The sequence below is a fragment of the Inquilinus sp. 2KB_23 genome (assembly GCF_052115705.1).
GTDB classification, from domain to species: domain Bacteria; phylum Pseudomonadota; class Alphaproteobacteria; order DSM-16000; family Inquilinaceae; genus Inquilinus; species Inquilinus ginsengisoli_A.
Genome location: NZ_JBFRHF010000026.1, coordinates 57,672 through 111,982 on the forward strand (window position 1 = coordinate 57,672; position 54,311 = coordinate 111,982).

The window sequence follows — 54,311 nt, forward strand, 5'->3', positions numbered from 1 at the left end:
GTCGCTGCCGTCGCCCGGCGCCCAGAAGAAGGTGTCGTTCCCGGCGCCGAGGAAGGCGGTGTCGTCACCCTTGGCGCCGACGACGACGTCGTTGCCGTTACCGCCGATCAGGACGTCCGCCCCGGCGCTACCGATCAGGGTGTCGTTGCCCTCGCCGCCGTCGAGCACGAGGGTCATGGACACCGGCAGTGCCCGCGCGTCGAGCCGGTCGTTGCCGCCGAGCCCGTTGACCGAGAGCTGGTCGTCCGCATCGAAATGGCCGATCGTCGTCTGCGCCGCCAGGCCGTTCACCTGCACGGTCGTGGCCGCGCCGGTGCCCGACAGCGAAAGCGTGATCACATCGCTGGCGGCGGCAGCAGCGCCGTTGACGATCACCGAATCCTCCACGCCGTCGCCGACGGTGCCGCCGGGCGTCCCGGCCAGGTCGATCGCCACCAGCTTGACGTCGGTGCCGGCGAGGCTGTTGACCGTGATCGAATCCGACCCGCCGAGCGCGGCGAAATCGATGCGCTCGACATTGTCCAGGGTCATGGTCACCGCGGCGATGTCGCGGAAGAAGGTCGCCTGCCCGGCATTGCCGAAGATCAGGATGCTCTCGTCGGCATTGGCGCCGTCGAAGTCGAGCGTGTCGGTGCCGTTGCCGCCGTCGACGAAGTCGCTGCCGTCGCCCGGATCCCAGCCGAAGCTGTCATTGCCGTCGCCGAGGTTGGCGATGTCGTCGCCCTTCTCGCCTTCGACCACGTCGTTGCCGCCGAAGCCGTTGATGGTGTCGGCGTCGTCCGTACCGGTGAGAATATTGTTGCCATTGTCGCCATTGATGACGGCCATGATAATCGCTCCCTCTATCGAGGCTGGCCGGGCGGCCGGCCTCCTGGTGAAATCACGACAAAGGTGCCGCACCCCGGGCCGATCCGCGTGTTACCGAGGTCACTTCACGGCGAATTCGGCCGGGCCGGGCAGGAGGCGGGGATGGAGGGGCGATGCGCGAGCTGACGATGCACCAGGTCGATGCCTTCGCCGACCGGGTGTTCGGCGGCAACCCTGCGGCGGTGCTGGTCCTGGACGACTGGCTGCCGGATGCGGTGCTGCAGGCGATCGCCGAGGAGAACAACCTGGCCGAGACCGCCTTCGCCCGGCGCGCCGCGGCCGGCTGGGACCTGCGCTGGTTCACCCCGGTGCACGAGGTCGATTTCTGCGGCCACGCCACCCTGGCCACCGCCCATGTGCTGGCCGCCGAGCTGGGCGAGGCCGGAGAGCTGGCGTTCCACACCCGGGTCGGCCGGCTGGCGGTGACCCGGACGGATGACCGCTATGTGCTCGACATCCCGGCCCTGCCGCCCGAGCCGGCCGACCCGCCGCCATCGCTGGTGGCGGAGCTGTTCGGTGGCCAGGTGCAGGCGGTGTTCCGCAACTTCGAGAACCTGTTCGTCGAGCTGCCGGACGAGGCGGCGGTGCGGGCGGTGGTGCCCGACCTGCTGCGCATCGCCGGGCTGCACCCGCTCGGCCTTGTCGTCACCGGCCGCGGCGCCAGCGCCGACATCGCCTCGCGCTATTTCGCGCCGAGCTACGGCATCCCGGAGGACCCGGTGACCGGGTCGATCCATGCGACGCTGGTGCCGTATTGGGCGGCCAAGCTGGGGCGGACGGTGCTGAGCGCGGTGCAGTGCTCGCGCCGCGGCGGCCGGCTGGGCTGTCGGCTGCAAGGCGACCGCGTGCTGCTGTCCGGCCAGGCCGTGACCTTCATGCGCGGGGTGGTCCGACTGCCGGGGTGACCTAGTCTGTGTTCCAATGCCGCGTTGGTTCAGGAGTCCCGCCATGCTGAAGCAGATCGATGCCGGAGTGCTGACCGTCGCCTATGAGGAGACCGGCGACCCGGCCGGCTGGCCGGCGGTGCTGCTGCACGGCTTCCCCTACGACATCCGCAGCTACGACGCGGTGGCGCCGAGCCTCGCCGCCCAGGGCGCCCGGGTGATCGTGCCCTATCTGCGCGGCTACGGCCCGACCCGGTTCCGGTCGGCCGACACGCCGCGGTCGGGCGAGCAGGCGGCGCTGGGCCATGATCTGCTGATGCTGCTGGATGCGCTGGAGATCGAAGCGGCGGTGCTGGGCGGCTATGACTGGGGCGGGCGGGCCGCCTGCATCGTCGCGGCGCTGTGGCCGGAACGGGCGCGCGGCCTGGTCTCGGTCAACGGCTACAACATCCAGAACATCGCCAAGTCGGGCGAGCCTGCGTCCCCCGAGGCCGAGCTGCGCTACTGGTACCAGTACTATTTCCATGGCGAGCGTGGGCGGCTGGGGCTGGAGCGCAACCGGCGCGACCTGTGCCGCCTGCTGTGGCGGCTGTGGTCGCCGGAATGGCGCTTCGACGACGCCACCTACGACCGCAGCGCCGGGGCCTTCGACAACCCCGATTTCGTCGCGGTGGTGATCCACTCCTACCGCCACCGCTACGCCCTGGTCGACGGCGATCCTGCGGTGGCGGCGGTCGAGCGCCGGCTGGCGGCGCAGCCGCCGATCACGGTGCCGGCGCTGACCTTGGACGGCGACGCCGACGGGGTGATGGCGATCGGCGGCACCGCCGGGCACGCCCCGCACTTCACCGGCCGGCACGAGCACCGGGTGGTCACCCCAGGCATCGGCCACAACCTGCCGCAGGAGGCGCCCGCGGCTTTCGCCGATGCCATGCTGACGGTGAAGGGCTGGGCCGGCTGACGATTGACCGAACGACCGGTCAGCGAATTCCGTACTGCGCGTCGTGCAGCCGGCGATAGATGCCGCGGGCCGCGACCAGGTCCTGGTGCCGGCCCTGTTCGGCGATGCCGCTTTCGTCCACCACCACGATGCGGTCGGCGTCCTGGATGGTCGCCAGGCGGTGGGCGATGACCAGGGTGGTGCGGCCCTGCGACAGCTCGGCCAGCGACTGCTGGATCGCCTTCTCGGTCTCGGTGTCCAGCGCCGAGGTGGCCTCGTCCAGGATCAGGATCGGCGGATTCTTCAGGAACATGCGGGCGATCGCCAGGCGCTGCTTCTGGCCGCCCGACAGCTTGACCCCGCGTTCGCCGATCACCGTGCCCAGGCCTTCGGGCAGGCCGGCGATCATGCCGTCCAGCCGGGCCCGGCGCGCGGCCTCGGCGATGTCGGCGTCGCTGGCGCCGAGACGGCCATAGGCGATGTTCTCGCGGATGGTGCCCGCGAACAGGAACACGTCCTGCTGCACGATGCCGATCTGGCCGCGCAGCGAGGCCAGGGTCATGTCGCGGATGTCGATGCTGTCGATGGTGATGCGGCCGGCCTGGACCTCGTAGAAGCGCGGCAGCAGCGAGCAGATGGTGGTCTTGCCGGCGCCCGAGGGGCCGACGAAGGCGATGGTCTCGCCGGCATGGATGGCGAGGTCGATATCGCGCAGCACCGGCTTCTCGGCGCTGTAGCCGAAGCTGATGCCCTCGTAGCGGATCTCGCCCGTCAGCCCCGAGACGGCGACCGCGCCCGGCCGGTCGACGATGTCGGGCTCGGTGTCCAAGAGCTGGGTGTAGCGGCGGAAGCCGGCGATGCCCTTGGGATAGGTCTCGATCACCGAATTGATCTTGTCGATCGGCCGGAAGAACACGCCGACCAGCAGCAGGAAGCCGACGAAGCCGCCTTCGCTGAGCTGCCCGGTCAGCACGAAATAGGCCCCGGCGATCATCACCACCATCTGGGTCAGCCGCATGCTGAGATAGCTGAGCGAGGTGCTGGCCGCCATGATCCGGTAGGCGTCGAGCTTGGTGCGGCGGTAGCCCTGGTTGTCCTCGGCGAACAGCCGGCGCTCATGGTCCTCGTTGGCGAAGGCCTGCACCACGCGGATGCCGCCGACATTCTCCTCGATCCGGTGGTTGAAGTTGCCGACCCGGCCGTACAGCGCCTGCCAGTTCCGGGTCATGCGGCCGCCATAGCGGGTGGTGACCCAGGCGGTCAGCGGCACGATCGCCGCGGTGATCAGCGCCAGTTGGAGATTGACGCTGAGCATCAGCGCGAAGGCGCCGATGAAGGTCATCACCGCGATGAACAGGTCTTCCGGCCCGTGATGCGCGACCTCGCCGATCTCCTCGAGGTCCTTGGTCAGGCGGCCGACGAGGTGGCCGGTCTTCTGGTTGTCGAAGAACCCGAAGGACAGCTTCTGCAGATGGTCGAAGGCCTTGCGCCGCATCTCGGTCTCGATGTTGATGCCGAGCATGTGGCCCCAATAGGTCACGATCGCCATCAGCCCGGTGTTGGCGACGTAGATCGCCAGCAGGCCGACCGAGGCGAGCACGATCAGGGTCCAGTTCTGGCTCGGCAGCAGGCTGTCGACGAAGACCTTCACCGCGATCGGGAAGCCGAGCTCGAGCAGCCCCGACACCACGGCGCAGGAGAAGTCGAGCACGAACAGCCGGCGATAGGGGCGGTAATAGGCGAAGAAGCGCTTCAGCATCGGATCATCTTATCGGCAATCAGGCGCCGCCCTGCCACGCCCGGACGGAGTCGAGCGGGTGGACCAGCATCAGGATGTTCAGGGCCAGGTTGTCGCGGATCAGCCAGCCGGTGAACAGTTCGAAGAAGATGGCGATCGCCACGGTCAGCCACAGCGGCGCCCGCGAGGCGAAGAAGAAACCGAGCAGCATGAAGGAGATGTCGGAGACCGAGTTGATCACGCTGTCGCCGGTGTAGCCCAGCGCGATCGTCGCCTCGCGGTAGCGGTCGATGATGACAGGGCTGTTCTCGGCGATCTCCCAGGCGCATTCGACCAGGATGGCGATGATCGCCCGGGCCTTCACCGGCAGGCGCCGGGCCACCAGCCACAGCAGGCCGAAGAACAGGAAGCCGTGGATGATGTGCGACGGCGTGTACCAGTCGGCGATGTGCTGTGAGTTGTCGGAGCTGAGCACGTCCGACGTCCACAGCTTGACCGTGCCGCAGGTGCAGATCGGCACCCGGCCCATGGCCAGCAGGATGGCCGCCGTCGCCGCGATCAGGCCGAGGCCGATCAGCAGGTAGGCACGCCGCGGCAGCCGGTCGAACCAGGTCACGCTTCGAGACTCCCCCCAGGATGGAACAGACATAGCACGTCCGAATGGCTGCGAACCATTCGCAATGGACGAATCGAACCACCCCGGAGGGCATGGCAGCGTCCTAGAGGTACGGCGAGGCCAGCCAGACCGCGCGGTTGCGGATCCGCTTCAGCAGCGGGCGGGCCCGCAGCGTCGCCAGGGTCTCGGCCCGGGCCGAGGCGATGCGGCGGCGGATGCCGGCGTCGATCTCGCCGGCGATGCCGCGGTCGTAGATCTCGACATCCAGCTCGAAGTTCAGGCGCAGGCTGCGCGGATCGAGGTTCGAGGACCCGATCAGGGCCCAGGCGCCGTCCACCGCCATCAGCTTGGAATGGTCGAACGGGCCGGTCGCCCGCCAGATGCGGCAGCCCGGCGCCAGCAGCTGGTCGAGTTGCGCCGTCATCGCGTAGTCGACCAGGGTGAGGTTGTTGGCGTCGGGGATGACGATGTCGACCGCGATGCCGCGCCGTGCCGCGACGGCCAGCGCGCCGACCAGGATCTGGTCGGGCAGGAAATAGGGCGAGCAGATCCGGATCGACTCCTGCGCCACCGCGATCGCCCCCATCACCAGGCTGTGGTTGGAACCGAGGTCGTGGTCCGGGCCCGACAGGATGGCGCGGGCCAGCACCGATGCGGGCGACCCTTCCGGTGGCGCCGGCACCTGCCAGGCCCGGCCCGACAGCCGCTCGCCGGTGGTGAAGCGCCAGTCCTGGACGAAGGCGGCGTGCAGCGCCTGCAGCAGCGGCCCCCGGATGCGGGCATGGGTGTCGCGGGCCGGCTCGCCGTCGGCATGGGCGGTGGTGAACGCGGCCCGGATGTTCATGCCGCCGGTGAAGGCGGTCTCGCCATCGACGATCAGCAGCTTGCGGTGGCTGCGCAGATTGGCATAGGGCAGCTTCAGCCCGATGATGTTGCTCATGAACCGCGCCGTGGTCACGCCGCCGCCCCGCAGCAGCGGGATGATGGGCGGCCGCGAATAGCGCGCGCCGATGGCGTCGATCAGCACCCGCACCTCGACCCCGCGGCCGCGCGCCTCGATCAGCGCCTCGGCGATCTCGCGCCCGACCGGGTCGTTGTCGAAGATGTAGCTCTGCAGCGCGATCGAGGATTGCGCGCCGCGGATCGCCGCCAGCATCGCCGGATAGGTCTCGTCGCCCCCGTGGAGCAGCACCAGGTCGTTGCCCGGCGTCACCACGAAGGGCGAGATCCGGTCGCCGACCCGCTGCAGCGACGCGAATTGCGGGGCGGAGGCCGGGACGACATCCGCGGCCTGCGCATCCGGCCCGCGGCCGCCCGCCTCGGCCCCGGCCCGGCGCCGGCGGCGCACGATCGCGGCGCGGCGCACCCGGTTGATGCCGATCACCAGATAGATGAAGGCGCCGAGGATCGGGCTGAGCAGGATGACGCCGACCCAGCCGGTGGCGGCGCGCACATCCTCCTTGGTCATCGCCGCATGGATCGCGGCGCCGACGCCGACCACGATGCTCAGCGCCAGGGTGATGTGCGGCCAGTAGGTCGTCCAAAAGGCATTCATCGCCGCTCAAGGTCCTCCGGTTCGCCCTATCCCTCCCAGTATCGGCGGCGCCGGGCAAGGGGCTGCGACGAACGCCCGCTTGACGGTCTCCGCTCGCACCGATAGTTTGGATCCATGGATCCAAACCTGATCGTCGACATGTTGCGGCACGACATCGAAACCCGGGCCCTGCCGCCGGACACGGTGCTGCGGCAGGAAATCCTGGCGACCCGGTTCGGCGTCAGCCGCCAGCCGGTGCGCCAGGCGCTGGACCGGCTGCTGGCCGAAGGGCTGGTGGTGCGCCGGTCCGACCGCGGCCTGGCCGTCGCCGGCCTGTCGGCGGAGGACGCGCGGGAGCTGGCGGCGCTGCGCATCCTGGTCGAGGGCGAGGCCCTGCGCCTGTCCCTGCCCCGGCTGGACGCCCGCGCCCTGCGCCGGGCGGAGCGGCTGGCCGAGGATCTGGTCGAGGAGGAGGACCCGGCGGCGATCGAGGAGCTGGACGTCGCCTTCCACGCCGCCCTCTACGCCGCCTGCGGCAATGCCCGGATGCTGCGCCTGGTCGATTCGCTGCGCCGCGAGGGCCGGCGCTCCTACACCCTGCAACCCCCGGGCTCGGTCTTCCGCGCCACGATGGCGGCGCAGCACGAGAGTATCCTGGCGGCCTGCCGCGACGGCGACTCCGCCGCCGCAATCGCCGCCCTTGCCGCCCATCTGCGGGCAGCCGTCGATCTGCAACCGGGAGACACCCCATGAGCCACTATCAGGCCACCGTGCTGTGGCAGCGCCCGCCGGACATCGCCTTCACCGACGGCCGCTACAGCCGGGTGCATCTCTGGCGCTTCGACGGCGGCGTCGAGGTGCCGGCCTCGGCCTCCCCGCATGTCGTGCCGCTGCCCTTCTCGGCCTCGGAGCCGGTCGATCCGGAGGAGGCCTATATCGCCGCCCTGGCCAGCTGCCACATGCTGACCTTCCTGTCGATCGCGGCCAAGCGCCGATTCGTCGTCGACAGCTACAGCGACACCGCCGAGGGGGTGATGGAGAAGAACGGCGACGGCCGGCTCGCCGTCACCCACGTTGTGCTGAACCCGCGCGTGACCTATGCCGGGACGGCCCCCGACCGCGCCGCCGAGGAGGCGATGCACCATGCGGCGCACGACCAGTGCTTCCTGGCCAATTCGGTGAAGACCGCGATCGAGACCCGCCTGGACTAGAGACCGTCTGTAAATGCTACTGGCGCGGCCGTCTGACGGCGGTTTCTCCGCTTCCGGTGCTCACGCACCAAACGTGCGCTGCGCTCCGGTTCTCGAAACCACCGCCAGCCGACTCACGCCAGCGCATTTCCAAACGGTCTCTAAGGCCGCCGCGCCGTCGCTTGCAGGTGGCGACACGCCCCCGCATCTTGGGCCGCGTTGGCTGATGGGGGATTCGGAGCATCCATGCGGGTTCTGGTGATCGGCGGCTACGGGCTGATCGGCGGCTATGTCCTCAGCCGGCTGCACCGGCAGGGCCATGCCGTGGTCGGCGCCGGGCGCGAGATCCGGATGGCGGCGCGGCGGTTCCCCTATGCGCGCTGGGTCGCGGCCGATCTGGCGGCGATGCGGCGGCCGCAGGATTGGGCCCCGCATCTCGCCGGCATCGACGCCGTGGTCAACTGCGCCGGCGCGCTGCAGGACAGCCCGCGCGACGACCTGCGCGCCGTGCATGTCGACGGCGCCCTGGCGCTGTACCGCGCCTGCGCCGCGGCGGGCATCCGCCGGGTGGTGCATGTCTCGGCCGCCGCCGTCGGCGCCGGGCGCGAAACCGCGTTCAACGCCACCAAGCAGGCGGCGGAGGCGGCGCTGGCCGGCCTCGACCTCGACTGGGTGGTGCTGCGCCCCGGCCTGGTGCTGGCGCCCGCCGCCTATGGCGGCACCGCCCTGCTGCGCGGCCTGGCCGGCTTTCCCGGCATCATCCCCGCGGTCCATGCCGACAGCGTGGTGCAGCTGGTCTCGGCCGAGGATGTCGCCGAAGCCGTGGGCCGCGCCATCGACCCCGCCGCACCGGCCCGGATCGCGCTCGACCTGATGCATCCCGATCCGGTGCGGCTGGCCGAGCTGCTGGTCGCGCTGCGCGGCTGGTTGGGCCTGCCGCCGGCGCCGGTGCTGCGGCTGCCGGCGGGGCTGGCCCGGATCCCGGCCGCCGCCAGCGACGCGATCGCCCGGCTGGGCTGGCGCAGCCCGATGCGCAGCACCGCCCTGGCCCAGCTGCGCATGGGCATCGCCGGCGACGGCGAGACCTGGCAGCGGGTGCTCGGGCTCCGCCCCCGATCCCTGGCCGAGATGCTGGCCGGCTGGCCGTCGGGGGTGCAGGAGCGCTGGTTCGCCCGGCTCTACTTCCTCAAGCCGTTGGCCTTCGCGGCGCTGATCCTGTTCTGGCTGGCCTCCGGCCTGATCGGCCTGGCACGCCTCGACCAGGCCGCCGCGGTGCTGCGCGACGCCGGGGTGCCGGCCGGGCTCGCTGTCGCAACGGTGGGCGTGGGCTCGGCCGTCGACCTGGCGCTGGCCGTGCTCGCCTGTTTCAGACGCAGCGCCGGGCCGGCGCTGCTCGGCATGGTCGCGGTCTCCGCCGCCTATCTGCTCGGCGGCACGCTGCTGCGCCCCGACCTGTGGGCCGATCCGCTGGGCCCCCTGGTCAAGGTGATCCCCGGCGCGGTGCTGGCCCTGGCCGCCCTGGCGATGCTGGATGAGCGCTGATGGACAGCTACGAGCTGCTGAAGACCCTGCATGTGATCGGCGCCACCGTGCTGTTCGGCACCGGCGCCGGCATCGCCTTCTTCATGGTCATGGCGCACCGCACCGGCGACGCGGCGCTGATCGCCCACACCGCCGGGGTGGTGGTGATCGCCGACACACTGTTCACCGCCTCCGCCGTCGTGGTCCAGCCGGTCACTGGCGCGCTGCTGGCGCGGACCGCCGGCTATCCCCTGTTCGAGGGCTGGATCGGGCTCAGCCTGCTGCTCTATCTCGTCACCGGGGCCTTCTGGCTGCCGGTGGTGTGGCTGCAATGGCGGATGCGCAACCTGGCCCGCGATGCGGCCGCGCGCGGCGCGGCGCTGCCGGCGGAGTACAGGCGGCTGTACCGCATCTGGTTCGCCTTCGGCTTTCCCGCCTTCGCCGCCGTGCTGGGCATCCTGTGGCTGATGGTGGCCAAGCCGGAGCTGTGACGGAGCGGCCGGGCCCGCCGATGCCATCCGTTGCATTCGCCCGGCCATTGCCGGCAGGTTGCAGCGTCGGCCTCGTCGCCGGCGGGGCGGGATGCGGGGCCAGGGCAGCGGTGGCAGTCGATGATCGGCCAGGCATGAGCGGCCAGCGCCCCGAGGCGACGCCGACGATCCGCGACATCGCCCGGTTGGCCGGGGTTTCGACCGCCACCGTCTCGCGCACGCTGATGCGGCCGGCGATGGTGGCCGAGGAGACCCGGGCCCAGGTGCTGCGCGCCGTGGCCGAGGCCGGCTACACCCCCAACCTGCTGGCCCGCGGCCTGCGTCGGCACGAGGCGGGCGCCATCCTGGTGCTGGTCCGCGACATCGTGAACCCGTTCTACCCCGAGATCTTCCGCGGCGTGGAGCGGACGGCGCGGCGCCTGGGCTTCAACGTGCTGATGGGCAACACCGACGACGACCCGGCGCAGGAGCGCGACTATCTGCGGCTGGTGCTGTCGCGCCGGGCCGACGGCATGATCGTGCTGACCGGGCGGATCCCCGACCTCGACGACCCTGCCGTGCGGCGGGTGCCGATCGTGCTGGCCTCCGAACCCGTGCCCGGCCACGACCTGCCGATCGTGCGGATCGACAACCGGGCGGCGGCGGCCGAGATCACCCGGCACCTGATCGGCCTGGGCCATCGCCGCATCGCCCATGTCGCCGGGCCGCTGGACCAGGCCATCGCCCGCGACCGGCTGGACGGCTGGCGCGCGGCGCTGCGCGATGCCGGGCTGCCGGCCGGGGACGACCTGGTCGCCCCGGGCGATTTCCGGGTGCCGTCCGGGGCGGCCGCCGGCCGGGCCCTGCTGGCCCTGCCCGAACCGCCGACCGCGATCTTCGTCGCCAGCGACGAAGCCGCCATGGGTGTGCTGAGCGCGATCCACGCGGCCGGGCTGCGGGCGCCGCAGGACATCTCGGTCGCCGGATTCGACGACATACCCTTCGCCGAGGCGTTCGATCCACCCCTGACCACGGTCCGCCAGCCGCGGCTGGCGATGGGCGAACAGGCGATGATGATGCTGCACCTCCTGATTGTGGGCGACGCGCCGGCGGAGCGGGTCGTGACCCTCCCGACCGAGCTGATCATCCGCGGTTCCACCGGCCCCTGCCGGTCGCGCTGAGCACCCGATTCGCGTGTATCCGTGGAATTGGGGCGTAGCCTCCGGGGGATTTCATGATGGAAACCTGGGGGACAGCCCGCGAATCACGCCGTTCGGCCCCATACTATGGCATGCGACGCCCGCATGGCGCATATGCAGAAAGCGCATTTAAGAGATATATAGCGCTCAGTTTCGGGAATTAAATTTCCCGCCCTGGATGCTTCCGGAGCTCAGGGCCGCCATCCATTCGCACTTCGCAACGAAGCCGCTCCCGCATGAGACAATTTTCTCCTGCCATGGCATTTTACGAAATAATATTCCTTTCACCAGAAATTATAAAATACTCTGCAGAAATTTTTCACCGAGAAATCGCAATCTGATAATCAAAGCCCCTGTAAATCTTGTCCAAGCAAACAGACCTCCTCCTTTTGTCATGATCCTTTAAGTTGTGTAGCAGCGATGATTTTGTGATCGTAGGTCGAGAAGCGGCGCCGTCTGCCGGCAGCGCTAGGTCACGGTACTAGAACGCGATAGCGGAGAACGATTATGGCACTATCTTTGGACCTCCTGGGGCTGCTGGGCATCAATCTCGAGGACAGCAACGACGACGTCCTCACCGGCGGCAACATCATCGATTTTATCAGCGGCGGTGACGGCAACGACGTGATCGAAGGCAAGGGCGGCGCCGACGTGCTGAGCGGCGGCGACGGCCTCGACACCCTGAGCTACCAGACCTCTCCCGCGGCGGTGAATGTCAGCCTCGAACCCGGCCTGCTCGGCCTGATCAGCCTGTCGAACGGCGGCGACGCCACCGGCGACCTGGTCAGCCTCGGCTTCGAGAACGTGGTCGGGTCGGCCTTCGCCGACAGCATCACCGGCGACGCCACGGCCAACACGCTGGCCGGCCTGGCCGGCGACGACACCATCTTCGGCGGCGCCGGCAATGACCTGCTGATCGGTGGCGCGGGTGCCGACCGGATGGATGGCGGCACCGGCATCGACACCGCGAACTACGTCGAGTCGAGTGCGGGCGTCACCGTCAACCTGACCAGCGAGACGGGTTCCGGCGGCGATGCCCAGGGCGACACGCTGATCGCCATCGAGAACGTCATCGGCTCGCGCTTCAACGACCTGCTGATCGGCAGCGCCGCGGTCAACATCCTCTCGGGCGGCAACGGCGACGACACCCTGGTGGGTGGGGCCGGCGGGGACACGCTGGATGGCGGCATCGGCAGCGACACGGCCAGCTACTCGAACTCCAACGCCGCCGTCTCGGTGAATCTGAGCACCGGCATCAACACCGGCGGCCACGCCTCGGGCGATGTGCTGATCGCCATCGAGAACCTGACCGGCAGCATCTTCAACGACAAGCTGACCGGCGACGGCAACGCCAACACCCTGAACGGCTACAACGGCGACGACGTGATCAATGGTGCCGGCGGCAACGACACCATCGTCGGTGGCGCGGGCGCCGATGCCATCGACGGCGGCTCCGGCATCGACACCATCTACTATTCGAACTCCCACGCCGCCGTGACCGTCAACCTGGCCACCAACATCAACACCGGTGGCGAGGCAGCCGGCGATTCGATCGTCAATGTCGAGAACGTCGCCGGCTCCGCCTTCAACGACGTCATCACCGGCGACTCCCAGGCCAACCAGCTTGGCGGCCTCGCCGGAAACGACATCCTCAACGGCAACGAAGGCGACGACTACCTGGTCGGTGGCGCCGGGGCGGACGTGCTGAACGGCGGCGCCGGCACCGGCGACACGGCGAGCTACGAGAAGTCCTCGGCCGCGGTGAGCGTCGACCTCTCGACCGGCACCGGCATCGGCGGCGACGCCCAGGGCGACACGCTGAGCGGCATCGAAAAGCTGATCGGCTCGCACTTCGCCGACACGCTGACCGGCGACGCCAGCAACAACCAGCTGCGCGGCGGCGACGGCAACGACGTGCTCAGCGGCGGCGCCGGAAATGACGACCTGCGCAGCGGCCTGGGTGCCGACACCCTCAATGGCGGCGCCGGCATCGACACGGCCTACTACTACGAGAGCAATGCCGGCGTGCAGGTGAACCTGACCACCGGCCAGGGCATCGGCGGCCATGCCCAGGGCGACATCCTGATCGATGTCGAGAACCTCGGCGGTTCGAACTTCAGCGACGTGCTGATCGGCGATGCGAACGCCAACTCGCTGCGCGGCTACAACGGCGATGACGCGCTGCGGGGCGGCGGTGGCCGCGACACGCTGGTCGGCGACGCCGGGGCGGACCACTTCATCTACGCTTCGGTCAGCGACAGCACCGGCGCCACCGCCGATCGCATCGTCGACTTCGCGACCAACCAGGGCGACAAGATCGACCTGGCGGCGGTCGACGCCAACAGCGGCGTCGCCGGCGACCAGACCTTCAACTTCATCGGCAACTCGGCCTTCAGCCATGTGGCGGGGGAGCTGCGCTACGAGATCAGCGGCGGCAACACCACCATCCAGGCCGACGTCAATGGCGATGGCGTGGCGGATCTGACGATCCATGCCGACGGTTCGATCAACTTCGCCGCGACCGACTTCGTGCTGTAACCCAGCCGAAATCTGCGCATCAGCAGGGCCGCCCGGTGGGGCGGCCCTTTTCTTTGCCCAGTCTTGCTTTGCCTAGTCGCCGGCGGCCCGCCGCCGGGCCTCGTCGGTCGCACGCCGGAACCGGACGAGCCGACGCGCGGAGCGGTCCGCACGCTCCGGCCGCGGCCGATGGACGGCGCCGATCCGATCCGGCGGCGTCGGCCAGCCCAGCGTCGCCGCGGCGATGCGATAGCCGCCCATCGCCGTGGTCGCGGTCGGCAGGTCGGCGCATTCGACCGTGCGGCTGCAGGCGTCGGCGATCAGCTGCGGCCAGATCCGGCTGGCGCCGCCGCCGCCGGTCAGCCGGATCGGGCCCGGCACCGCCGCCATCGCGTCGAGATTGTTGCGCAGCGCCAGCGCCACCCCGTCCAGCACCGCATAGTGCAGGGCGCCGCGGCCCTGGGTGATGTCGAGATCGAGCAGCGCGCCGCGCAGCGCCAGGTCGACGAAGGGCGAGCGTTCACCCTTGAGATAGGGCAGGAACAGCGTCTCCGGCGGTGCCGCATCCGCCGCCGCCGCCTCGGCGTCCAGCACCGCCAGATCGGCCCCGGCGATCCGGCCGAACCAGCCGGCGGCGTCGCCGGCGGTGAGCAGCGGCGCGATCTCGAGCGCCCAGCCGGCCCGCGGATGCGCCAGCGTGGTGAAGGCCCGCGGCGGCACCGCGGGATCGAGCGGCCGGCTGCGCGCGACCCAACCACTGGTGCCGAGATAGACATGCAGCTGGCCGTCGGCGGCGGCGCCGACGGTCGAGGCTGCGGCGTCGCCGCAGCCATTCACCACCGGGCAGCCCGGGGACAGACCGAGCGCCGCCGCCGAGTCCGGCCGCAAGGTGCCGATCACCGTGTCGGCCGGCCGGATCGGCGGCAGCAGGGCCGGATCGAGGCCGGCCGCTTCGACCAGGACGGCCGACCAGTCGCGCCGCGCCAGGTCCATCAGCCCCACCGTGGTGGCGGCGGTGGGGTCGGTGACGATCTCGCCGGTCAGGCGCAGTGCCAGATAATCCTTCGCCCCCGGCAGGATGGTGGCGACCCGCCGTGCCGCCTCCGGTTCGGCCTGCTGCAGCCAGAGGAATTTGCACAGCGTGTTCAGTGGCCCGGGCGCGTTGCCCAGCACGGCCGCACTGCCCGTGGCCAGCAGCCGGTCGCGGATCGCCGGGAACACCGACCTGCTGCGCCCGTCGCTGTACAGCAGCGCCGGCCGCACCGGCCGGCCATCGACGTCGAGCGGCACCAGGTTTTCCATGGTGCCGACCAGCGCGATCGCCCGGACCGAATCGCGCATCGCTGCCGGGAGACAGGAGCAGGCGGCGGAGGCGGCGTTCCACCAATCCTCCGGATCCTGCTCCTGCCCGCCATCGGGCGTCGCCCGGGTGGGGTATCGCACCTCGACCTGCTGCGCCGGGCGGCCGTCCTCGGCGAAGGCAACCAGCTTCAGCGCGGTGCTGCCGAGATCGAAGACCAGGAGGACGCTCATCGGGCCGCCGCCATGCCGAAGCGGCGCAACATCACCGCGGCGATGATGATCGCGCCGGTCACCATCTTCTGGAAGAAGGGTTCGACATTGAGGATGGTCAGCCCGTTGGCCAGCACCGCGATGATGGCGACGCCGACGGCGGTGCCGAGCATGTTCGGCCGGCCGCCGCGGAACGCGGTCATGCCGAGGAACACGGCGGCATAGGCCGGCAGCAGCAGGCCTTCACCCATGGTGTGCTGGACGCTGCCCAGCCGGGCCGCCAACAGCACCCCGGCCAGGCCGGACAGCCCCGCTGCGATGGCGAAGACGGCGACGATCGGCCGGCCGATCGCCACGCCGGAGAGGCGCGCCGCCTCGCGGTTGCTGCCGATCGCGATCAGCCGCCGGCCGAACACGGTCGCGGCCAGGGTGCCGCCGGCGGCTAGCAGCACCGCCAGCATCCACAGCGTCAGCACCGGCACCGGCCCGGCCGCGGCCCGGGCCAGCACGGTGAAACCGGCCGGGATGCCCTGGAACAGGCTGGCGCCGCCGGACAGCCAATAGGCCAGGCCGGAGACGATGGTGCCGATCGCCAGGGTGGCGATGAAGGACGGTGCGCGCAGCCCGTGCACCACCAGCCCGTTGACCGCGCCGACCGCGGCGCAGGCGCCCAGCGTCAGCAGGATCGACGGTGCCACGCCGAAGCCGGCGGCGAGCAGCTTGACCACCAGCACGCCGGCCAGGGAGGCGACGAAGCCGACCGAGAGGTCGAATTCGCCGATCACCATGACGAAGGTCGCCGCCGTGGCGACGATCGCCAGGATCGCCATCTGCTGGGTGACGGCGAGCAGGTTGGCCGCGGTGGCGAAGGCGTCCGGCCGCGCCAGGCCGAAGCCCAGCGCGATCAGGGCCAGCGCCGCCGGCGTGCCGAAGCGCTCGACCAGCCGGGTCGGCGCCTCAGCCCGCATGTCCCACCCTCCGCCCGGCTGCCAGGGTCACGGGCAGGTCACGCCGAGGCTCTCGCGCGTGATCAGCGTGCCGGGGGCGTACAGTTCGGCCGCATCCGGCGCCGCCCCGGCGAAGACCTTGGCCATCTGCTCGACCGTGATCCGCGACATGTCGGCGAAGTTCTGCCGCACCGTGGCGATGAAGGGCGTGCATTGCCGGATCAGGTCCAGCGCCTGGGGGTTGCCGTCGATCCCGGTGATGACGATGTCGCTGCGCCCGGCCGCCTGCAGCGCCAGCAGGGCGCCGATCCCCGGCTCGTCCCAGGCCGCCCAGACCGCGTTGATCGCGCCCGGCGCCGGGTTGGCCGCCAGCATCGCCTCCATCGCGTTGCGGCTGTCGTCGATCTGGCCCGGCACCTGGACGTAGTGGTCGGCCACCTGGCGGATGCCCGGCGTGGCCTGCAGCGCCTCGTCGAGCGCAATCTCGCGCTGATGCACGCCGGGATGGGCGGAGAAGAAGAAGCGGACGATGGCGCCGTGGCCGCCCAGCCGGCCGAACAGGTAGTCGGTCATGGCCTTGCCCAGGGCGTGGTTGTCCGAGGTGACGTTCAGCGTCACGCCCGGCCCGGCGGCGCCGTCGATGGTGAAGACCGGGATGCCGGCGGCCGCGGCCTTGCCGACCTGGTCCTGGATCTGCGCCGGGTTGAGCGAGACCAGCACGATGGCGCTGGTGCGGGCGTTGACCACATCCTCGACCCGGCTGGCCAGGGCACCGAAATCGCCCGCGGTGTCGACCACCGAGACGGTCCAGCCGCGCGCCGCGGCGTCGGCCTTCAGGGTTTCGACCATCTCGCCGGTCGCGACCGCGGAGAGGTAGGGCGTCAGCACCGACACCGTCTCGGCCGCCGCCGGACCTGCGAGGCCCGCTGCCAGCACCGCCGCCACCATCGCGGCGCCACCCCGTGCCGATCCCCGCATCATCCCCGCCTCTCCCGAAGGTTTCGTCCTGTCTAGCCTCTTTCGACCGGGGCTGACAACGACACCGCCATGCATCGCGCCGGCGCCGCCATCGCTTGCTTCACACCCGCCCCAGCCGGCAGTGTGGCGGCCGATGCGACCGACCCGGAATTGGGGGATGACATGGCCTTCCACAGCGCGCCGCGGGCGACGCCGACCGTGCAGCAGGACGATGATGTCGTCCGGATCACACGGTGGGATTTCGAACCGGGCGCCGCCACCGGATGGCACGAGCACGGTCATCCCTATTTCGTCGTCATGCTGAAGGCCGGGACCCTGCGGATCCACGATGGCGAGACCGAGACGGCGGTGCCGCTGGCCGAGGGCCAGTCCTACCGCCGCCCCGCCGGCATCCGCCACGATGTGATGAACGGATCGCCGCACCCGGTCGCCTTCGTCGAGATCGAGATCAAGCGGCCGGAGGCGCTGGATGGCCGTGCCGTCTGACGCCGGTCGGGGCAGGCCCCGCATCGCCTTCCGGCTGGAAGCGTCGGCCGCGATCGGCGGCGGCCATGGCATGCGCTGCCTGTCGCTGGCCCGGGCGCTGGCGGATCGCGGGGCGGACTCGCTGTTCCTGGTCAACGCGGCGGCGCCGGCGACGGTGCCGGCCCTCGATTCCGCCACGGTCCGCATCGTCGGCCCCGGGCCGGAGGAGACGGTGGCGGCGATCCGGTCGGAATGGCCGGATGGCGCGGATGTCGTGGTCTGCGACCTCTACCGCTGGACCGCCCCCGAGGAACAGGCGGTCGCCGCCGCGGCGCGACGCGTCCTGGTGATCGACGACCTGGTCGCGGCGCCGCATCGGTGCGACCTGCTGCTGAACCAGAATTTCGGCACCGATCCCGCCGCCTACGACCCGCTGCTGCCGGCGGGCTGCCGGCGCATGATCGGCCTGGACTACGCGCTGCTGCGGCCGGATTTCCCGGCGCTGCGGCCGGCGGCGCTGGAGCGGCGGCAAAGCCCCTCGCCGGCCAGGACCCTGCTGGTGTCCCTCGGCCTGACCGATGTCGGCGGCATCACCGGCCGGGTCTGCACCGCGCTGGCGACCATCCCGGATTTCACCCGCGCCGACATCGTGCTGGGCCCCACCGCCCCGAGCATCGCCTGGGTGCGGACCATCGCCGCCGCCGATCCGCGCCTGCGCTGCCATGTCGGGCTGGAGGACATGGCGCAGGCGATGCTGGAGGCGGATGCGGCGATCGGCGCGATGGGCAGCAGCAGCTGGGAGCGGTGCTGCCTGGGCTTGCCCACCCTAGCCTTCATCCTGGCCGACAACCAGCGCCCGACCGCCCAGGCGCTGGACGAAGCCGGCATCGTCGCCCTGGCCGGCGACGCGGCGGCGCTGGACGATGCCGCGATCCGGGACGCGGTCGCGGATTTCCTCGGCGACCCCGACCGGCTGCACCGGCTGTCCCTGGCCTCCGCCGCGCTGTGCGACGGCCACGGCGCCGAACGGGTCGCGGCGGCGATGCTGGCCGGGCTGCACTGACCGGCTGGCCTGAACCAGCCCGGCCGGCGACGCGGCAATCAGCCGAGCGGGGCGGTGCCGGGCAGCTTGTCGTCGTAGCGGAAGCCGAGGCGCACCACGACCTGGTAATGGGCGACCTTGCCGTCCTTGATGTGGCCGCGCATCTCCTTGACCTCGAACCAGTCGAGATTGCGCAGGGTCTTCGACGCGGTGGCGATGGCGCCCTGGATCGCATCCTCGAGGCCCAGTTCGGATGACCCGGCCAGCTCGGTGATGGCGTAGACGTTTCCCATGATCGCTTTCCTCTTCTGTTCGTCTCTTCCGGGGAATGGACGGGTGAAGGTCGGTTCCGCCGCTAGACTGTGATCGCATCGGCCGCGAGGGCCAAGTCCTTGACGAACTCGGCATAGGCCCGCTGCCGCGCCTCCGCGCCCGGCATCCGCAGCAGCGCCGACGGATGCGTGGTGATCAGGCCGCGCCGGCCGTCCGGGAGATCGATGACCTGCCCGCGGCTGCGGGAGATGGTGACCGGCCGCCCGGTCAGCGCCCGCGCCGCGGTGGCGCCGAGGGCCACGGTCAGACACGGCCGGATCGCCGCCAGTTCGCGGTCGAGCCACCATTTGCAGCGGTCGATCTCATAGCTGTCGGGGGATTTGTGCAGCCGGCGCTTGCCGCGCGGCACGAACTTGAAATGCTTGACCGCATTGGTGACGTAGACCCGGTCGCGGGCGATGCCGGCCTCGGCCAGGGCCTTGTCGAAGATGGTCCCGGCCGGGCCGACGAAGGGCCTGCCCTGCCGGTCCTCCTGGTCGCCCGGCTGCTCGCCGACGAAGACGATCGTCGCATCCGCCGGCCCTTCCCCGAACACCGTCTGCGTCGCGGCCCGGTAGAGCGGGCAGCGCTCGCAACGGCGCGCCTGGGCCGCCAGGGTCTTCAGGGATGGCGTGGCCATGCCTGGACAATGGCGAGGCCGCGCGGCCGGTTCCGCGATCAGGCGGGCGGCGGATCCGGCGGCGACGGCGGAAACCGCGGCAGCGACCAGCCGAGCCCGATCGCCAGCGCCCGCAGGCCGAAGGCGGCCCCCGCGCCGAGGCAGGCGGCCAGCAGGGCATCACCGAAGGTGAGCCGCGCCAGCACGTAGACGGTGGCGCCGAAGGCGGCGGCGGTGATGTAGATCTCGCCGCTGACGATCAGCGTGACCTGGCCGATGATGACGTCGCGGATGATGCCGCCGAAGGTGGCGGTCATGGTGCCGAGCACGATCGCCGAGACCGCCGGCGCCCCGGCGCCCAGCGCCTTCTCGGCCCCGGTCACGGCGAACAGCGCCATGCCGACCGCATCGGCCCAGACGATGACCCGGCGGCGGCGGCCGTCCCCGGCCCGGATCGGGAAGGTCGGGTGGCCGAAGAAGACCACCATGGCGACGCCAACGCAGATCAGCAGGTCGACCGGATCGGTGATCCAGAAAACCGGGCCGGCCCCGAGCAGCAGGTCGCGCAGGGTGCCGCCGCCGATGCCGGTGGTGGTGGCAAGGATGGCGAAGCCGATCGGGTCGGCCTGCCGGCGCGCGGCGACCAGCGCCCCGGTGAGGGCGAAGACGGCCACGCCGATCCAGTCCAGCCAAGCCCCGATCGTACCGAGCATCCCATCCGCCCCCGATGGACTGCGCCATCCGCTTCCGGTGCGGCGGCGCGCCGGCCCGGTGATCCCGCACCGATATCAGGACGGGCGGCGGACGGCGAGCCCGACGACACGGCACCGGCATCATCGCCGCAGCAGGTGATTCGGCGCGGCATCGATGGATCGGCCAGGTCGCTGCATAACGCGGTAGGACGCCGCCCCCTCCACAAGCGCGGCGGCTTTGCAGATCCGTAAGGCGGACGCCCGGTCGCCTGATCCATCTCTTTGATTCGGAAAAGAATTTTCTCCTATGACGATTTTCTTGGGAACATTTCTTCGGAACGCCGGAAATTCCTACTTGCCGACTTTGATCAAAATTACCTAAAATTTATTATAAATCGGATCCAATGCGCTGCCGGGGGGAACCGGGGGCCGCATGGACCGCACATTTCAGATCGCACGACTCGTCCAGCCGGCCCTGCTTTCTCGCGGCGCCGGCGCGGCCAAAGGGGGATGCGGGCTGAACCGGGCAGTCAAGAAGCCCGGGCTGTCACAACACATCTCTGGAGTGGATAATGAAGGCTGTTACCCCGATCCTCGCCGCGGCCGCCCTGGCCGCGACCGGGTGGTTCACCGTCGCGGATGCCGCGACCGCGACCGGCAATCTGCAGGTCAAGATCACCATCACCAAGGAATGCCAGGTCAATGCCGGCAGCGGCGGCACCGGCGCTGGCGACGCCATCCTGGATTTCGGCAGCCACGGCGTGCTGAACAGCAATGTCGACGGCCAGACCTCGACCAGCGGCCAAGGCTCGATCCAGGTGCAGTGCACCAACGGCACCGCCTACCAGATCGGCCTGAACGCCGGCACCAACCCCGCCACCCCGGGTGACGTCACCACCCGTCGGATGAAGACCGGCACCGAATTCGTCAGCTACCAGCTGTACCAGGATTCGGCCCGCACCACGGTCTGGGGCAACACCACCGGCGCCGGCGGCAACGTCGTCTCCAAGACCGCCGACGGCACGGTGCAGAGCAGCCAGGTGTTCGGCCGCGTCCCGCCGCAGACCACCCCGACGGCCGGCGTCTACACCGACACCGTCACCATCACCGTCACCTACTGATCCGGACCCTGAGGACACCCCGATGCGCCGTCTTCTCGCGCTACTCGCGGTTGTCCCTGGGTTGGTCTTCGCGCAGGACGGTCGGGCGGCATCCCTCCAGGTGTCGCCCGTCACCGTCGACCTGACCGCGCCGGCCCAGGCGGCTTCCGTCAATCTCCGCAACAACGGCGACCGCCCGGTCAACGTCCAGGTCCGTGTCTACGGCTGGACGCAGACCGGCGGCGACGACCAACTGGCGCCCGCCAAGGATGTGGTGGCCAGCCCGCCGGCCGCCACGCTGCAGCCGGGCACCACCTACACCATCCGCGTCGCCCGCACTGCGGCGCCCGTCACCGCCGGCGAGGAGACCTATCGCCTGCTGGTCGACGAGCTGCCGGATGTCAACGTCCGGCGCCCGGCCGACGCGGTCAACCTGGTCATCCGCTATTCCATCCCGGTGTTCTTCGCCGACCGCAGCGCCGGCGCCGAGCTGCGCTGGGACGTGCGCCGCGACGGCAGCGGCCTGGTGGTCGAGGCCACCAACACCGGCAACCGCCACGCCAAGATCGCCAATCTGACGGTCGCCTCCCCTGCCGGCCGGGTCTCCTTCGGCCAGGGGCTGAACGGCTACGTCCTGCCGGGCAGCACCAAGCGCTGGACCGCGGCCGCCGGGGCCCAGCGCATCCAGCCCGGCAGCAGCGTCAACATCACGGCCAACGGGGACGACTATGCAGTCAACCAGACGGCGACCGTCGCGGGCCGTTAAGTCGCGCATCGCCGCCTGCTGCCTGCTCGCCATCCTCGCCACCACCGGTGCCGCGGCACCGGCGGCGGCGCAGGACGTGCCGGCGCCCCAGGACGTGTCCCCCCAGGACATGTCCGGCGACAGCCAGGACCTGCTGCTCGGCGTCACCGTCAACGACCGCTCGACCGGCACCCTCGCCACCTTCAAGCGCCTGCCGAACGGCCACCTGGCCGCCACCCCCGGCGACCTGCAGACCGCCGGCATCAAGCCGAAGATCGGCACCGTCGACGATGCCGGGCTGATCCCGCTGGACAGCCTGGCCGGCGTCACCTGGCGCTATGACGAGCCCAGGCAGATCGTGGTCTTCACCGCCCCCGAGGACGCCCGCGTGCCCACCAGCGTCGATGTCGGCGCCGGCAGCCGGCCGGTCGACCTGTCCGCGGTGCGGTCCGACCTCGGCTTCCTGATGAACTACACGCTGTACGGCACGTCCCAGTACGACTGGGGCGGCGGCAGCACGTCGAGCACGCTGAGCGGCAGCTTCGACGCCCGGCTGCTGACGCCCTACGGCATCCTCTCCAACACCGCGCTGGCCCGGGTCAACGCCTTCGACCATCTCGACGATCGCAGCAACGGCCTGACCCGGCTGGACAGCACCTGGCGCTACACCGACCCCGAGAACCTGCTGGTCTACCAGGTCGGCGACACCATCTCCGGCTCGCTGTCCTGGAACTCGTCCTACCGGCTCGGCGGCATCCAGATCAAACGCAACTTCGACATCCGGCCGGACCTGGTGACCAGCCCGGTGCCCAACCTCAGCGGCACCGCCTCGGTCCCGTCCACGCTCGACCTCTACCTCAACAACATCAAGGTGTTCTCCGGCGAGGTCCCGGCCGGGCCGTTCGACTTCACCGGCCTGCCCTTCCTCGGCGGCGGCGGCGACGCCCGCATCGTCATGAAGGATGCGCTGGGCCGCGAGGTCGTCACCCAGCGCTCCTACTTCTTCGCGCCCGACATGCTGCGCGCCGGCTATTTCGACTTCTCCGCCGAACTCGGCTTCGTCCGTCTCGGCTATGGCGACAGCTCGTTCAAATACGACCGCAGCCTCGCCGGGTCGGCCAGCATGCGCTACGGCCTGGACGACTGGCTCACCCTGGAAAGCCATGTCGAGGCCACCCGCGGCCTGGTCAATGGCGGCGCCGGCTTCGTCGCCAGCATGGGCCCCTACGGCGCCGTCAACGCCTCGCTGACCGGCAGCCGATACGGCGGCAAGGATGGGGACGAGACCGGCGGCAAGGTCTCGGCCTTCTACCAGGTCTCGCGCAACGGCTATTCCTTCTATGTCGGCGCCGACCGCATGATCGGCGACTACAACGACATCGGCCTGGTGGTCGACCGCCGCCACAACAACGACGCCCCGATCTCGGCCCGGGCCCGCGAGGTCGACCGCGTCGGCCTGTCCTTCCCGCTCGGCTTCGACCCGTCCTCGCTCAGCCTGGGCTATTCCCGCATCCGCGGCGCCGGCAAGGACGGCGATTCCAGCATCCTCACCGCCTCCTGGTCGCGGACGGTGTTCGACGACGTCTCGGTCTACGTCACCGGCTACGGCGATTTCGACGACCGCAGCAACTACGGCATCTTCGCCGGCGTCACCATTCCCCTGGGCGGCGACATCACCGGCTCGGCCAATGTCTCGCGCACTGGCAACCGCACCAGCTTCGACACCAGCCTGACCAAGTCGGCCCGGCTCGAGGAAGGCTCGCTCGGCTGGTCGGTCCGCGACCAGGAGGCCGTCGACGGCACCGGCAACCGCGCCGCTTCGGTCAACTACCGCGCCGCCGTCGCCTACATGTCCGGATCGCTCGAACAGTCCGGCGACCTCGGCCGCGTCACCGGCACGGTCGAAGGCTCGATCGTCGCCGCCGGCGGCGGGGTGTTCCTGGCCAACCGGGTCGACGACGCCTTCGCCGTGGTCAAGGCCGGCGGCCCCAATGTCGACGTCTCGCTCAACAACCGCCGGGTCGCCACCACCAATTCCGGCGGCCGCGCCTTCGTGCCCTATCTGCAGTCGTACCAGAACAACACGATCTCGATCGATCCGGCCAACCTGGCGCTCGACCTGCAGCCGGACGCGACCCAGACCGTGGTGGTCCCGGCCGACCGTTCCGGCGCCGTGGTCGATTTCGGGGTCAGGAAGGTCGACGCCGCGATCGTCAGCCTGACCGGGCCGGACGGCAAGGCGCTGCCGGTCGGCGCCGTGGTCCAGCTCGACGGCACCGACCAGGCCACCGTCGCCGGCTATGACGGCCGCACCTGGCTGACCGGCCTGGCCGGCCGGAACAGCGTCACCGTCACCCTGCCCGAAGCCGCCGGCAGCTGCCGCGCCAGCTTCGACTACCAGTCGGTGCCGGGCGCCCAGCCCGAAATCGGCCCCGTCCCATGCCGTTGAGAGGAGGATCCATGCGCACCTCGCATCTCATCACCTTGGCTGGCACCGCGCTTGCCCTGGTCATAGCGGTCGCCTGGCTGGCCCTGCCGGCCGCCCGGGCCCAGGGCATCCCGACGCCACTGGTGCCGCAGGGGGCCACCCAGACCAACGGCCTGGGCGGCCTGCCCGGCGACAACCGCAGCGATACGGGTGTGGTCCGGTCGCCGCGCATCGCCGGCCTCTCGGCGCTGCGGATCGAGATCACCATCCGCACCGCCTGCAGCGTCGACCAGGATGCGGCGCTGGCCTTCCCCGCCTGGAAGCCCGGGGACCGGACGGTCGACGGCGCCGCCGCGGTCGCGATCGACTGCTCCGCCGGCCTGCCCTACCTCGTCGCCCTCGACGCCGGCGGCGGCGCGACCGAGGCCGGCCGCCGCCTGTCGGCGCCCGGCCGCGGCGCCCCCGCCATGCCGTACCAGCTGTACAGCGATCCCGGCCGCCTGAGCGTCTGGGGCGACCGGCCGGGCATCGACACGCTGCCGGGCCACGGCACCGGGGTCCCGGTCACCATCCCGGTCTACGCCCGCGCCGTGCCGCCCGCCCGGGGACAGCCGGCGACCTACCGGGACCTCGTCCGCCTCACCGTCGCCTATTGATGCATTCCGGAAAGCCCCAGCCATGACCGCGCTGCTTCGTCCGCTGCTCCTCGCGCTGTCCGCCGCCATCGTGCTGCTGTTCGCGTCGGCCGGCGCCCAGGCGCAGACCTGCACGGTCACCAACATCTCCAATTTCGGCACCACGACGGTCGACATCGTGCCGAACGCATCGGCCACGGCGACCGGGCAGGTCAGCTACAACTGCTCGGGCCGCACGGCGTTCACGGATGTCCGGCTGTGCGCCTATATCCGGGCCACCGGCAACCAGGTCGGCCCGAGCGACTACGCCTTCTACCAGACCCGCGACACCGATTCGCGGCTGGCCTGGCAGATGACCGAGCAGTTCAACCGCCGCTATGCCCGGGACGGCGGCGGCAGCCAGTCGACCGGCGGCATCAAGCTGTATGTCGTCGGCGGCGGCACCACGACGAACATCAACGGCACCAACACGCTGACGCTGAGCTATCTCGACCGGCAGCAGCAGGATCGCGTTCGGCCCGGCACCTACACCGACACCTACCAGCTGATCACCAAATATCTGTTCAATGCCGGCAACGCCAGCTGCGAGGCCGGCCTGACCAGCACGACCGGAACCATCACCACCTCGTTCACCGTGACCTCGATCGTCCCCAAGAACTGCCAGTTCGAGAACTTTCAGAACGTCGATTTCGGCAATTGGGGATCGGTCACGGCGGCGCAGGCGAGTTCGACCGGGGTGCGGGCCTTCGGCAATGTCGGCATGCGCTGCACCTACCAGACGCCCTACAGCATCACGGTCGACAACGGCCAGAACGTCAACGCCGGCACTCGGCGGATGAAGAACGGCACCAACTTCCTGCCCTACCAGCTGTTCCAGCCGGGCTGCAACTCGGCCTGGACCACGGCCTCGCCCTTGGCCAGCACCGGCACCATCGTCAGCGCGATCAACAACCACCAGGTCTGCGCCCAGCTGACCACCCCGATCGCCGTGGCGCCGGCCGCCGGCACCTACACCGATCTCGTCATCGTCACCGCAACCTTCTGAGGACGGGACGGGTGGCCGGATGCGGGCACGACGACCATGACGACGAATGCAGGCGGTTCCCGTGGATAACACTCGCGGCAGCAGCGTGAGCGTGGCGACGAAGGGCAAGCTCAGGCTCGCCGTGCTCTATGGCCGGCGGCCGTCCGACCTCGATCTGATGCGCAGTGAGAACCAGGCCTTCGCCGACCTGTTCGAGATGCCGATCGCCGGCGAATTCATGCCGCAGATCCGCTCGGTCGATCCCGACCTGGTCGTCATCCATCTCGGCTCGGCGCCCGACCCGGCCGATGCCGCCTTCGCCCGCGGCATCCTCGCGGCGCTGCGCGGCGGCCGGCGAAAGCTCATCGTCCTCGGCGACCGCGACCTGCTCACCGACGCCGAGCTCAACATCGACCTGATCGGCCACAGCTTCTACGACTGCCGGATCGGCGGCGAGACCATCCGTCGCCTGATCCGGCGCACCATCGCCGTCCTGGCGGGCTTCAGGCGCAAGGTCGGGCGGATCGATTCCACCCTCAACCGCATGACCGATCTGAGCCAGGAGATCCTGGTCCAGCACGCCGACATGCTGGCCCTGCACCGCGAGGAGATGGCCGACGGCATCCACCAGGCCGGCCGGGCCGACGCCGTGGTGACCGGCAGCGCCGTCGCCGTCATCGACGTCTCGCTCGACATCGTCAAATCGCTGGGCGAGGCCCTGGGCGACGAGTTCATGAGCGTCGACTACTTCCAGATCCTGATGTTCCTGCACCGCAGCACCCTGATCGGCCGCCGCGGCGTGCCGGTCGGGGAGCTGTGCGGGCTGATCGAGGCCCCGTATTCGACCACAGTCCGCCGGATCGACGAGCTGGCTAAGAAGGATTATGTGCGCAAGGCGGTCGACCCCGCCGACAAACGGCGGATCAATGTCGAGATCACCAGCCGGTCGAGCGGGATCGTCGATCTCTTCATCGGCAGGTTCAAGGCGTCGATCGGGGGCCTGCTGGAGGCGGTCGGCGCCCCCCAAATCGGGCGATGACGGACCTATCTCGAACACGCCTTTGCCCTTATGCTTGCCATCCGCGCAAAACGCGCCCATTTATGTGCGGTCATTCTGGTTCGGATGGCCGGCTTGCCACGCCCTTGCGGCCACGGATCGCTGCCTTCCCGGTGACCGACTGATGCGACGCGCATTCCCGCGCGGCGCCACTTCTTTCTGGGAGGCGAGCGATGCCGATCGGCACCGTTAAGTGGTTCAACAGCACCAAAGGCTTCGGCTTCATTCAGCCGGAGAATGGCGGCCCGGACGTGTTCGTCCACATCTCTGCCGTCGAGCGCGCGGGTCTGCGCGGCCTCGACGAGGGTCAGAAGATCTCCTACGAGGAGCAGCTTGACCCGAAGCGCAACAAGTCGTCGGCCGAGAACCTCAAGGCCGTCTGATCCCTGACTTGGGGACCTAGGGAAAAAGCGCCCGTTCCGACGGGCGCTTTTTTCTTGTCCGGCGTCGGGGGGCTGTCCGGCCTATCCCTGCGCCGCCAGCGCGGTGAGGTCGTCCCAGGCGTAGAGCAGGTTGTGCGACCGCCACAGCGGGCCGGGATCGGTGTAGGCGCCGATGCGGCGGCCGCCCTGGGCCTCGTAGAAGGCGATCGCCGGGTCGTTGCCGACCACCACGCCGAGGCCGAACCCTGCATAGCCGCGCGCGCCCAGCGCCGCCGCCATGGCGGCGAGCAGCCGGCGGCCCAGGCCGCGACGGGCGAAGTCGCGCCCGACATAGAGATACTTCACCTCGCCCCGGTCGCCGAAGGCGGCATCGCCCGGCGGCCCGGCCAGGCCGAAGCCGGCCAGGGTGCCGTCGACCTCCACCACCAGGGCGATCTGCGCCGGGTCGGCCAGGATCGCCGCCCAGCGGGCCTCGCGGCGGTCGACATCGAGAGCGCCGGCCGCTTCCGGCGGCGCCAGGTCGCGATAGGTGTCGCGCCACACCGCGACATGCAGCTCGGCGATGCCTCGGGCGTCGGCCGCGACGGCGGGGCGGAGCCGGATGGCGTCAGTAGGGATCGCTGGCCTCCAGGATCTCCTGCCCCATCAGCACGCAGTCGCCGGGGATCTGCGCGTAGAGGAAATGCATGCGGTACTCGGTCTTGATGACGTAGGCCCAAACCTCGAGCACGTCGAAGCGACCCTCGCCGCGCAGCGCCTTGACCGTGCCGGTCAGCTTCGCGGTGTCGTCAACCTGGAAGTCCGGCAGGCCCTCGCCGAAATGGAAGGCCATCAGCGCGCGGGCATGGGTCACGGCATCGGCGGAGCAGGGATGGGCGGTCTCGGCGGCTCGGGCTGAGCCGGCGGAAGCCAGCATCAGGCCGGCGGCGAAGGCGCCCGCGGCGAAGGCGATGGGCTTCATGCCGCGGTCGCCGCTTCGTCCCGGGCCCTGGCCCGCTGCGCGGCCGGGCGGGTGGCCAGAAGCGCGAGATAGGCGGAGATCGTGGCGGAGTCCGGCAGCTTGCCCCAGGCCTGCAGCCATTGCAGCAGCGACCCGATCAGCACGTCGGCGGCGCTGAAACGGGCGCCCAGTAGATAGGGACCACCGGCCTGCAGCGCCTTTTCCACCCGTTCGAGCGCCAGCGCGAAGCTGGGCCAGCCCAGCGCGCTGGGCGGTGCCTCGACCCCGCGCGGGAACACCGCATCGGCGAAGGCGGGTTCGAGCACCGAGGGGCAGTAGCCGAGCCAAGTGGCGTAGGCCGCGCGCTCGGGCGAGCCGACCGCCGGGGCCAGCCCCGATTCGGGCAGCGCGTCGGCGACATAGGCGCAGATCGCCGCGCTCTCGGTCACCACCACGCCGGGCGACCAGTCGCCGGCCGGACCGCGGTCGACCAGCGCCGGCACCTTGCCGGCCGGGTTGAGCGCGAGATAGGCCGGGTCCTTGTGCGTCGCCTTGCTCAGGTCGTGCGGCGCGATGGCGAAGGGCACCCCGGTCTCCTCCATCAGCCACAGGATGCGGCGGGAGCGGGAGCGCGGGGCGTGGTGCAGCGTGAAGCGTGGGGCGTCGGTCATGGCGGGATTGAACCACAGCCTTGGCTTGTGAAGCGAGGGCGTTTCAGCCCTCGGTCACCCGTCCCCACCCTCCGATTCTCCCGAGCGGTCAGCCGGCGAGAGACAGGGATGGCGGCCGCGCGCCTTCGAGTTCGAGCAGCGCTGCCTTGCGGTGCAGGCCGCCGGCATAGCCGGTGAGGCTGCCGTCGCTGCCGATCAGGCGGTGGCAAGGCACCACCACCGCGATCGGGTTGGCGCCGTTGGCGGTGCCGACGGCGCGGATCGCCCGCGGTTCGCCCAGGCGCAGCGCCAGGTCGCGGTAGCTGAGGGTGACGCCGCCGGGGATGGCGCACAGCGCGGCCCAGACCCGGTGCTGGAACGGCGTGCCGAGCGGCGCCAGGACCAGGTCGAACGCCCGGCGCCGGCCGGCGAAGTACTCGTCGAGCTGGGCCCGGACGCGGGCGAGGCCGGGCGAGTCGGGACCGGCCGGCGCCGCCTCCAGCCCGCGCCGGCGCAGTTGGCGCTGGCCGGCGGTCGGGCCGCCATCGTCGCGTTCGAAATCCAGGCCGACCAGGGCGCCGGCGGCATCGACCAGGGCCAGCATGCGGCCCATCGGCGTGTCGATCAGGCCGGCGGTGACGGGGAGGATGGGATCGCTGAACATCATCCCCGCATCAGGCCCCGGGCGGCCGGAGCCGGCAACCCGGATCTTGCGGCCGCCCCCTACTCCGCCGGCTCGGCCGCGCGGGGTTCGGCGGCGGCGCGGTCGGCGCCGGTGACCGAGGTCAGGCGGCCCAGCCGCGGCGCCAGCCAGGCCCGGATGTCGTCCATCACCGTGAACACCGCCGGCACGAACACCAGGCTGAGCACGGTCGAGGTGACCAGCCCGCCGATCACCGCCACCGCCATCGGCCCGCGGAAGCCGGCATCGGCACCGATGCCCAGCGCCGCCGGCATCATGCCGGCGACCATCGCCATGGTGGTCATGATGATCGGCCGCGCCCGGACCAGGCAGGCCTGGACCAGCGCCGCCCGCCGGTCGAGCCCGGCGCGCCGCCCCTCGATCGCGAAATCGACCAGCAGGATCGAGTTCTTGGTGACGATGCCCATCAGCATCAGCAAGCCGATCACCGAGGACAGGTCGAGCGCCGCGCCGTAGCCGAGCAGCGCCAGGATGGCGCCGATCACCGACAGCGGCAGCGCGATCAGGATGGTGACCGGCTGCAGGAAGTCCCGGAACAGCAGCACCAGCACCGCCAGCACCATCAGCACGCCCGCCAGCATGGCCTTGCCGAAGCTGGAGAACATCTCGGCCATGAATTCGGCCTCGCCGACCGGCGGCCGCTCGATCCCGTCCGGCAGCTGCGCCAGCGACGGCAGCGCCTCGATCGCGGCCAGGGCGGTGCCCAGCGGCACGCCGTTGAGGTCGGCATCGACCGAGACCCGGCGGCGGCGGTCGTAGCGCTCAACCTCGGCGTCGCCGGCGCCGAAGCCGATCTCGGCCACCGAAGTCAGCGGCACCGCACCGCGGCCGCCGGCCACGCGCAGCTGGCGCAGCGCCTCGATGTCGCTGCGCGCCGCGCGGTCCAGCACCACCCGGATCGGCACCTGGCGGCCGCCCAGGTTGAACTTGGCCGAATTGGCGTCGGTGTCGCCGATGGTGGCAATCCGGGCCACGGTGCCGATGGCCTGGGCCGAGACGCCCAGCCGCGCCGCCTCGTCCGGCCGCGGGCGGATCCGGATCTCCGGCCGCGGCAGCGGTTCGGTCGACCGGGCGTTGGCCAGCTGCGGCAGCGCGCGCATCTCGCGTTCCAGCGCCTGGACCGCGGCGGTCAGCTTGGCCGGGTCGTCGCCGGTCAGGACGATCGACACGTCCTTGCCGCCGCCCTCGCCGAGGAAGGTGAAGCGGATGTCCGGGATCGGCGCCAGCGCGTCCCGCGCCGAGAGTTCGAACTGCTTGCGCGTGACCTGGCGTTCGCCGCGCGGCTTGAGGACGATCACCAGATTGGCCTTGGTGACGTCGCCGCCGGAGGCGGTGGCATCGGCCGCCGCAGCGCCGCCGCCGCCGCCAATGGTGGTGAAGACGTGGTCGACCTCCGGCCGCTGGCGCAGCGCGGCGGTGATGCGCCGCGCCACCGCATCGGTGTCGGCCAGGGTCGCGCCGGGCGGCAGCTCGACCTGCAGGTTCGAGATCTTGCTGTCGCTGACCGGCAGGAAGCCGCTGGGCAGGAGCGGCACCAGCAGCAGCGACACCGCGAAGATGGCCCCGGCCGCCCCCAGGGTGGTGCGGCGGTGGTCGAGGGTCCAGTGCAGGAAGCGGGCATAGCCGCCGGCCAGGCGGGACGGCGCGGCGTCGCCATGCCCGGCCGACACCGGCTTCGGCCGCATCATGTAGGCCGCCATCAGCGGCGTCAGCAGCCGGGCCACCAGCAGCGAGGCCAGCACGGCCACCGCCACGGTCAGGCCGAACTGCTTGAAGTACTGGCCGATGACGCCGCCGATGAAGCTGACCGGGGCGAACACCGCGACGATGGCCAGTGTGGTGGCGACCACCGCGAGGCCGATGGCGTCGGCGGCGTCGATCGAGGCCTGGTACGGCCGCTTGCCGAGATGCAGGTGGCGGTCGATGTTCTCGATCTCGACGATGGCGTCGTCGACCAGGATGCCGATCACCAGGGTCAGCGCCAGCAGGCTGATGCTGTTCAGGGTGAAGCCCAGCAGGTCCATGGCGAAGAACGCCGGCAGAATCGACAGCGGCATGGCCAGGGCCGCGATCAGCGTCGCCCGCCAGTCGCGCAGGAAGACGAAGACCACCAGCACGGTCAGCAGCGCGCCTTCGATCAGCACCGTCATCGCCGCGTTGTAGCTGTCGCGGGTGTATTCGACGGTCGAGGCGATCTCGCTGATGGTGACGCCGGGCGTCTGCGCCTGGAGTTCGGCGAGGCGCTGCGCCACGCCGTCGGCCACCACGGTGTCGCTGGCCCCCTTGGCGCGGTAGACCGCGAAGCCGACCACTGGCGCGTCGTCGAGCCGGGCCGAGGCCCTGATCTCACCGGCCCCGTCGGTGACGGCGCCGAGATCGGCCAGCCGCACCCAGCGGCCATTCGCCAGGGCGATCGGGGTGGCCGCCAGGTCCTCGACCGTGTCGGCGCCGCCCAGGGTGCGGATCGCCTGCTCGCGCGCCCCGATCTCACCACGGCCGCCGGGCACGTCGGCATTGGTGCTGCGCAGCTGGGCGTTGACCTGGTCGGCGGTGACGCCGAGCGCCGCCAGTCGGTCGGGGTCGAGGTCGACTCGGATCTCGCGGGCGACGCCGCCCATGCGCTGCACCTTCTGCACCCCCGGCACCGCCAGCAGGTCGCGGGCGATGCGGTCATCGACGAACCAGGACAGGTCGACGGTCGACAGGCCGGGCGCGTTGACGCCGTAATACAGGATGGCGCCGCCTTCGACGTCGAGCCGGGCGATGATCGGCTCCTCGATCGCCTGCGGCAGGTCGCTGCGGATGTTGGTGACGGCGTCACGCACATCGGTGGTGGCGCGGTCGGGGTCGGTGCCGATGCGGAACTCGACCACGGTCGCGGACACGCCGTCGCTGATGGTCGAGGTGATGTGGCGCACCTCGGCCAGCCCGGCGACGGCGCCTTCGACCCGCCGCGTGACCTGGGTCTCCAGCTCCGACGGCGCGGCGCCGGCCTGGGTGACCGTCACCGTCACGATCGGGAATTCGAGCTTGGGGTTGGCGTTGACCGGCAGGTGCAGGAACGACCACCAGCCGGCGACGGTCAGCAGCACGAACAGGACGATGACCGGGATCGGCCGGCGGATCGACCAGGAGGAGATGCCCGAGCTCATCGGACCGCCTCCTCCTCCGCCGCTTGCGTCACCCGGTCGCCCTCGCGCAGGAAGGCGCCGGCGCCGAGCACGACGCGCTGGCCGAGATCGAGCCCGGACAGGATCTCGGCCCGGCCGTCGCGGCGCAGGCCGACGGTGACCACCCGGCGCGACAGCGCGCCGCCGCTGTCGACCAGCAGCACGCTGCTGTCACCGCGGTCGTCGCGCTGCATCACCGCGCGGTCGGGGATGGTGACGGCGCCGTTGCGGCGTTCGACCATGACCGCGGCCCGGCCGAACACGCCCGGCCGCAGCCGCGGATCGGCCGGCAGGGTGATGCGGGCGCGGCCCAGCCGGCTGTCGCGGTCGGCCTTCGGCGCCACCAGCCGCACCCGGCCGTCGACCGCGTCGTCGAAGCCGGTGACGGTGATGCGGGCGGACTGGCCCACCGCCAGGGCCGGCAGGTCGGCCTCCGGCACCTCGGCCTCCAGCTCGACCTCGCCCTCGCGCATCAGCTTGACCAGCGGTTCCGACCCCGCCATGGCGCCGGCCCGGGCGGCGCGTTCAGCGACGATGCCGGCGGTGGGGGCGCGGATCTCGGCCCGGCCGAGCCGGGCGCGCGCCTCGTCGACCTTGGCCTGGGCCTGGGCCAGCTCGGCCCGCGACACCTCCAGCACCTTGTCGGCGGAGATCGCGGCGGCGTGGCGCTTGTCGTAGTCCTGCGGGTTGAAGGCGCTGGAGCTGCGCAGCTTCTCGCTGCGCTGGAAATTGGCCGCAGCCTCGACCTGCATCGCCTGGTCGCGCGCCAGCCCGGCCTCGGCCCGCAGCACCGCGGCCTCGGCATCATGCAGCGCCGCGGTCAGCAGGTCGGTCTCCAGCCGCAGGATGACCTGGCCGGCCGCGACCCGGTCGCCCTCCTCCACCAGCACCTCGGCGATGCGCTGGCCGTCGACCGCCGCGCTGATCGCGATCTCCTCGCGCGGCACCACGGTGCCGGTCAGCGACAGCACCCGCTCGATCGGGCGGCGCTGGGCCGCAACCACGGTGACCACGGGCAGGCGCAGCCCGTCCGCCACCGCCGCCGGCGCGGTGCCGCGGGCGTCGGTCATCACGGCGAAGAGACCGGCCGCCGCAGCCAGCACCAGCCCGCAGGCCCCGGCGGCCAGCCAGCCCCGCCGGGGCCGCGGCGTCGGGGCGGGCGTTGCGGTCTCGGTCAGCAGCGGACGACTTGCCGGGTTGGTCATGGCCCACTCCTGGTGCGGGTCGCGTTTGGTCATTCTATTAATCGACTAGTCGGTCTACTTAAAGCGCAAATGCGAAGCCGCCGAGTCGAGACGGCCGTGCGGCCGGCAGCGGCAGCAGTCGCGCCCGTCATTGCCGGCCCGCAAGGACGGCCCGAGATGCCTGATGGCGTCGACCATGCAGATCGCCGTCCCGGTCACGGCGACCAGCGCCAGCGCCGCGATCACGGCAACGGCCCCGGCCCGGCGGCCTTCGCCGCGGTGCCGCACCAGCCATGCCGCGACGCCCATGCCCTGCGGCAGCGGCCGGAGCCCCAGCTTGCCCATATCCCTCTCCCGGCCGACATCCGGCCCGCCTCGATCTTTAATCGATCAGTCGGTCTACTAAATAGCCGGACTGTGGCGAGATTGCGTTCGGGCGATGGGCCGCGGCCCGATCGGCTAGGATCGGGACGATTCGAGGGAGGCCGCATGACCATCACCATCGAGCCGATCGAGGCCCGCACCCTGGCCGAGGCCAGGATGATCGACGGCAGCTTCGTCATCGAGTCGCGGCTGGTCCTGGCGGCCGAGGGCGACGTCCCGAGCTTCACCACCGTGCCGCTGCCGCCGCGGACCAAGCGCTATGAGGAGACCGACTATGCCGGCTATGTCGGCCGGCGGGACCGGGCGGCGTTCCTGGCCCGGGCGGACGGACGGCCGGCGGGGCTGGTGGCGTTGTCGAAGAGCTGGAACGGCTTCGCCTGCGTCGACGAGATCCTGGTCGACACGGCGGCGCGGAAATCGGGCATCGGCCGGGCGCTGATCGACGCCGCCATCGCCTGGGCCCGGTCACGGACCCTGCCCGGCATCATGCTGGAAACACAGACCACCAACGTCGCCGCCTGCCGCTTCTACCAGCGCTGCGGCTTCGTCCTGGGCGGCTGGGACCGCTTCCTGTACCAGGCCATCGACCCCGGCACCGACGAGATCGCGCTGACCTGGTACCTGTTCTTCGACCAGGCCGGTGACGGAATGGGAAGGCCCCGATCCGAAAACAAGAGCTAAATTGATTGCAAAAGTAGCCGAGAATCCAGCCCCGGAAATCGTGGCGTAGCGCAGCGGAGCAAGATTGGGCCCCGAAAAGACAGGCCGCAACCGAAGTTGCATGGCCGATTTCGGAGGATAATCCCATGAGCTACCACAGCGTGCAGACGACCCATCGTGTCCACAGGACTTCCAGCCCCGCCCCTCGAAGCAGACCTTACTTCGGTCGTCTTGGCGCGGCGGTCGCCGCGATGGCCCGGTCGATCGCCGAGCACCGCCGGCTGCGGCGCGATGAGCGGCGCCTGCTGGAAATGACGGACCATCAGTTGCAGGACATCGGCCTCCGCCGCGTCGGCCACAGCTTCGGTGCGCAGATCATCGAGGCCGACGATTCGGCTGTGACCGACGCTGCTGTTCAGGCCGGACCGTAGCGCCGGGTTTCGCCGCCCCGCGCCAGCTCCACCGCCAGATCGTCATGGCCGGGGGGCAGCAGCGGGTCGAACACCCGGTCGCCGAAATTCCGGCGCAGGCCGAAGACATGGCGCAGCAGCAGGTTGGTGTAGAGCCCCGGCCCGCTGGAATAGACCCGCCAGCCGCCATCGACGGCGATTGTGCCGTCCTTGACCCGCTGCCATTCCGTGCCCGCGGCGTAGCGGTCGGCGAAGGCCGCGTCGCTGGAGCTGAAATAGGCGTTGCGCTGGCGCGGCGTCGCGTTCGGCAGGATGTCGGTCACCGCCACCGGATTGGCCAGCAGCAGCGTCCGCCACACCGCATCGGCCTGGCCATGCGCCGCCAGCGCCTCGCCGGTGCGCAGATGCGCGTGGGTGTACATCAGCCCGATCTCGCGGCCGAAATAGGCGGCGGATTCGGCCCGGCGGAACAGCTGCTCGACCCCGCCGTGATAGGCCACCGGCCGATCCATCAGCCGGGCGCCGTCCGGGAACATCAGATGGTCGCGGATGATGGCGAGATGGCGCGGCACCGCCTCGCCGGCGAACAGGCCGGCGATCAGCGCCCGCTTCATTGGCAGCAGCGAATAGGTCAGGCCGGTACGGGTGTCGCTGGGGTGCAGCAGCAGCTCGGCGACAGTGCCTTCGGGCGTGAACACGGCATAGCCGGCCAGCACCCCGTCGCGCATCAGGTGGCGCTGGAGGTCCCAGTGCATCGCGCCGGCCAGGGTCTCGATCTCGCGCGCCTGCGCCGACCGGCCGGCATGGTCGAGCACCGCGGCCCAGCGGCCGAGCTGCTGGATCAGGAGGGCGACGGTCCAGGCGCTGACCATCCAGTCGCGCAGGTGGGGGTCGACCGGCTGCAGCGAATCGTTCCAGTCGCCCTCGCCATAGCGCAGCAGATGGGTGCCGGGGATGAAGCGGTCCTTCACCACCGCGACGATGCGGTCGATATGGGCCGAGACCGGGTCCTGCCGCTCGGTGCGGGTGAAGTCCTCCTCGTTGCGCCAGGCCACCGGCTCGTCGAGGAAGGCGAGGTCGCCGGTCGCCTCGACATAGTCGCACAGCGCCTTCAGCGGCCAGACGATGACGTCGCCATGGGCGTGGCGGTCCTGGATCGGCGAATAGGGTTCGAGCATGAACCATTGCGGCCAGTCGCCCCGGTCCGCGTATTGCTGGGCGAAGACCTTGCGCAGGACCTCCTTGGCTGCGCCGTCATGCTCCAGCGCCAGCAGGAACTCCAGCGCGCCCTGGCAGACATCGCGCGTGCCCCAGGCGCCGCCGGTGTACTGCTCCAGCCCATGCGGCACGGTCAGGTGGATCATGGCGTCATGCGCCAGCCACGGGAAGGCGGCGTCCAGCGCCTCGCCCTCGGCCCCGCCGCCCCGGATCCGCAGGCCGCGCGTGACCTCGGCCCAATGGGCATCGGCCGACCCCAGCATCTCCGCGATCGGAACCCCGGCAGCGTAGCGGTCGGCCAGCGCCGTGGCCGCGGCCGCATCGGTCAGCGACCCGGTGACGGCAAAGCCGAAGCCCGAGACCGACCCGGTGCGCAGCGCGATATAGCCGCCGCGCCGGCCCTGGCCGTCGGCGTAGAGCAGCTCGTCGCCGCCGATCGCTTCGATCGCCTCCGGCGTCGGAGTCACCAGGTGGTAGACCGAGTCGGGGTAGCGCTGGCCCCACAGCCAGTCCGGGTCCGGCCGGAAGGTGAAGCGCTTGGCCGCCGGATCGATCGCGACCCGCCCGGCCTGCTCCAGCTCGCGCTCGCCGAGCACGAGATGGCCCAGCACCAGGAAGCGGCAGGGCTGGCCCTCGACATCGACCCGCCACTGCATCGCAGTGTCGGCGCCGGAGACGGCGGCGCGGACCGTGACCACGCGGCCGCCGAAGCGGTAGATCCAGCGGCTTTCCGCCAAGCCCATCTCGAAGGCCGAGGGCACCGACAGCAAGCGCCACCCTTCGCCGCCATCGACCAGGATGCGCAGGCCGGAGCTGCGGGTGATGTTGTAGGGGTCGCGCGAGACCGAGAACAGCTTGTGGAACGAGGTGTTGCCGACCGTCAGCTGGGCGGCGAAGACGCCATGCGCCCAGACCGTGGCGCAGAGCAGGCCATCCTCCGGCAGCAGCGCCGCGCCGGAGCGCAGCAGCGCGCCATGGCGGCGGCGCAGCCCGAGCTCCTTGGCGCGCAGGGCGACGTGCCGGTTCAGGCCACCATCATCGACGAAGAAGGATTGCAGGACGCCGCCGTCCCGTTCCTCCAGCCGCCGCGACGGCCACAGCAGGTCGAGCGCGGCGGCGTCGAGATCCTCGGCCACCAGCGGCGGCGCATCCTGCAGCAGGCCGCGCACCGGGGTCTCGAGCACGACCTCCGCTGGGCGGAAGCCACCGGCGGCCGCCAGCGCCTGGTCGACCACGGCCAGGTCGCCATCGTCGGACGCCGCCTTGTGGTCCGGCACGAACAGGCCGAAGAAGCCCCACCCCGCCGTGGCGCCGGGCGCCAGGCTGGCGGTCTTCGAAGCGATCGCCGGGCAGGCGACCTCGTGCTGCAGCTTCTCGTCCGGCAGGTCGCCGGTGATCTCGGCGCGGTCGCGGAAGCCGGGGCCGAAGCTCTGCGCCGCATCGGTGGCGAAGCCGGACGCGCCGTCCAGGCAACCATGGGCCATCCAGGGAATGCGGCCGCCCTGGGCCAGCGCCTGGCGGCTCATCACCACCGGCCCCAGCCGGTCGTGGCGCGCGACATGGTGGTCCATGTATTGCGAGGCATAGGCCTCGTTGTTCATCAGGAAGCCGCGGCTGCCGAGGCCGATGTCCTGCAGCAGCACGGCGGAGACCTCGACCGCGGCGGCGCCCTTGTTCTCGACCTCGACCCGCCAGAGCCACAGGTTGGCATCGGGCGCCAGCCACAGCGTGACGCGGTGCGCCAGCCCTTCGGCCTCGCCGGCCCAGACGAAGCGGTCGGTACCGGCGCCGACCGTTAGCCGCGCCGTCGGCCCCACCGCCTCGACCACCCGGCCGCCGGCCAGCCGCAACAGCACCCGGCCGATGCCGCCGGACAGCGGCGATCCCAGCACCTGGTTGACCAGCACCGGATCGCCCTGGCCATCCAGCTGGTGCGACAGGGCGAACAGCGCGCCGTTCGGCAGCAGGCTGGCGGCCAGGCCGGTGCCGTTGGCGATGCGCCGCAGTCCGAGATCGGTGTCGCGCGGGAGGATGAATTCGGTCGTCGGGCCTGTCATCGGTGCCGCTCGCTCCAAGCTGCGCGGACGTTCGGCCGCGGCGACGCGGCGCTCCGTCCTGGTCCGGAGTCTTCTACCCCGCCGCGATGATGCTGCCTATGGGGCCTCTCGACCCACCGGCCCCCTGTTCGCAATGACGGATTGACGGGCTATGCCGCTTCCACCCGGTGGATCAGGTTCATGATGCCCTCGCTCATCGCCCGGTAGTCGCGGGTGTTGGTGATCTCGCCCTCGATGCGGTAGGCGTTCATCACCACGATGCGGTCGGCCAAAGTGATCATCTCCGGCATGTCGCTGGTGATCAGCAGGATCGCCGTGCCGGTCTCGGACAGCTCGCGCAGCAGCTGGTGCAGCTCGGCCTTGGTCTTGATGTCGATGCCGACCGACGGCTCGTCGACGATCAGCACCTTCACCCCCGCCGCCAGCCATTTGGCGACGCTGATCTTCTGCTGGTTGCCGCCGGAGAGGTTGCCGACCAGCTGGTTCAGCGACGGGGTGCGCACCGCCAGCCGGCGGATGAAGGGTTCGGTCTTGGCCCGCACCGTGCCGTCGGTCAGGAAGCCGAAGCGCGACGCCAACTGGCGCCACACGGTGATGCCGGCATTCTCCAGCACCGTGTGCATCAGCACGAGGCCTTCCTGCTTGCGGTCCTCGCTGACATAGCCGATGCCGAAGCGGTGGATGGCGTCGGCGACGTTGCCGGCCTTGGCGGGCTTGCCCTCGACCTCGACCGTGCCTGCGGTCACCGGGAACTGGCCCAGGATGCATTTCGCCAGCTCGGTCCGCCCGGCCCCGACCAGCCCGTAGAGGCCGACGATCTCGCCCTTGCGCACCGTCAGGTCCACCCCGCGATGGCCCAGCGCGGTCGCCACGCCCTGCAGCTTCAGCGCCGCCGGCGCCCGGTCATGGTCGCGGGCCGGCCAGTCGGCGATCAGCTCGCTGCGGCCGATCATCAGCCGCACCAGATCCTGCCGCCCCAGCCCGTCCATCGACTGGCTCTCGCAGGCGTTGCGACCGTCGCGCAGCACCGTCACCCGGTCGCAGATCGCCTGCACCTCCTCCAGCTTGTGGCTGACGAAGAGCATGCTGACGCCCTCGTCCCGCAGCCGGCGCAGCAGCGCGAACAGGATGTCGGTCTCGTGCGGGGTCAGGGCCGCGGTCGGCTCGTCCAGCAGCAGCACGCGGGATTTCAGCGACAGCGCCCGGGCGATCTCGACCAGCTGCATCTTGGCGACGCTGAGCTGCGACACCGGGGTGCGCGGGTCGATGTCGAGGTCGAGCAGCTTCAGCCAGTGGCTGGCCGCCGCGTTCAGCCTGGCATAGTCGATCCGGCGCAGCGGATGCGCGGCCAGCTGCTCCAGCGCGATGTTCTCGGCGACCGAGAAGCGCGGGATCAGATTGCGCTCCTGATGCACCACGCCGATGCGGTGGGCGGTGGCGTCGCGCGGGCCGCCGAGCTCCACCGGCTTGCCGTCCAGCAGCAGCTGCCCCTGGTCCGGCCGGTAGACGCCGGTGATGATCTTGATCAGCGTCGACTTGCCGGCGCCGTTCTCGCCCAGCAGGGCGTGGATCGACCCCTGCTGCAGGGTCAGCGACACCTCCTGCAGCGCCTTCACGCCGGGGAAGAACTTGCTGACGCCGCGCGCCTCGAACACGGTGGCCGCCATGGTCAGATCCTCACCGCCGATTTGCTCATCTTGAGCTCGCGCAGGCGGTTGACGCCGACGGCCCACAGGATCAGGCCGCCGAGCACGACCTGCACCAGGAACGGGTCGATGTTGAACAGCACCAGGGCCTGGGTGATGATCGCGACGATGACGACGCCCAGCAGCGTTGCCGACACGCTGACATGGCCGCCCGACAGCACCGCCCCGCCGATCACCGGCGCGGCGAAGGACAGGATCAGCCAGTCGTCGCCGATGGTCGGCTGGCCGATCTGCAGCCGCCCCACCAGCAGGATCCCGGCCAGCGCGGCGAGGAGGCCGGAGATGGCGTGGGCGCAGACCACGACGAAGCCGACCGAGATGCCCGACAGCTCCGCCGCATGCGCATTGCCCCCGACCGCCAGGATCGAGCGGCCGAGCGCCTGCCGGTTCAGCATCGCCCACAGCCCGACGGCGACCAGCGCGGTGGGCAGCACCAGCCAGGGCAGCGGGTCGATGAAGTTGGTGTTGCCGAACGCCTTCACCGCGTCCGGGATGTCGTAGAAGGGCTGGGCCTGGGTGATGCCGAGATTGATGCCCTTGAACATCGACAGGCTGGCCAGGGTGATGACGAAGGCGCTGATGCCGGTCCAGGCGATGAAGATGCCGTTGACCATGCCCGCGGCCACGCCGATCAGCAGCGCCAGCACCGCCGCCACCGGCGCCGGCAGGCCCCACACCTGCATCATCCCGGCGAAGCTGATCGCCGCCAGGCCGCCGATGGCGCCGACCGACAGGTTCATCTGGCCGACCGCGATGATGATCATCTGCGAAAAGGCGATCAGCGCGTTGACCGATATCGCCAGCAGCAGCACCTGGATGTTGAGCGGCGACAGGAAGGACGGGTTGAAGGCGCCGACGATGACGATCGCCAGCACCGTGACCAGCAGCGGGCCGAACCAGTCGGTCCGGGCATAGCGGGCGAGCGGGCCCATCGCATCCTTCCCCATCACACCATCCTCCGGCGGGCCAGCACCGACCGGCGCGCCATATCCATCAGCACCGCCAGCAGCAGCAGCAGGCCGAGGAAGGACTGGACCCAGAATTCACCGATCTGCAGCAGCAGCAGGCCGCTGGTCAGCAGCGTCACCAGGAAGGCGCCGAGGAAGGTGCCCACCACCGACACCCGGCCGCCGGACAGCAGCGTGCCGCCCAGCACCGGGCCGAGGAAGGCCGGCAGCAGCCAGTCCTGCCCCAGCTGCCCGGCCATCGACGGGATGGCGGCGCCGTTGCGTGCCACCAGCATCAGCGCGGCGACACCGGCCAGGATTCCGGACAGCATGTGGCACAGGATGAAGATGCGGCCGACGCGGATGCCCGACATCTCCGCCGCCTCCGGCCGGGCGCCGGCGGCCAGCATCTCGCGGCCGGTCACGGTGAAGCGGTACAAGACCACCAGCAGCAGGGCCACGACCACCGCCACCAGCAGCAGCGGCGACACCACGCCGCCGAACAGCTTCAGCCGGCCGAAGGCGGCGAAGGCCGGCGGCAGCTCGCGGTAGGATTCCGCCCGGGTCAGGAAGATCATCAGCCCGAAGAAGATGCTCATGCTGGCCAGGGTGATGATGAAGCTGTGCAGCCCGGACCGCACCACGGTCCAGCCGTTGATCAGGCCCAGCACGGCGCCCAGCGCCAGCCCGCCGACGATCGCCAGCGGCCAGGGCACGCCGGCATCCTGGATCAGCCAGCCGCTGGTCATGGCGGCGCAGACGCCGATGGCGCCGACCGCCAGGTTCAGCCCGCCGGTGACGATCACCACCATCATGGCCAGGCCGATCATGACGTTGATCGCCGAGGTGCGGCCGAGCGCGAACAGGTTGAACGGCGACAGGAAGCCCGGGGTCAGCAGGCCGAAGGCGGCGACGAACACCGCGATCAGCACGATCAGGCCGAATTCGTTGGTCAGGTAGAAGCGGGGCCGGCCCGTCGGCTCACGCGGGGTCGCCTGCGGGGACCCCAGCTCGGCCGGGGACGGGGTCGCGGCGCGGTCTTCGACATGCATCAGTCGGACTCTGGACGGAAAAGCGGTCGGCGGCGGCGCTCGCCACCCTGGCGGGACCCGGCCGGGCAACCCTGCCCGGCCGGACGAGACCCCGCTAGGCCGGGCAGTCGAGATAGGTCTTGGCGAAGTCGGCGAGCAGCGCCTTGGTGATATCCTGCATCGCGGTCACGTAGGTGTCGACCTTGTCGGCCGCAACGAAGACCGTGCCCGAATCGATGAAGTGGTTGGTCAGCGCGTTGGTCTTCCACGGCGCGTCGGCCTTGACCTTGCAGCCGTTGCGCAGCCGGTCGACGACGTAGGAGCCGATATAGGCCTGGCCGTACGGGTTCTGCAGCATGGTGCCGTGCAGGAAGCCGTCCTTGATCGCCTTCAGCACCACCTCGTCATGGTCGATCGCGACCATCTGGATGCGCTTGTCGCCGATCCGGCGCAGCGCGTTGGCGGCGACCACCGACGGCACCCAGGCGGTGCTGATGATGCCGTCGATGTCGCCGGCATGGGCGGCGAGGTAGGCGTTGATCTTCTCTTCCGCCGGCTCCGGCGCGTCGATGTCGGCGATCACCTGCACGACCTGGGCGCCGTCTTCCTTCGCCGCCTTCTCGACCGCGTCGATGCGGAGCTGGGTGTTGGGGTCGACCAGGAAGCCGGTGACATGAAGAATGCGCTTCTTGCCGGCCATCGCCTTCAAGAGCTCCTTGGTGCCGAGATAGGCGGAGTTGCCGACATCGGTGCCGAGGCAGAACTGCGCTTCCGACGGGTCCTTCAGGCAGCCGGCGGTGGCGATGATGGGCGCGCCGCTGTCGGCCAGCTCGGCCACGGTGCTGACGCTGCCGACGGGGTCGCCGGGGAACAGGAGGAAGGCGTTGTAGCCCTGGGTCACCAGGCTTTCCAGCAGCTGGTTCTGGGTGCTCAGCTCCCACTTCTGCGGGACCTTGTAGTCCGCGGCGCCGAGCTTGAAGTCGCGGGCGGCGTCCTTGCCGGCCTGTTCCCAGGCCGAGAAATACGGATGCGGGCCGCCGGGCACCAGGGCGACCTTGGTATCGTCGGCTGCAGCGGTGCCGGCCCCGGCCAGCAGCGCCAGCGCGGCCAGAACGGCCTTCCGGACATGACGGGACATACCCATTCCTCCCTTGTTTCTTGTCGAGTGCCGCGCGGCGATCGGCGCCCTTGCGCGACGCCCCGAGACGCTAGTATCCAAGTGTGCAAGGCGCAATCGAATTGTGGCCCCTGCGACCAAACAAGTCGGACAATTGGCTCGCAGGGCCGGCGCCGCATGGGGAGGACCAGATGCCGCACGTCGCGCCGTCCGACGCGCTGCCCATCGCTGCCGCGGCCGACTCCGTGGAGGAGCGTGCCGGCGGGCTGCCGGACATCCGTTTCCAGCTCGACCGCCGCCTGCCGGTGGCCGACCAGGTCTACGGCGCGCTGCGGCACGCCATCGTCGGCGTCCATCTGCTGCCCGGCACCCCGATCAGCGAGAACAGCATCAGCCGGCAGTTCGGCGTGTCGCGCACGCCGATCCGCGCCGCGATCCAGCGGCTGGCGGAGGAGGGGCTGATCGACGTCTACCCGCAGCAGGGCAGCTTCGTCGCCCCGATCCGGCTCAGCGGCATCGGCGACGCGCATTTCGTGCGCCGGGCGCTGGAGGTGGCGGTGCTGCACGAGACGGTGAAGATCTGGACCCCGGCGATGAGCGCCGCGGCCCGGGCCGTGCCGGCGCGGCAGCGGGCGCTGCTCGATGCCGGGGACACGGACGGCTTCCACGCCGCCGATGCGGAGTTCCACCACCTGCTGATGAGCTTCGCCAACCGCGAGGGGGTGTGGACCACGATCCAGGCCGCCTGGACCCGGCTGGCCCGCTTCATGCGGCTGTTCGGCAGCCCGGAGCGGCTGCCGCTGGTGATCGAGGAGCACATCGCGATCATCGATGCGCTGGATGCCGGCGACGTGGCGGCGGCGGAGGCGCGGCTGGTCTATCATATCGACCGCACCTTCGTGCTGCTGGACCAGTTGCCCGACCGCTATCGCCGCTACGTCTCGGACTGAGCCGCCCCGACCCCAGGACCGCAATCCTCCGATCTGCCTTGCGGGCGTCGCAATTCGTCCCTTTACTCCGCGGCAACCGCAACTCCTCCAGGAGATCGAGTCATGACCCGCTTCCGCCGCAGCGCCCTTGCCTTCGCCCTGCTCGCCGCCGTCGCCGTGCCGGGTGCGATCGCCGCTCCGGCATCGGCCGTGGCCGCCGAAGCACCGGCCACCCGCGTCGCGACCCTGTCGATGAGCGGCCAGGGCAGCGCCAGCGCCGCCCCGGACCAGGCCACGGTGACCAGCGGCGTCGCCAGCGAGGGCAAGACCGCCCGCGAGGCGCTGGATGCCAACAGCAAGGCGATGTCCGCGCTGATCGACGCCTTCAAGAAGGCCGGGATCCAGTCGGCCGACCTCCAGACCAGCGGCTTCTCGGTGCAGCCGCGCTACGCCCAGCCGAAGGAAGGGTCGAGCGAGGCGCCGCACATCGACGGCTACCAGGTGAACAACCAGGTGACGGTGCGGGTGCGCGACCTGACCAAGCTGGGCGCCCTGCTGGACACTGCGGTCTCGACCGGGTCGAACCAGATCAACGGCGTCGGCTTCGACCTGGCCGACCCGGCGCCCGTGCTGGACAAGGCGCGCGAGGCCGCGGTGGCCGACGCCCGGCGCAAGGCGGAGCTGACCGCCAAGGCGGCGGGGGTGAAGCTGGGCCGCATCCTGACCATCGCCGAGCCCGGAGCCGATACCGGCCCGCGCCCGATGATGGCCGCCTACGCCATGGACAAGCGGGGCGGCGCCCCGATCGAGGCCGGCGAGACCGAATTCCAGGCCCAGGTGGTGGTGACGTGGGAGATCGGGGAGTAACGAACCGAAGGCAGGCCGCGGCGCCCGCGCTGCGGCCGCCCTTTCACTGCGTCTGGATGATGTGGATGGCCTCGTACACCCGGCGGACCTGGTCGGCATAGGACCGGCCGGCCGCCAGGTTGTCGGGGCCGGCATTGTAGGCGGCGACGGCGGCCCAGATGTCGCTGCCGCCGGTGGCCACGCGCATCTCGCGCAGGATCTCGCCGCCGACCAAGAGGCAGACGCAGCGGTCGGCCAGCAGTTGCTCACGCGTGACGCCGAGCGCGGCCAGGCGGGGATAGTGCACCGAGTTGATCTGCATCATGCAGACATCCTCGCTGCCGTTGCTGTTGGCGCCGTTCACCGCCTCCTGCCGCCACTTGGTCTCGACATAGGACATCGCCAGGATCAGCTCGGTCTCGACCCCGGCCAGCCGGGCGGCGCGGGCCATGCAGTCGCCGGCCGAGGCCGCCACGGGCTGCAGCGCCACGGCCAGCGCCAGCACCGCCGGCAGCCGCCGGATCCTGCGATGCCGTCCGGCGATCATCGCGCGCCTTCTGCCATGACGGATCCCGGATCCCCTGCCCCGAAAAGGAGCGAAAGCCTACACCCTGCGGCGCGTCGATCAACCCTGCCGCCGGCCCCGTTCGCAGCTTTGGCTTGATCGCGCCGTGGACCGGGACGAGAGAATGCGGGGGAACCGGGACATCCCGCCCAGGACGACAGACGCATGGACCGCACCGTGGCGCCACCCGCTTCCCCGACCAACGACCGCCGCCGTTGGATCGAACGGGGTCTTGAGCATCTCGCCTGGCTGCTCCTGCTGGTTGCGCTGGCGGTGTTCTCGGCTTCCATCCCGGGCTTCTCCAGGGCCGACACCCTGATCGGCATCCTCGACCAGTCGGCCGCCACCGGCATCCTCGCCGCCGGGCTGGCGCTGGTGATCATCGCCGGGCAGATCGACCTGTCCGGCGAATCGGTGGCGGGGCTGGCGGCGATGGCCGCGGCGATGGCGTTCGGCACCGGCGGGGTCGGCATGGGCTGGACGATCGACCCGGCCTGGCTGGCGGTGCCGGCCACCCTGGCTGGCGCGATCCTGATCGGCGCGCTGGCCGGCCTGGTCAACGGGGTGCTGGTGGTGCAGGCCCGGATCAACCCCTTCATCGTCACCCTGGGCGCCTACATGGTCCTGCGCGGCGTCACGCTGTGGATCTCGGGCGGCCATCGCGCCGCCGGTCTGCCGGCCGAGATCCTGGCCGTCGCCACCGGCCGGGCGCTGGGTCTCCCGATCCCGGCCTGGATCCTGGGGGCTGTCTTCCTGGCCTTCGGCGCCGTCCTGCGCTGGACGAACTTCGGCCGGGGTCTCATGCAGGTCGGCGGCGACCCCCAGGCCGCGGCCCATGCCGGCGTCCGGGCCGGACAGCTGGTGGTGGTCGCCTTCGCCCTCGCCGGCGGCCTCGCCGCCCTGGCCGGCTGGCTGCTGCTCGCCCGCGCCACCATGGCCACCGCTTATCTCGGCTTCGGCCTGCTGCTCCCGGCCTTCGCCGCGGTGGCGATCGGCGGGGTCAGCCTGAAGGGCGGCACCGGCCGCCTGTCCGGCGTCTTCGCCGGGGTGCTGCTACTGGGCGCGATCGACACCGCGATCCGGCTGACCGGCCTGCCTGCGGAGACCGCCCAGGTCGCCCAGGCCGCGCTGGTGCTGGCGGCGGTGCTGCTGGAGCCGCTGAAGACGAAGGCCCGGGAACGCCTGAGGTAGCGTCGGACCTACGCAGCCCCCTCCAGCGCCGCCAGGAAGCGGCGGCGCCAATGGCCGATGTCGTTGGCGCGCAGCACCCGCATCATCGAGGCGTGGCGGTCGCGCCGCTCCTCGACCGGCATGGTCAGGGCCCGCTCCAGCGCCTCGGCCACCCGCTCGACGTCGAACGGGTTGACGATCAGGGCGGCGTCCAACTCCTCCGCCGCGCCGGCGAATTCCGACAGCACCAGCACGCCCGGATCCTCCGGGTCCTGCGCCGCGACATACTCCTTGGCCACCAGGTTCATGCCGTCACGCATCGGCGTCACCAGCCCGACCCGGGCGGAGCGGTAGAAGCCCAGCAGGGTCTTGCGCGGCACGCTCTTGTTCAGATAGCGCAGCGGCACCCAGTCGATGTCGGCGAATTCGCCGTTGATCGACCCGGCCAGGCTTTCCAGCTGGTGGCGGATCTCCTGGTAGTCGGCGACCTCGCCGCGGGTCGGCGGCGCGATCTGCATGAAGCTGACCCGGCCGCGCCGGTCCGGCCACCGCTCCAAGAGCGTGCGGAACGCCTCGAAACGCCGCGGCAGGCCCTTGGAATAGTCCAGCCGGTCGACGCCGATGATCAGGTCGCGCCCGACCAGGCTGTCGCGCAGCCGGTGCGCCGACCGCATGTTCCAGGCGCCCGGGGCGTCGGCCGCGATCTCCTCGGTCTCGATCGAGATCGGGAAGGATTCGACCACGATGCGGCGGCCGGCGATCTCGATCCGCCCGTCCGGGGTCTCGCGCCAGCCGCGATGCCACGCCGCCAGCAGCGCGTCGCGGTCGCGCGTGGTGTGCAGCCCGACCACGTCGTAGGCGGCGAGGTCCTGCAGCAGCACCTCATGGGTCGGCAGGGTGCGCAGCACCTCGGGCGTCGGGAAGGGGGTGTGCAGGAAGAAGCCGATCGGCGCCGTCACGCCGCGGTCGCGCAGCAGGCGGCCGAGCGGGATCAGCTGGTAGTCATGCACCCAGATCCGGTCGCCCGGGCGCAGCAGCGGCAGCAACGCGTCGGCGAACTGGGCGTTGACCCGGCGGTAGCCATCCTCCGCCGCCCGGCTGTAATGGGCCAGCTGGATGCGGTAGTGGAAGATCGGCCACAGCGTCGAATTGGCATGGCCGTTGTAGTAGAGGTCGAAATCGGCCTGGGCGAGGTCGAGCATGGCGTAGGTCAGCGACCCCGCGCGCTTCAGCTTCGGCGCCCCGCCCGGCGCGTCCAGCAGCTTGCCGCTCCAGCCCAGCCAGACGCCGCCGGCCTCCTTCAGCGCGGCGAGCACGGCAACGGCCAGGCCGCCCTGCGGCGCCGTGCCCTCCTCCACCGGGGCGATGCGGTTCGACACGACGATCAGGCGACCCATTCCGACTTTTCTTTCTCAACGGGCAACGGCCGCGATCCAGGCGCGCGCGGCCGCCGGATCAGTCAAACGGTGAGTCGCGATGGTCGGTTCCCTGTCGCCGACCTGGATCGCCGCGCCGCCATGGCGCAGGGCCGCGGCGAAGGCATCCTCGTCGGTGACGTCGTCGCCCAGCGCCAGCGGCCGGCGCCCGGCGAAGGGCGACACGGCCAGGAAGCGGTCCAGCGCCGCGCCCTTGTCGACGCCCGCGGGCTTCAGCTCGACCACCATCTTGCCGGCCATGGCGTGCCATCCCGGCGCCTCGGCCATCAGGCCCTCGGCGAAGGCGATGACATCGGGGCCCAGGGCCGGCGCCAGGCGGTAGTGGATCGCGACCGCCGCGCCCTTGGGTTCGACCCGCAGGCCGGGGTCGCGGCCGGTGTAGCCGCGCAGCGCCGCCTCCAGCCGTTCGAGCACCAGCCGGTCGACGGCGACACGGTCGACCGGCCCGGCCGGGGTCGCCCGCCATTCCAGCCCGTGCTGCCCGGCGGCGGGCAGGCGCAGCGGCGCGAACAGCCGGTCGAGATCGGCGATCGCGCGGCCGGAGACCAGGGCCAGGGCGCCGCCGACCCGGGCGGAGAGCCGGCCCAGCACGGCGACCAGATCCGGCGGCACCACCACGTCTTCGGGCCGTTCGGCCAAGTCGATCAGGCTGCCATCGACATCGAGGAACAATGCCGATTCAGAAATACCTTCGGCGAAAGCGGTCGTGTCGATGGTCTGCGGCGCCATGCGCGGTCAAATCTCCATGTCAAATTTCCGTAAAGATTGTCCATCCGAAACGAATTCAGACAAGACGACAGGCGCACCGCCGCCGTGTCTGGACGGCAACCGATGCGCCTGTCTTCTGTTTTAGGGATGATTGGCGATCGTTTCAAGGGAAGCGGCTGAAATTCCGCCCGGCCCGGGTGCAGCCGTAGGGCTGCTTCAGTCGTCGTAGCCGATGCGGGCCCGGACGAAATCGCCTGTGATCGACACCAGCGGCCGGCCGCCGGCGCTGGTGGGAATCTCGCTGTCGACCATCGCGACCTTGGCGTCGACCGAGTAGCCGACCGGGGTGCCGCGGCGGAAGCCGAGGTCGATGTCGGCGGCCTTGGCCTCGATGCGGATGGCTTGGCCCGGATCCGGGCTGGTGTTGTGGATGGTCGCCTTCAGCGCCTTGGCCGAGACGTCGAGCGCCCAGACCCGGCCGGTCAGCGACAGCTCCGCCGCCTGGGCGGTGACCGCGACCGCGCCGAAGCGGCCGCTCAGCGTGGCGGACACCGCCGCCGGCCGCAGCACGAGGTCGGCGCCGGGCCGCAGGTTCACCGCCAGCGTCGGCCGGCAGTCGCGCGGCCAGAACGAGGCCTGCCGGATGTCGACCGTCAGCCGGCGCCCCTCGACCCGCATGGTCGCGGCGCAGCCCTCGGCCTGGTCGAGCGTCGCCACCAGCGACCGCCCGGCATCGGTGCTGGCGGCGACGGCCACGCCGCCGCCGGTCACCTCCACCGCGTCGACCTGGGTCAGGTCGACCGGCGCGAACCGCTCCGCATCGGCCGGCTCGGCGGGGAAGCCGAGGCCCGCCAGGAAGGCCAGTGTCGTGAATGCTCCCATCACAATCCCTCCTGCAATCGGCCGGCCGTGTCGGCCCGGCTCCAGTTCAGCGATACAGCGGGCGGCCGTTGGCGACGGCGAGCCAGCCGCGGATGATGCGGTAGACGGTCCAGACCCATAGGATGGCGAGCAGCGGCCAGCCGATCACGACCCAGACCAGGGCCCAGAACAGGAGGCCTAGCAGCAGCGTCGCCCAGAAGGTGCGGATCGCCCAGGTGAAGTGGTCCCAGCCCACGGTGCCGCGGGCGTCGCTGCGGGCGAGATAGGCGATGACCACGCCGATCAGCATCGGCAGGCCGGTGAACAGCGACAGGGCGTAGATGGCGTAGACCACGTGGCCGACCGTGCCGAGGCTGCCGCGCGAGCCGCGCGGCGAGACGATGTCGTAGTCCGGTCGGTAAGAGGCGGCCATTGCTGGCTCCTTTCTTCGGGTTGCGATCTACCGGACTCAGCGGCCTTCGAGGTCGCGGAAGTCCCGGTTGAGCTTGAATTCGGCGGAGGTGACGTAGCGTTCCATCCCGGCCATGCGCTGCTCCAGCTCGCGGAAGTTGTGGCGGATGGCGGAGAAGGTATCGGCCGGCTGGACCGAGACCGAGCGCCAGAACACCTCCTCGTCCCGGTTGCGATACAGCAGGGTCGGCCGGCGCTTCAGGAACACCGCGGCCGCCAGATAGGCGATCACGATGTGCGGGAAGAAGATGAACGCCAGGACCACGGTGCCGAAGCGGACCTTGCCGGGCGAGACCCCGAAATAGGCGGCGAGGCCGGCGCAGACGCCGAGGAACACTCCGTTCTCCGGATCGCGGTAGAGGCGATGCGGGTTCGGCGATTCGGTGAAGCGTCCGGTCATGGTCCCGGCCTCCGCCACTGCGGTGCCTCGGCGTCGAGGATCTTCTCGAGCGTCTGGATCCTGAGCTCCATCCGCTTGGCGCTTTCCCACAGGTCGACCAGCATGCGCTCATCCTCGCGCGACAGCGTCCGGGACGATCGCCAGCGGGTGACGTAGTGCAGCACCAGCCAGATCGGCGCCACGATCACCAGGAAGATGATGACCGGGACGAAGACGATAGCGTGAAACATAGTCTTCCTTGCGTCTGCGGCCCGGCGGCAGGCGCCGGGCCGGTTTGACGAAACCGATCAGCCGCCGGTGCGGCCGAGCCGCGCCTTGATCGCCTGCAGCTCCTTCTCGACGCCGCTCTCGGCCTCGAGCTCGGCGAACTCGTCCGACAGGGTCTTGCGCCGGCCGAGATCGAAGGATTCGACCTGGCCCTCGACGGTGTCGATCTTGCGCTCGATCTGCTCGTAGCGGGACAGCGCCTCGTCGATCCGGCCGTCATGCAGCTGGGTGCGGATGCGGACCTGGTCGCGCGCCGCCTCATGCCGGATGGCGAAGGATTTCTGCTTGTTCTTGGCCTCGGTCAGCTTGGCCTCGAGCCGGCCGAGATCCTCGTTGGTCTTGGCCAGGGCGGTCTCGATCGCCTCCAGCTCGCCGCGCAGGATCTCGACCGTGGTCGCGGCCTGGGCCTTGGCCACCAGCGCGCCCTTGGCCAGGTCCTCGCGGCCCTTCTCGACCGCCAGTTCGGCCTTGCGCTGCCATTCGGCCTGCCCGGCCTCCAGCTGGTCGACCCGGCGCAGGATCTCCTTCTTGTCGGCGATCGAGCGGGCGGCGGCGGACCGCACCTCGACCAGCGTGTCCTCCATCTCCTGCACGATCAGCCGGACGATCTTCTCGGGATCCTCGGCGCGGTCGAGCATGGAATTGATGTTGGAGTTGATGATGTCGCCAAGGCGGGAAAAGATACCCATCATTCGGTCCTCTATATGGTCGCTTGCAGGCGGGGCGTCACAGGAACAGCCAGCCGATCAGGGCGCCGGCGCCGAAGAACACCCAGTTCTCGGCCGGCCGGCTGCGGATCCAGGCGAACAGGCGCTCGGCGGTGCGCTGCCAGTCGCTGGTCCGGCCGCCCCCGAACGGGCCGGCCGAGCGCCGGCCAAAGCGGTCGAAGGCGCCGGTCGGGTCGGGTCGGTGGCTCATCTCGTCTTCCTCCTGCCCGAGGGATTCGGGGGTCGCTTCCCTGGTTTGCAAACGGCGTGCCAAGTCCGATTTCCGCAGAATTCTGCGGTTTGGCTCAAACAGCCCCTTGCCTGATCGGCGAAAATTCCCGAATCTCCGGCGAAATTCACCGAAGCGGTGCCCGATGACCAACGCGCTGCCGCAGATGATGGGCGAGGCCCCGGCCTTCGCCGACCTGCTCGACCAGGTCTCGGCCGCGGCGCCCTTGGACCGGCCGGTGCTGGTGATCGGCGAGCGCGGCACCGGCAAGGAGCTGATCGCCGCCCGGCTGCACTACCTGTCGCCGCGCTGGGACCGGCCCTTCGTCAAGCTGGACTGCGCCGCGCTGTCGCCCGAGCTGCTGGAGAGCGAGCTGTTCGGCCATGAGGCCGGCGCGTTCACCGGCGCGGTGCGCCGCCATGCCGGCCGGTTCGAGCGCGCCGACGGCGGCACCCTGTTCCTGGACGAGCTGGCCAATGCCGGGATGCGGGTGCAGGAGAAGCTGCTGCGGGTGATCGAATACGGCGAGATCGAACGGGTGGGCGGCACCCAGGCCATGACCGTCGATGTCCGGGTCGTCGCCGCCACCAATGTCGACCTGCCGACCGAGGTCGAGGCCGGGCGCTTCCGCGGCGACCTGTTGGACCGGCTGGCCTTCGACGTGCTGACGGTGCCGCCGCTGCGCGCCCGGCCCGAGGACATCCCGCTGCTGGCCGGGCATTTCGCCCAGGCCATGGCGCACACCCTCGACCGCCCGGGCTTTCCCGGCTTCGCGCCGGAGGCGATGGCGGCGCTACAGGGCCATGGCTGGCCCGGCAACATCCGCGAGCTGAAGAACGCGATCGAGCGCGCGGTCTATCGCAGCCCGCCGGACCGGCCGGTGGAGGAGATCGTGCTCGACCCCTTCGCCTCGCCCTGGCGGCCGCAGGCGAAGGCGGCGGCGCGGTCAGATGCCGAGCCCGCGCCCGCCGACACCGCGCCGGCCCTGCCCTATGATTTCCGGGCCGGGATCGCGGCGGTCGAGAAGAGCTGGCTGGAGGCGGCGCTGGCCGCCCAGAGTGGGCACCAGGGCCGCGCCGCGACGGCGCTGGGCCTCGGCTACGACCAGCTGCGCCACCTGCTGCGCAAGCACGGCATCGCCACACGGCAAACACCGCCGTCCGATTGAGAGAAAAGAGCGATTTATGGGAGAGGGGGTTTGGATGCTCACCACTTTCCATTGTCATGCCACGGCTTGACCGTGGCATCCAGGGGCGGCCAGAACGGCTCTTCGTGGCCCCTGGATTGCCCGGTCAAGCCGGGCAATGACATTAAAAGTTGAAATCCGAACCTCAATCGACGACCCGAAAAGCTCGACCGGACAGCGATGCGCGACAGGGGGACCATCGGGTGACCACGACCAAGACAGTGCTGATCACCGGCTGCAGCTCGGGCTTCGGCTTCGCCTTCGCCCGGCGGTTCGCCGAGGCCGGCTGGTCGGTGTGGGCGACGCTGCGCGGCCCGCTGGACCGGCCCGAGGCGGCGGCGCTGGCCGCCATCCCGGGCGTGACCGTGCTGGCGCTCGACGTCACCGTCGCCGCCGAACGGGCCGCGGTGGTCGCCGCCATCGGGCCCGGCGGCCTGGACTGCCTGATCAACAATGCCGGCTATGGCCTGACCGGCCCGGTCGAGGCGCTGGAGGACGACCAGATCCGCCGCCAGATCGCCGCCAACCTGGAAGGCCCGATCCTGCTGACCCGCGACCTGCTGCCGGCGCTGCGCCGGCGTCGCGGGCGGGTGATCAACATCTCGTCGCTGCTCGGCTTCGTCGGCACGCCCTTCATGGCGCTGTACTGCGCCACCAAGCATGGCATGTCCGGCTTCAGCGAGGCGCTGCGCTTCGAGCTGGCGCCGCATGGCGTGCAGGTCTGCGCGGTCGAGCCCGGGCGGCACGACACCGGCTTCAACCGGCGGCTGGACCATCCGGTGCTGACGCCGGACCTGCCCTATCACAGCCTGTTCGGCCGGGCGCTGGCCCATCGGGAGTCGCGGGGCGCCGTGGCGCCGGACCGGGCGGCCGCGGTGAGCGACCGGGCGGCACGGCGCCTGCTGCGCCTGGCCGAGGCCCGGCGGATGCCGGCCAAGCTGCGC

55 protein-coding genes (2 of these 55 cut by a window edge) are annotated in these 54,311 nt (G+C 70.7%); 24 read left to right on the forward strand and 31 right to left on the reverse strand.

Features of this window, described 5'->3' with window-relative positions; genetic code table 11:
- On the reverse strand, positions 1-828 hold the 5' end (the start) of the coding sequence (locus AB4112_RS27690) for a calcium-binding protein (RefSeq protein WP_309801571.1). Its footprint begins 885 nt before the window's first position; only the first 828 of its 1,713 coding nucleotides appear in the window; it begins with the start codon at positions 826-828; the stop codon falls past the left edge of the window.
- A 152-nt stretch (positions 829-980) separates the two neighbouring features.
- Here AB4112_RS27690 and AB4112_RS27695 point away from each other — a divergent pair, with 152 nt between their 5' ends.
- Together AB4112_RS27695 and AB4112_RS27700 are read left to right on the forward strand one after the other, a co-directional pair.
- Positions 981-1,772 (forward strand): PhzF family phenazine biosynthesis protein, encoded by a 792-nt coding sequence (locus AB4112_RS27695; protein ID WP_309801570.1) that lies wholly within the window; start codon positions 981-983, stop codon positions 1,770-1,772.
- Positions 1,773-1,815: 43 nt separating this feature from the next.
- A complete protein-coding gene (locus AB4112_RS27700) occupies positions 1,816-2,712 on the forward strand; it encodes an alpha/beta fold hydrolase (protein ID WP_309801568.1) in 897 nt (298 codons plus the stop codon).
- A 19-nt stretch (positions 2,713-2,731) separates the two neighbouring features.
- Here AB4112_RS27700 and AB4112_RS27705 read toward each other — a convergent pair whose 3' ends face one another.
- The 3 genes from AB4112_RS27705 to AB4112_RS27715 form a co-directional block, all read right to left on the reverse strand.
- Positions 2,732-4,450 carry an ABC transporter ATP-binding protein gene (locus AB4112_RS27705; protein WP_441724269.1) on the reverse strand — a complete coding sequence of 573 codons (1,719 nt, stop codon included), beginning with the start codon at positions 4,448-4,450 and terminating at the stop codon, positions 2,732-2,734.
- Positions 4,451-4,469: 19 nt separating this feature from the next.
- A complete protein-coding gene (locus AB4112_RS27710; protein WP_309801566.1) occupies positions 4,470-5,045 on the reverse strand; it encodes a DUF2585 domain-containing protein in 576 nt (191 codons plus the stop codon).
- Between the two features lie 103 nt (positions 5,046-5,148).
- Positions 5,149-6,600 (reverse strand): phospholipase D-like domain-containing protein, encoded by a 1,452-nt coding sequence (locus tag AB4112_RS27715; RefSeq protein ID WP_309801565.1) that lies wholly within the window; start codon positions 6,598-6,600, stop codon positions 5,149-5,151.
- A gap of 114 nt (positions 6,601-6,714) precedes the next feature.
- On the opposite strand from AB4112_RS27715, the gene AB4112_RS27720 reads away from it, so the two are divergent.
- The 6 genes from AB4112_RS27720 to AB4112_RS27745 all read left to right on the forward strand — a co-directional run bounded on the left by AB4112_RS27720 (position 6,715) and on the right by AB4112_RS27745 (position 13,497).
- Positions 6,715-7,332 (forward strand): GntR family transcriptional regulator, encoded by a 618-nt coding sequence (locus AB4112_RS27720; RefSeq protein WP_309801563.1) that lies wholly within the window; start codon positions 6,715-6,717, stop codon positions 7,330-7,332.
- Positions 7,329-7,790, forward strand: a complete 462-nt coding sequence (locus AB4112_RS27725; protein ID WP_309801562.1) for an OsmC family protein — start codon at positions 7,329-7,331, stop codon at positions 7,788-7,790. Before AB4112_RS27720 ends, AB4112_RS27725 begins: the two co-directional genes overlap by 4 nt.
- A gap of 225 nt (positions 7,791-8,015) precedes the next feature.
- Positions 8,016-9,311 carry an SDR family oxidoreductase gene (locus AB4112_RS27730; protein WP_441724272.1) on the forward strand — a complete coding sequence of 432 codons (1,296 nt, stop codon included), beginning with the start codon at positions 8,016-8,018 and terminating at the stop codon, positions 9,309-9,311.
- Positions 9,311-9,781 carry a DUF2269 family protein gene (locus tag AB4112_RS27735; RefSeq protein ID WP_441724274.1) on the forward strand — a complete coding sequence of 157 codons (471 nt, stop codon included), beginning with the start codon at positions 9,311-9,313 and terminating at the stop codon, positions 9,779-9,781. Before AB4112_RS27730 ends, AB4112_RS27735 begins: the two co-directional genes overlap by 1 nt.
- A 134-nt stretch (positions 9,782-9,915) precedes the next feature.
- The gene (locus tag AB4112_RS27740) at positions 9,916-10,941 is read left to right on the forward strand and encodes a LacI family DNA-binding transcriptional regulator (protein ID WP_441724276.1); all 1,026 of its coding nucleotides are present in this window, start codon (positions 9,916-9,918) and stop codon (positions 10,939-10,941) included.
- Between the two features lie 525 nt (positions 10,942-11,466).
- Positions 11,467-13,497 (forward strand): beta strand repeat-containing protein, encoded by a 2,031-nt coding sequence (locus AB4112_RS27745; protein ID WP_309801557.1) that lies wholly within the window; start codon positions 11,467-11,469, stop codon positions 13,495-13,497.
- A gap of 72 nt (positions 13,498-13,569) precedes the next feature.
- Here the strand turns inward: AB4112_RS27745 and AB4112_RS27750 are convergent, their stop codons facing one another.
- The 3 genes from AB4112_RS27750 to AB4112_RS27760 are packed head-to-tail and all read right to left on the reverse strand — an operon-like array spanning position 13,570 to position 16,916.
- A complete protein-coding gene (locus AB4112_RS27750; protein WP_441724278.1) occupies positions 13,570-15,009 on the reverse strand; it encodes a xylulokinase in 1,440 nt (479 codons plus the stop codon).
- Positions 15,006-15,956 carry an ABC transporter permease gene (locus tag AB4112_RS27755; RefSeq protein WP_309801555.1) on the reverse strand — a complete coding sequence of 317 codons (951 nt, stop codon included), beginning with the start codon at positions 15,954-15,956 and terminating at the stop codon, positions 15,006-15,008. Before AB4112_RS27755 ends, AB4112_RS27750 begins: the two co-directional genes overlap by 4 nt.
- A gap of 27 nt (positions 15,957-15,983) precedes the next feature.
- Positions 15,984-16,916: a substrate-binding domain-containing protein gene (locus AB4112_RS27760; protein WP_309801553.1), complete on the reverse strand. Its 933-nt coding sequence runs from the start codon at positions 16,914-16,916 to the stop codon at positions 15,984-15,986.
- A 159-nt stretch (positions 16,917-17,075) separates the two neighbouring features.
- Between AB4112_RS27760 and AB4112_RS27765 the strand changes: the two genes are divergently transcribed.
- The gene (locus AB4112_RS27765) at positions 17,076-17,399 is read left to right on the forward strand and encodes a cupin domain-containing protein (protein ID WP_309801551.1); all 324 of its coding nucleotides are present in this window, start codon (positions 17,076-17,078) and stop codon (positions 17,397-17,399) included.
- Positions 17,383-18,441, forward strand: coding sequence for a UDP-2,4-diacetamido-2,4,6-trideoxy-beta-L-altropyranose hydrolase (gene pseG, locus AB4112_RS27770; RefSeq protein WP_309801550.1), 1,059 nt, complete (start codon positions 17,383-17,385; stop codon positions 18,439-18,441). The genes AB4112_RS27765 and pseG overlap by 17 nt, the downstream gene beginning before the upstream one ends.
- A 38-nt stretch (positions 18,442-18,479) precedes the next feature.
- Here pseG and AB4112_RS27775 read toward each other — a convergent pair whose 3' ends face one another.
- From AB4112_RS27775 to AB4112_RS27785, 3 genes are all read right to left on the reverse strand, one after another.
- Entirely contained in the window at positions 18,480-18,713 is a 234-nt protein-coding gene (locus AB4112_RS27775; RefSeq protein ID WP_309801549.1) for a dodecin, read from the reverse strand.
- A 62-nt stretch (positions 18,714-18,775) separates the two neighbouring features.
- Positions 18,776-19,372: a UdgX family uracil-DNA binding protein gene (locus AB4112_RS27780; RefSeq protein WP_309801547.1), complete on the reverse strand. Its 597-nt coding sequence runs from the start codon at positions 19,370-19,372 to the stop codon at positions 18,776-18,778.
- Between the two features lie 38 nt (positions 19,373-19,410).
- Positions 19,411-20,064 (reverse strand): trimeric intracellular cation channel family protein, encoded by a 654-nt coding sequence (locus AB4112_RS27785; protein WP_309801546.1) that lies wholly within the window; start codon positions 20,062-20,064, stop codon positions 19,411-19,413.
- A gap of 551 nt (positions 20,065-20,615) precedes the next feature.
- Between AB4112_RS27785 and AB4112_RS27790 the strand changes: the two genes are divergently transcribed.
- From AB4112_RS27790 to AB4112_RS27820, 7 genes are all read left to right on the forward strand, one after another.
- Positions 20,616-21,164, forward strand: coding sequence for a Csu type fimbrial protein (locus AB4112_RS27790; protein WP_309801545.1), 549 nt, complete (start codon positions 20,616-20,618; stop codon positions 21,162-21,164).
- Positions 21,165-21,186: 22 nt separating this feature from the next.
- Complete coding sequence (locus AB4112_RS27795; protein WP_309801544.1) at positions 21,187-21,909, forward strand: fimbrial biogenesis chaperone; 723 nt, start codon at positions 21,187-21,189, stop codon at positions 21,907-21,909.
- Complete coding sequence (locus tag AB4112_RS27800) at positions 21,872-24,337, forward strand: fimbria/pilus outer membrane usher protein (RefSeq protein WP_309801543.1); 2,466 nt, start codon at positions 21,872-21,874, stop codon at positions 24,335-24,337. Before AB4112_RS27795 ends, AB4112_RS27800 begins: the two co-directional genes overlap by 38 nt.
- An 11-nt stretch (positions 24,338-24,348) precedes the next feature.
- On the forward strand, positions 24,349-24,972 hold the full coding sequence (locus tag AB4112_RS27805) for a Csu type fimbrial protein (protein ID WP_309801542.1): 624 nt from the start codon (positions 24,349-24,351) through the stop codon (positions 24,970-24,972).
- A gap of 22 nt (positions 24,973-24,994) precedes the next feature.
- A complete protein-coding gene (locus AB4112_RS27810; RefSeq protein WP_309801541.1) occupies positions 24,995-25,996 on the forward strand; it encodes a Csu type fimbrial protein in 1,002 nt (333 codons plus the stop codon).
- A 61-nt stretch (positions 25,997-26,057) separates the two neighbouring features.
- Complete coding sequence (locus tag AB4112_RS27815; protein WP_309801539.1) at positions 26,058-27,014, forward strand: hypothetical protein; 957 nt, start codon at positions 26,058-26,060, stop codon at positions 27,012-27,014.
- Between the two features lie 191 nt (positions 27,015-27,205).
- Positions 27,206-27,415 (forward strand): cold-shock protein, encoded by a 210-nt coding sequence (locus AB4112_RS27820; protein ID WP_309801538.1) that lies wholly within the window; start codon positions 27,206-27,208, stop codon positions 27,413-27,415.
- A gap of 81 nt (positions 27,416-27,496) precedes the next feature.
- Here the strand turns inward: AB4112_RS27820 and AB4112_RS27825 are convergent, their stop codons facing one another.
- From AB4112_RS27825 to AB4112_RS27855, 7 genes are all read right to left on the reverse strand, one after another.
- On the reverse strand, positions 27,497-27,958 hold the full coding sequence (locus AB4112_RS27825; protein WP_309801537.1) for a GNAT family N-acetyltransferase: 462 nt from the start codon (positions 27,956-27,958) through the stop codon (positions 27,497-27,499).
- A 64-nt stretch (positions 27,959-28,022) separates the two neighbouring features.
- Positions 28,023-28,376: a hypothetical protein gene (locus AB4112_RS27830; RefSeq protein ID WP_309801536.1), complete on the reverse strand. Its 354-nt coding sequence runs from the start codon at positions 28,374-28,376 to the stop codon at positions 28,023-28,025.
- Positions 28,373-29,026, reverse strand: a complete 654-nt coding sequence (locus AB4112_RS27835; RefSeq protein WP_309801535.1) for a glutathione S-transferase family protein — start codon at positions 29,024-29,026, stop codon at positions 28,373-28,375. Before AB4112_RS27835 ends, AB4112_RS27830 begins: the two co-directional genes overlap by 4 nt.
- Before the next feature lie 88 nt (positions 29,027-29,114).
- The gene (locus AB4112_RS27840; RefSeq protein ID WP_441724287.1) at positions 29,115-29,672 is read right to left on the reverse strand and encodes a methylated-DNA--[protein]-cysteine S-methyltransferase; all 558 of its coding nucleotides are present in this window, start codon (positions 29,670-29,672) and stop codon (positions 29,115-29,117) included.
- Between the two features lie 56 nt (positions 29,673-29,728).
- Positions 29,729-32,860, reverse strand: coding sequence for an efflux RND transporter permease subunit (locus AB4112_RS27845; protein WP_441724289.1), 3,132 nt, complete (start codon positions 32,858-32,860; stop codon positions 29,729-29,731).
- Complete coding sequence (locus AB4112_RS27850) at positions 32,857-34,116, reverse strand: efflux RND transporter periplasmic adaptor subunit (protein ID WP_441724291.1); 1,260 nt, start codon at positions 34,114-34,116, stop codon at positions 32,857-32,859. Before AB4112_RS27850 ends, AB4112_RS27845 begins: the two co-directional genes overlap by 4 nt.
- A 21-nt stretch (positions 34,117-34,137) precedes the next feature.
- Entirely contained in the window at positions 34,138-34,407 is a 270-nt protein-coding gene (locus tag AB4112_RS27855) for a hypothetical protein (RefSeq protein ID WP_309801531.1), read from the reverse strand.
- A 144-nt stretch (positions 34,408-34,551) separates the two neighbouring features.
- Between AB4112_RS27855 and AB4112_RS27860 the strand changes: the two genes are divergently transcribed.
- Positions 34,552-35,127 (forward strand): GNAT family N-acetyltransferase, encoded by a 576-nt coding sequence (locus AB4112_RS27860; RefSeq protein ID WP_441724293.1) that lies wholly within the window; start codon positions 34,552-34,554, stop codon positions 35,125-35,127.
- Between the two features lie 125 nt (positions 35,128-35,252).
- Positions 35,253-35,537: a DUF1127 domain-containing protein gene (locus AB4112_RS27865; RefSeq protein WP_441724295.1), complete on the forward strand. Its 285-nt coding sequence runs from the start codon at positions 35,253-35,255 to the stop codon at positions 35,535-35,537.
- Here the strand turns inward: AB4112_RS27865 and AB4112_RS27870 are convergent.
- The 5 genes from AB4112_RS27870 to AB4112_RS27890 all read right to left on the reverse strand — a co-directional run bounded on the left by AB4112_RS27870 (position 35,522) and on the right by AB4112_RS27890 (position 43,613).
- Positions 35,522-38,791 carry a hypothetical protein gene (locus AB4112_RS27870; protein ID WP_441724297.1) on the reverse strand — a complete coding sequence of 1,090 codons (3,270 nt, stop codon included), beginning with the start codon at positions 38,789-38,791 and terminating at the stop codon, positions 35,522-35,524. The two genes, AB4112_RS27865 and AB4112_RS27870, sit on opposite strands and share 16 nt — an antisense overlap.
- Positions 38,792-38,940: 149 nt before the next feature.
- On the reverse strand, positions 38,941-40,458 hold the full coding sequence (locus tag AB4112_RS27875; protein WP_309801527.1) for a sugar ABC transporter ATP-binding protein: 1,518 nt from the start codon (positions 40,456-40,458) through the stop codon (positions 38,941-38,943).
- A gap of 2 nt (positions 40,459-40,460) precedes the next feature.
- A complete protein-coding gene (locus AB4112_RS27880; protein WP_309801526.1) occupies positions 40,461-41,444 on the reverse strand; it encodes an ABC transporter permease in 984 nt (327 codons plus the stop codon).
- Positions 41,444-42,496, reverse strand: a complete 1,053-nt coding sequence (locus AB4112_RS27885; protein ID WP_441724300.1) for an ABC transporter permease — start codon at positions 42,494-42,496, stop codon at positions 41,444-41,446. Before AB4112_RS27885 ends, AB4112_RS27880 begins: the two co-directional genes overlap by 1 nt.
- 94 nt (positions 42,497-42,590) lie before the next feature.
- Positions 42,591-43,613: a sugar ABC transporter substrate-binding protein gene (locus tag AB4112_RS27890; RefSeq protein WP_309801524.1), complete on the reverse strand. Its 1,023-nt coding sequence runs from the start codon at positions 43,611-43,613 to the stop codon at positions 42,591-42,593.
- 170 nt (positions 43,614-43,783) lie between these two features.
- On the opposite strand from AB4112_RS27890, the gene AB4112_RS27895 reads away from it, so the two are divergent.
- Positions 43,784-44,542, forward strand: a complete 759-nt coding sequence (locus AB4112_RS27895; RefSeq protein WP_309801522.1) for a GntR family transcriptional regulator — start codon at positions 43,784-43,786, stop codon at positions 44,540-44,542.
- A 102-nt stretch (positions 44,543-44,644) separates the two neighbouring features.
- Positions 44,645-45,388 (forward strand): SIMPL domain-containing protein, encoded by a 744-nt coding sequence (locus tag AB4112_RS27900; RefSeq protein WP_309801521.1) that lies wholly within the window; start codon positions 44,645-44,647, stop codon positions 45,386-45,388.
- Between the two features lie 43 nt (positions 45,389-45,431).
- Here the strand turns inward: AB4112_RS27900 and AB4112_RS27905 are convergent, their stop codons facing one another.
- A complete protein-coding gene (locus AB4112_RS27905) occupies positions 45,432-45,914 on the reverse strand; it encodes a lytic transglycosylase domain-containing protein (protein ID WP_441724303.1) in 483 nt (160 codons plus the stop codon).
- Positions 45,915-46,097: 183 nt separating this feature from the next.
- On the opposite strand from AB4112_RS27905, the gene AB4112_RS27910 reads away from it, so the two are divergent.
- On the forward strand, positions 46,098-47,123 hold the full coding sequence (locus AB4112_RS27910; RefSeq protein ID WP_441724305.1) for an ABC transporter permease: 1,026 nt from the start codon (positions 46,098-46,100) through the stop codon (positions 47,121-47,123).
- 8 nt (positions 47,124-47,131) lie between these two features.
- Here the strand turns inward: AB4112_RS27910 and AB4112_RS27915 are convergent, their stop codons facing one another.
- The 8 genes from AB4112_RS27915 to AB4112_RS27950 form a co-directional block, all read right to left on the reverse strand.
- Entirely contained in the window at positions 47,132-48,499 is a 1,368-nt protein-coding gene (locus AB4112_RS27915) for an alpha,alpha-trehalose-phosphate synthase (UDP-forming) (RefSeq protein WP_441724307.1), read from the reverse strand.
- 15 nt (positions 48,500-48,514) lie between these two features.
- Positions 48,515-49,267 carry a trehalose-phosphatase gene (gene otsB, locus AB4112_RS27920; protein ID WP_441724309.1) on the reverse strand — a complete coding sequence of 251 codons (753 nt, stop codon included), beginning with the start codon at positions 49,265-49,267 and terminating at the stop codon, positions 48,515-48,517.
- A gap of 195 nt (positions 49,268-49,462) precedes the next feature.
- A complete protein-coding gene (locus AB4112_RS27925) occupies positions 49,463-50,128 on the reverse strand; it encodes a hypothetical protein (RefSeq protein WP_441724311.1) in 666 nt (221 codons plus the stop codon).
- A 46-nt stretch (positions 50,129-50,174) separates the two neighbouring features.
- Positions 50,175-50,540: a DUF4870 family protein gene (locus AB4112_RS27930; RefSeq protein WP_441724313.1), complete on the reverse strand. Its 366-nt coding sequence runs from the start codon at positions 50,538-50,540 to the stop codon at positions 50,175-50,177.
- 36 nt (positions 50,541-50,576) lie between these two features.
- Positions 50,577-50,978: an envelope stress response membrane protein PspC gene (gene pspC, locus AB4112_RS27935; protein ID WP_441724315.1), complete on the reverse strand. Its 402-nt coding sequence runs from the start codon at positions 50,976-50,978 to the stop codon at positions 50,577-50,579.
- Positions 50,975-51,208 (reverse strand): envelope stress response membrane protein PspB, encoded by a 234-nt coding sequence (gene pspB / locus AB4112_RS27940; RefSeq protein WP_309801512.1) that lies wholly within the window; start codon positions 51,206-51,208, stop codon positions 50,975-50,977. Before pspB ends, pspC begins: the two co-directional genes overlap by 4 nt.
- A 57-nt stretch (positions 51,209-51,265) precedes the next feature.
- The gene (gene pspA, locus AB4112_RS27945; RefSeq protein WP_441724317.1) at positions 51,266-51,934 is read right to left on the reverse strand and encodes a phage shock protein PspA; all 669 of its coding nucleotides are present in this window, start codon (positions 51,932-51,934) and stop codon (positions 51,266-51,268) included.
- A 37-nt stretch (positions 51,935-51,971) separates the two neighbouring features.
- On the reverse strand, positions 51,972-52,163 hold the full coding sequence (locus tag AB4112_RS27950; RefSeq protein ID WP_441724319.1) for a hypothetical protein: 192 nt from the start codon (positions 52,161-52,163) through the stop codon (positions 51,972-51,974).
- A gap of 163 nt (positions 52,164-52,326) precedes the next feature.
- Between AB4112_RS27950 and pspF the strand changes: the two genes are divergently transcribed.
- Both pspF and AB4112_RS27960 read left to right on the forward strand, forming a co-directional pair.
- Entirely contained in the window at positions 52,327-53,349 is a 1,023-nt protein-coding gene (gene pspF / locus AB4112_RS27955; protein WP_441724321.1) for a phage shock protein operon transcriptional activator, read from the forward strand.
- A 221-nt stretch (positions 53,350-53,570) separates the two neighbouring features.
- Positions 53,571-54,311, forward strand: partial view of an SDR family NAD(P)-dependent oxidoreductase gene (locus tag AB4112_RS27960; RefSeq protein WP_441724323.1) — the 5' portion only. 102 nt of this gene lie beyond the right edge of the window; 741 of the gene's 843 nt are visible here — the first part of the coding sequence; it begins with the start codon at positions 53,571-53,573; its stop codon lies beyond the right edge, outside the window.

What these genes read in the sequence shown, in the direction of transcription:
- AB4112_RS27695 (WP_309801570.1), top strand. Translation starts at nt 981, where the DNA reads ATGCGCGAGCTGACGATGCACCAGGTCGATGCCTTCGCCGACCGGGTG.
- AB4112_RS27700 (WP_309801568.1), top strand. Translation starts at nt 1,816, where the DNA reads ATGCTGAAGCAGATCGATGCCGGAGTGCTGACCGTCGCCTATGAGGAG.
- AB4112_RS27705 (WP_441724269.1), bottom strand. Translation starts at nt 4,450, where the DNA reads ATGCTGAAGCGCTTCTTCGCCTATTACCGCCCCTATCGCCGGCTGTTC.
- AB4112_RS27715 (WP_309801565.1), bottom strand. Translation starts at nt 6,600, where the DNA reads ATGAATGCCTTTTGGACGACCTACTGGCCGCACATCACCCTGGCGCTG.
- AB4112_RS27720 (WP_309801563.1), top strand. Translation starts at nt 6,715, where the DNA reads ATGGATCCAAACCTGATCGTCGACATGTTGCGGCACGACATCGAAACC.
- AB4112_RS27725 (WP_309801562.1), top strand. Translation starts at nt 7,329, where the DNA reads ATGAGCCACTATCAGGCCACCGTGCTGTGGCAGCGCCCGCCGGACATC.
- AB4112_RS27730 (WP_441724272.1), top strand. Translation starts at nt 8,016, where the DNA reads ATGCGGGTTCTGGTGATCGGCGGCTACGGGCTGATCGGCGGCTATGTC.
- AB4112_RS27735 (WP_441724274.1), top strand. Translation starts at nt 9,311, where the DNA reads ATGGACAGCTACGAGCTGCTGAAGACCCTGCATGTGATCGGCGCCACC.
- AB4112_RS27740 (WP_441724276.1), top strand. Translation starts at nt 9,916, where the DNA reads ATGAGCGGCCAGCGCCCCGAGGCGACGCCGACGATCCGCGACATCGCC.
- AB4112_RS27745 (WP_309801557.1), top strand. Translation starts at nt 11,467, where the DNA reads ATGGCACTATCTTTGGACCTCCTGGGGCTGCTGGGCATCAATCTCGAG.
- AB4112_RS27750 (WP_441724278.1), bottom strand. Translation starts at nt 15,009, where the DNA reads ATGAGCGTCCTCCTGGTCTTCGATCTCGGCAGCACCGCGCTGAAGCTG.
- AB4112_RS27755 (WP_309801555.1), bottom strand. Translation starts at nt 15,956, where the DNA reads ATGCGGGCTGAGGCGCCGACCCGGCTGGTCGAGCGCTTCGGCACGCCG.
- AB4112_RS27760 (WP_309801553.1), bottom strand. Translation starts at nt 16,916, where the DNA reads ATGATGCGGGGATCGGCACGGGGTGGCGCCGCGATGGTGGCGGCGGTG.
- AB4112_RS27765 (WP_309801551.1), top strand. Translation starts at nt 17,076, where the DNA reads ATGGCCTTCCACAGCGCGCCGCGGGCGACGCCGACCGTGCAGCAGGAC.
- pseG (WP_309801550.1), top strand. Translation starts at nt 17,383, where the DNA reads ATGGCCGTGCCGTCTGACGCCGGTCGGGGCAGGCCCCGCATCGCCTTC.
- AB4112_RS27775 (WP_309801549.1), bottom strand. Translation starts at nt 18,713, where the DNA reads ATGGGAAACGTCTACGCCATCACCGAGCTGGCCGGGTCATCCGAACTG.
- AB4112_RS27780 (WP_309801547.1), bottom strand. Translation starts at nt 19,372, where the DNA reads ATGGCCACGCCATCCCTGAAGACCCTGGCGGCCCAGGCGCGCCGTTGC.
- AB4112_RS27785 (WP_309801546.1), bottom strand. Translation starts at nt 20,064, where the DNA reads ATGCTCGGTACGATCGGGGCTTGGCTGGACTGGATCGGCGTGGCCGTC.
- AB4112_RS27790 (WP_309801545.1), top strand. Translation starts at nt 20,616, where the DNA reads ATGAAGGCTGTTACCCCGATCCTCGCCGCGGCCGCCCTGGCCGCGACC.
- AB4112_RS27795 (WP_309801544.1), top strand. Translation starts at nt 21,187, where the DNA reads ATGCGCCGTCTTCTCGCGCTACTCGCGGTTGTCCCTGGGTTGGTCTTC.
- AB4112_RS27800 (WP_309801543.1), top strand. Translation starts at nt 21,872, where the DNA reads ATGCAGTCAACCAGACGGCGACCGTCGCGGGCCGTTAAGTCGCGCATC.
- AB4112_RS27805 (WP_309801542.1), top strand. Translation starts at nt 24,349, where the DNA reads ATGCGCACCTCGCATCTCATCACCTTGGCTGGCACCGCGCTTGCCCTG.
- AB4112_RS27810 (WP_309801541.1), top strand. Translation starts at nt 24,995, where the DNA reads ATGACCGCGCTGCTTCGTCCGCTGCTCCTCGCGCTGTCCGCCGCCATC.
- AB4112_RS27820 (WP_309801538.1), top strand. Translation starts at nt 27,206, where the DNA reads ATGCCGATCGGCACCGTTAAGTGGTTCAACAGCACCAAAGGCTTCGGC.
- AB4112_RS27830 (WP_309801536.1), bottom strand. Translation starts at nt 28,376, where the DNA reads ATGAAGCCCATCGCCTTCGCCGCGGGCGCCTTCGCCGCCGGCCTGATG.
- AB4112_RS27835 (WP_309801535.1), bottom strand. Translation starts at nt 29,026, where the DNA reads ATGACCGACGCCCCACGCTTCACGCTGCACCACGCCCCGCGCTCCCGC.
- AB4112_RS27840 (WP_441724287.1), bottom strand. Translation starts at nt 29,672, where the DNA reads ATGATGTTCAGCGATCCCATCCTCCCCGTCACCGCCGGCCTGATCGAC.
- AB4112_RS27845 (WP_441724289.1), bottom strand. Translation starts at nt 32,860, where the DNA reads ATGAGCTCGGGCATCTCCTCCTGGTCGATCCGCCGGCCGATCCCGGTC.
- AB4112_RS27850 (WP_441724291.1), bottom strand. Translation starts at nt 34,116, where the DNA reads ATGACCAAACGCGACCCGCACCAGGAGTGGGCCATGACCAACCCGGCA.
- AB4112_RS27855 (WP_309801531.1), bottom strand. Translation starts at nt 34,407, where the DNA reads ATGGGCAAGCTGGGGCTCCGGCCGCTGCCGCAGGGCATGGGCGTCGCG.
- AB4112_RS27860 (WP_441724293.1), top strand. Translation starts at nt 34,552, where the DNA reads ATGACCATCACCATCGAGCCGATCGAGGCCCGCACCCTGGCCGAGGCC.
- AB4112_RS27865 (WP_441724295.1), top strand. Translation starts at nt 35,253, where the DNA reads ATGAGCTACCACAGCGTGCAGACGACCCATCGTGTCCACAGGACTTCC.
- AB4112_RS27870 (WP_441724297.1), bottom strand. Translation starts at nt 38,791, where the DNA reads ATGACAGGCCCGACGACCGAATTCATCCTCCCGCGCGACACCGATCTC.
- AB4112_RS27875 (WP_309801527.1), bottom strand. Translation starts at nt 40,458, where the DNA reads ATGGCGGCCACCGTGTTCGAGGCGCGCGGCGTCAGCAAGTTCTTCCCC.
- AB4112_RS27880 (WP_309801526.1), bottom strand. Translation starts at nt 41,444, where the DNA reads ATGGGGAAGGATGCGATGGGCCCGCTCGCCCGCTATGCCCGGACCGAC.
- AB4112_RS27885 (WP_441724300.1), bottom strand. Translation starts at nt 42,496, where the DNA reads ATGCATGTCGAAGACCGCGCCGCGACCCCGTCCCCGGCCGAGCTGGGG.
- AB4112_RS27890 (WP_309801524.1), bottom strand. Translation starts at nt 43,613, where the DNA reads ATGTCCCGTCATGTCCGGAAGGCCGTTCTGGCCGCGCTGGCGCTGCTG.
- AB4112_RS27895 (WP_309801522.1), top strand. Translation starts at nt 43,784, where the DNA reads ATGCCGCACGTCGCGCCGTCCGACGCGCTGCCCATCGCTGCCGCGGCC.
- AB4112_RS27900 (WP_309801521.1), top strand. Translation starts at nt 44,645, where the DNA reads ATGACCCGCTTCCGCCGCAGCGCCCTTGCCTTCGCCCTGCTCGCCGCC.
- AB4112_RS27905 (WP_441724303.1), bottom strand. Translation starts at nt 45,914, where the DNA reads ATGATCGCCGGACGGCATCGCAGGATCCGGCGGCTGCCGGCGGTGCTG.
- AB4112_RS27910 (WP_441724305.1), top strand. Translation starts at nt 46,098, where the DNA reads ATGGACCGCACCGTGGCGCCACCCGCTTCCCCGACCAACGACCGCCGC.
- AB4112_RS27915 (WP_441724307.1), bottom strand. Translation starts at nt 48,499, where the DNA reads ATGGGTCGCCTGATCGTCGTGTCGAACCGCATCGCCCCGGTGGAGGAG.
- otsB (WP_441724309.1), bottom strand. Translation starts at nt 49,267, where the DNA reads ATGGCGCCGCAGACCATCGACACGACCGCTTTCGCCGAAGGTATTTCT.
- AB4112_RS27925 (WP_441724311.1), bottom strand. Translation starts at nt 50,128, where the DNA reads ATGGGAGCATTCACGACACTGGCCTTCCTGGCGGGCCTCGGCTTCCCC.
- AB4112_RS27930 (WP_441724313.1), bottom strand. Translation starts at nt 50,540, where the DNA reads ATGGCCGCCTCTTACCGACCGGACTACGACATCGTCTCGCCGCGCGGC.
- pspC (WP_441724315.1), bottom strand. Translation starts at nt 50,978, where the DNA reads ATGACCGGACGCTTCACCGAATCGCCGAACCCGCATCGCCTCTACCGC.
- pspB (WP_309801512.1), bottom strand. Translation starts at nt 51,208, where the DNA reads ATGTTTCACGCTATCGTCTTCGTCCCGGTCATCATCTTCCTGGTGATC.
- pspA (WP_441724317.1), bottom strand. Translation starts at nt 51,934, where the DNA reads ATGGGTATCTTTTCCCGCCTTGGCGACATCATCAACTCCAACATCAAT.
- AB4112_RS27950 (WP_441724319.1), bottom strand. Translation starts at nt 52,163, where the DNA reads ATGAGCCACCGACCCGACCCGACCGGCGCCTTCGACCGCTTTGGCCGG.
- pspF (WP_441724321.1), top strand. Translation starts at nt 52,327, where the DNA reads ATGACCAACGCGCTGCCGCAGATGATGGGCGAGGCCCCGGCCTTCGCC.